At 47.4% G+C, this 57,671-nt stretch carries 57 protein-coding genes and 1 riboswitch (1 of these 58 running past the window's edge); of the genes, 31 read left to right on the top strand and 26 right to left on the bottom strand.

The genetic code is table 11. The features are described from left to right. Positions 1-162, bottom strand: partial view of a TldD/PmbA family protein gene (locus OU793_RS18280; protein ID WP_140103564.1) — the beginning only. Its footprint begins 1,182 nt before the window's first position; the window shows 162 of its 1,344 coding nt (coding positions 1-162); the start codon lies at positions 160-162; its stop codon lies off the left edge, out of view. Further along, the gene (locus OU793_RS18275) at positions 162-1,547 is read right to left on the bottom strand and encodes a TldD/PmbA family protein (protein ID WP_140103565.1); all 1,386 of its coding nucleotides are present in this window, start codon (positions 1,545-1,547) and stop codon (positions 162-164) included. Before OU793_RS18275 ends, OU793_RS18280 begins: the two co-directional genes overlap by 1 nt. 312 nt (positions 1,548-1,859) lie before the next feature. After that, positions 1,860-1,967: riboswitch (TPP riboswitch) on the top strand. A 96-nt stretch (positions 1,968-2,063) separates the two neighbouring features. Between OU793_RS18275 and thiD the strand changes: the two genes are divergently transcribed. From thiD to OU793_RS18235, 8 genes are all read left to right on the top strand, one after another. Then, positions 2,064-2,921 (top strand): bifunctional hydroxymethylpyrimidine kinase/phosphomethylpyrimidine kinase, encoded by an 858-nt coding sequence (thiD, locus tag OU793_RS18270; RefSeq protein ID WP_017447010.1) that lies wholly within the window; start codon positions 2,064-2,066, stop codon positions 2,919-2,921. After that, the gene (locus OU793_RS18265) at positions 2,911-3,669 is read left to right on the top strand and encodes an ABC transporter ATP-binding protein (RefSeq protein WP_140103566.1); all 759 of its coding nucleotides are present in this window, start codon (positions 2,911-2,913) and stop codon (positions 3,667-3,669) included. The genes thiD and OU793_RS18265 overlap by 11 nt, the downstream gene beginning before the upstream one ends. After that, entirely contained in the window at positions 3,662-4,462 is an 801-nt protein-coding gene (locus OU793_RS18260) for an ABC transporter permease (protein ID WP_025572391.1), read from the top strand. Before OU793_RS18265 ends, OU793_RS18260 begins: the two co-directional genes overlap by 8 nt. 22 nt (positions 4,463-4,484) lie before the next feature. Beyond that, positions 4,485-5,435: an ABC transporter substrate-binding protein gene (locus tag OU793_RS18255; RefSeq protein WP_140103567.1), complete on the top strand. Its 951-nt coding sequence runs from the start codon at positions 4,485-4,487 to the stop codon at positions 5,433-5,435. 18 nt (positions 5,436-5,453) lie between these two features. Then, on the top strand, positions 5,454-6,116 hold the full coding sequence (gene tenA / locus OU793_RS18250; protein WP_021821248.1) for a thiaminase II: 663 nt from the start codon (positions 5,454-5,456) through the stop codon (positions 6,114-6,116). Between the two features lie 18 nt (positions 6,117-6,134). Further along, entirely contained in the window at positions 6,135-6,926 is a 792-nt protein-coding gene (gene thiM, locus OU793_RS18245; RefSeq protein WP_140103568.1) for a hydroxyethylthiazole kinase, read from the top strand. A 63-nt stretch (positions 6,927-6,989) separates the two neighbouring features. After that, positions 6,990-7,604 (top strand): thiamine phosphate synthase, encoded by a 615-nt coding sequence (thiE, locus tag OU793_RS18240; RefSeq protein ID WP_140103569.1) that lies wholly within the window; start codon positions 6,990-6,992, stop codon positions 7,602-7,604. A gap of 182 nt (positions 7,605-7,786) precedes the next feature. Then, positions 7,787-8,512, top strand: coding sequence for a phosphatase PAP2 family protein (locus OU793_RS18235; protein ID WP_140103570.1), 726 nt, complete (start codon positions 7,787-7,789; stop codon positions 8,510-8,512). Positions 8,513-8,582: 70 nt separating this feature from the next. Here OU793_RS18235 and OU793_RS18230 read toward each other — a convergent pair whose 3' ends face one another. Both OU793_RS18230 and OU793_RS18225 read right to left on the bottom strand, forming a co-directional pair. Further along, positions 8,583-11,030, bottom strand: a complete 2,448-nt coding sequence (locus OU793_RS18230; RefSeq protein ID WP_025612253.1) for a trimethylamine-N-oxide reductase 2 — start codon at positions 11,028-11,030, stop codon at positions 8,583-8,585. Between the two features lie 22 nt (positions 11,031-11,052). Continuing rightward, entirely contained in the window at positions 11,053-12,147 is a 1,095-nt protein-coding gene (locus tag OU793_RS18225; RefSeq protein ID WP_015312793.1) for a NapC/NirT family cytochrome c, read from the bottom strand. A gap of 270 nt (positions 12,148-12,417) precedes the next feature. Here OU793_RS18225 and OU793_RS18220 point away from each other — a divergent pair, with 270 nt between their 5' ends. The 5 genes from OU793_RS18220 (at position 12,418) to OU793_RS18200 (ending at position 15,320) form a co-directional block, all read left to right on the top strand. Next, positions 12,418-12,933: a GNAT family N-acetyltransferase gene (locus OU793_RS18220; RefSeq protein WP_042772902.1), complete on the top strand. Its 516-nt coding sequence runs from the start codon at positions 12,418-12,420 to the stop codon at positions 12,931-12,933. Between the two features lie 9 nt (positions 12,934-12,942). After that, positions 12,943-13,674, top strand: coding sequence for a glucose 1-dehydrogenase (locus tag OU793_RS18215; protein ID WP_025638303.1), 732 nt, complete (start codon positions 12,943-12,945; stop codon positions 13,672-13,674). Between the two features lies 1 nt (position 13,675). Continuing rightward, positions 13,676-14,146, top strand: coding sequence for a GNAT family N-acetyltransferase (locus OU793_RS18210; protein WP_025507690.1), 471 nt, complete (start codon positions 13,676-13,678; stop codon positions 14,144-14,146). Positions 14,147-14,295: 149 nt separating this feature from the next. Continuing rightward, positions 14,296-14,763 (top strand): HAD family hydrolase, encoded by a 468-nt coding sequence (locus tag OU793_RS18205; protein WP_021450360.1) that lies wholly within the window; start codon positions 14,296-14,298, stop codon positions 14,761-14,763. Positions 14,764-14,792: 29 nt separating this feature from the next. Beyond that, positions 14,793-15,320, top strand: a complete 528-nt coding sequence (locus OU793_RS18200) for a GNAT family N-acetyltransferase (protein WP_140073545.1) — start codon at positions 14,793-14,795, stop codon at positions 15,318-15,320. A gap of 37 nt (positions 15,321-15,357) precedes the next feature. Here the strand turns inward: OU793_RS18200 and OU793_RS18195 are convergent, their stop codons facing one another. From OU793_RS18195 to OU793_RS18185, 3 genes are all read right to left on the bottom strand, one after another. Continuing rightward, a complete protein-coding gene (locus tag OU793_RS18195) occupies positions 15,358-15,948 on the bottom strand; it encodes a type II secretion system protein (RefSeq protein ID WP_223304377.1) in 591 nt (196 codons plus the stop codon). 153 nt (positions 15,949-16,101) lie between these two features. After that, positions 16,102-16,389 carry a hypothetical protein gene (locus tag OU793_RS18190; protein ID WP_005459922.1) on the bottom strand — a complete coding sequence of 96 codons (288 nt, stop codon included), beginning with the start codon at positions 16,387-16,389 and terminating at the stop codon, positions 16,102-16,104. 67 nt (positions 16,390-16,456) lie between these two features. Beyond that, positions 16,457-17,356 carry a DMT family transporter gene (locus OU793_RS18185; RefSeq protein ID WP_140073544.1) on the bottom strand — a complete coding sequence of 300 codons (900 nt, stop codon included), beginning with the start codon at positions 17,354-17,356 and terminating at the stop codon, positions 16,457-16,459. Between the two features lie 92 nt (positions 17,357-17,448). On the opposite strand from OU793_RS18185, the gene OU793_RS18180 reads away from it, so the two are divergent. Further along, positions 17,449-18,885, top strand: coding sequence for a PLP-dependent aminotransferase family protein (locus OU793_RS18180; RefSeq protein ID WP_180793898.1), 1,437 nt, complete (start codon positions 17,449-17,451; stop codon positions 18,883-18,885). Between the two features lie 96 nt (positions 18,886-18,981). On the opposite strand, the gene OU793_RS18175 is transcribed toward OU793_RS18180, so the two are convergent. From OU793_RS18175 to OU793_RS18165, 3 genes are all read right to left on the bottom strand, one after another. Beyond that, on the bottom strand, positions 18,982-20,118 hold the full coding sequence (locus OU793_RS18175) for a glycerate kinase (RefSeq protein ID WP_140073542.1): 1,137 nt from the start codon (positions 20,116-20,118) through the stop codon (positions 18,982-18,984). Between the two features lie 16 nt (positions 20,119-20,134). After that, a complete protein-coding gene (locus OU793_RS18170; RefSeq protein WP_021452774.1) occupies positions 20,135-21,487 on the bottom strand; it encodes a GntP family permease in 1,353 nt (450 codons plus the stop codon). Positions 21,488-21,645: 158 nt separating this feature from the next. Continuing rightward, positions 21,646-22,788, bottom strand: coding sequence for a sugar diacid recognition domain-containing protein (locus OU793_RS18165; protein ID WP_140103571.1), 1,143 nt, complete (start codon positions 22,786-22,788; stop codon positions 21,646-21,648). A gap of 240 nt (positions 22,789-23,028) precedes the next feature. Between OU793_RS18165 and OU793_RS18160 the strand changes: the two genes are divergently transcribed. After that, positions 23,029-23,202 (top strand): hypothetical protein, encoded by a 174-nt coding sequence (locus OU793_RS18160; RefSeq protein ID WP_005460772.1) that lies wholly within the window; start codon positions 23,029-23,031, stop codon positions 23,200-23,202. Positions 23,203-23,285: 83 nt separating this feature from the next. Here OU793_RS18160 and OU793_RS18155 read toward each other — a convergent pair whose 3' ends face one another. Continuing rightward, positions 23,286-23,648 (bottom strand): hypothetical protein, encoded by a 363-nt coding sequence (locus tag OU793_RS18155; RefSeq protein ID WP_024702305.1) that lies wholly within the window; start codon positions 23,646-23,648, stop codon positions 23,286-23,288. A 231-nt stretch (positions 23,649-23,879) separates the two neighbouring features. Between OU793_RS18155 and OU793_RS18150 the strand changes: the two genes are divergently transcribed. From OU793_RS18150 to OU793_RS18130, 5 genes are all read left to right on the top strand, one after another. Next, entirely contained in the window at positions 23,880-25,727 is a 1,848-nt protein-coding gene (locus tag OU793_RS18150; RefSeq protein ID WP_140103572.1) for a M3 family metallopeptidase, read from the top strand. Between the two features lie 65 nt (positions 25,728-25,792). Continuing rightward, positions 25,793-26,329: a DUF924 family protein gene (locus OU793_RS18145; RefSeq protein ID WP_025588946.1), complete on the top strand. Its 537-nt coding sequence runs from the start codon at positions 25,793-25,795 to the stop codon at positions 26,327-26,329. A gap of 25 nt (positions 26,330-26,354) precedes the next feature. Continuing rightward, positions 26,355-27,065: an HAD family hydrolase gene (locus OU793_RS18140; RefSeq protein WP_140103573.1), complete on the top strand. Its 711-nt coding sequence runs from the start codon at positions 26,355-26,357 to the stop codon at positions 27,063-27,065. A 96-nt stretch (positions 27,066-27,161) separates the two neighbouring features. Then, positions 27,162-27,479, top strand: coding sequence for a DUF4144 domain-containing protein (locus OU793_RS18135; protein WP_025545365.1), 318 nt, complete (start codon positions 27,162-27,164; stop codon positions 27,477-27,479). Positions 27,480-27,617: 138 nt separating this feature from the next. Next, on the top strand, positions 27,618-28,103 hold the full coding sequence (locus tag OU793_RS18130; RefSeq protein WP_140103574.1) for a VOC family protein: 486 nt from the start codon (positions 27,618-27,620) through the stop codon (positions 28,101-28,103). A gap of 72 nt (positions 28,104-28,175) precedes the next feature. On the opposite strand, the gene OU793_RS18125 is transcribed toward OU793_RS18130, so the two are convergent. Next, entirely contained in the window at positions 28,176-29,090 is a 915-nt protein-coding gene (locus OU793_RS18125) for a LysR family transcriptional regulator (RefSeq protein ID WP_025983271.1), read from the bottom strand. Between the two features lie 141 nt (positions 29,091-29,231). Here OU793_RS18125 and OU793_RS18120 point away from each other — a divergent pair, with 141 nt between their 5' ends. The 4 genes from OU793_RS18120 to OU793_RS18105 all read left to right on the top strand — a co-directional run bounded on the left by OU793_RS18120 (position 29,232) and on the right by OU793_RS18105 (position 32,685). Beyond that, the gene (locus OU793_RS18120; protein WP_015312778.1) at positions 29,232-30,539 is read left to right on the top strand and encodes a DUF1254 domain-containing protein; all 1,308 of its coding nucleotides are present in this window, start codon (positions 29,232-29,234) and stop codon (positions 30,537-30,539) included. Positions 30,540-30,690: 151 nt separating this feature from the next. Beyond that, positions 30,691-31,533 (top strand): LysR family transcriptional regulator, encoded by an 843-nt coding sequence (locus OU793_RS18115; RefSeq protein ID WP_063517886.1) that lies wholly within the window; start codon positions 30,691-30,693, stop codon positions 31,531-31,533. Positions 31,534-31,687: 154 nt separating this feature from the next. Next, positions 31,688-32,113, top strand: a complete 426-nt coding sequence (locus OU793_RS18110) for a VOC family protein (RefSeq protein WP_140333880.1) — start codon at positions 31,688-31,690, stop codon at positions 32,111-32,113. A 59-nt stretch (positions 32,114-32,172) separates the two neighbouring features. Beyond that, positions 32,173-32,685, top strand: a complete 513-nt coding sequence (locus OU793_RS18105) for an O-acetyl-ADP-ribose deacetylase (protein WP_005391939.1) — start codon at positions 32,173-32,175, stop codon at positions 32,683-32,685. A 133-nt stretch (positions 32,686-32,818) separates the two neighbouring features. On the opposite strand, the gene ygjK is transcribed toward OU793_RS18105, so the two are convergent. From ygjK to OU793_RS18090, 3 genes are all read right to left on the bottom strand, one after another. Beyond that, positions 32,819-35,509 carry an alpha-glucosidase gene (gene ygjK, locus OU793_RS18100; protein ID WP_021450375.1) on the bottom strand — a complete coding sequence of 897 codons (2,691 nt, stop codon included), beginning with the start codon at positions 35,507-35,509 and terminating at the stop codon, positions 32,819-32,821. 115 nt (positions 35,510-35,624) lie between these two features. Next, positions 35,625-36,392, bottom strand: a complete 768-nt coding sequence (locus tag OU793_RS18095) for a hypothetical protein (protein ID WP_025536215.1) — start codon at positions 36,390-36,392, stop codon at positions 35,625-35,627. Between the two features lie 456 nt (positions 36,393-36,848). Beyond that, positions 36,849-37,985 (bottom strand): MBL fold metallo-hydrolase, encoded by a 1,137-nt coding sequence (locus OU793_RS18090; protein WP_159404260.1) that lies wholly within the window; start codon positions 37,983-37,985, stop codon positions 36,849-36,851. A gap of 180 nt (positions 37,986-38,165) precedes the next feature. On the opposite strand from OU793_RS18090, the gene OU793_RS18085 reads away from it, so the two are divergent. Continuing rightward, a complete protein-coding gene (locus OU793_RS18085; protein WP_005460845.1) occupies positions 38,166-38,411 on the top strand; it encodes a Rho-binding antiterminator in 246 nt (81 codons plus the stop codon). Between the two features lie 96 nt (positions 38,412-38,507). Here OU793_RS18085 and OU793_RS18080 read toward each other — a convergent pair whose 3' ends face one another. From OU793_RS18080 to ompW, 3 genes are all read right to left on the bottom strand, one after another. Beyond that, positions 38,508-39,998, bottom strand: coding sequence for an MDR family MFS transporter (locus tag OU793_RS18080; RefSeq protein WP_140166825.1), 1,491 nt, complete (start codon positions 39,996-39,998; stop codon positions 38,508-38,510). Further along, on the bottom strand, positions 39,995-41,020 hold the full coding sequence (locus OU793_RS18075) for an HlyD family secretion protein (RefSeq protein ID WP_021821227.1): 1,026 nt from the start codon (positions 41,018-41,020) through the stop codon (positions 39,995-39,997). The genes OU793_RS18080 and OU793_RS18075 overlap by 4 nt, the downstream gene beginning before the upstream one ends. Positions 41,021-41,252: 232 nt before the next feature. Beyond that, a complete protein-coding gene (gene ompW / locus OU793_RS18070) occupies positions 41,253-41,897 on the bottom strand; it encodes an outer membrane protein OmpW (protein WP_025542304.1) in 645 nt (214 codons plus the stop codon). 496 nt (positions 41,898-42,393) lie between these two features. Between ompW and OU793_RS18065 the strand changes: the two genes are divergently transcribed. Genes OU793_RS18065 through OU793_RS18055 form a run of 3 tightly spaced genes read left to right on the top strand, consistent with a single transcriptional unit; the run spans position 42,394 to position 44,024 of the window. Continuing rightward, positions 42,394-43,044 (top strand): Qnr family pentapeptide repeat protein, encoded by a 651-nt coding sequence (locus OU793_RS18065; protein ID WP_005460782.1) that lies wholly within the window; start codon positions 42,394-42,396, stop codon positions 43,042-43,044. A gap of 9 nt (positions 43,045-43,053) precedes the next feature. Further along, entirely contained in the window at positions 43,054-43,365 is a 312-nt protein-coding gene (locus tag OU793_RS18060) for a cupin domain-containing protein (protein ID WP_029826317.1), read from the top strand. Positions 43,366-43,403: 38 nt separating this feature from the next. Next, the gene (locus OU793_RS18055; RefSeq protein ID WP_015312770.1) at positions 43,404-44,024 is read left to right on the top strand and encodes an HAD-IB family hydrolase; all 621 of its coding nucleotides are present in this window, start codon (positions 43,404-43,406) and stop codon (positions 44,022-44,024) included. A 116-nt stretch (positions 44,025-44,140) separates the two neighbouring features. Here the strand turns inward: OU793_RS18055 and OU793_RS18050 are convergent, their stop codons facing one another. Continuing rightward, positions 44,141-45,319, bottom strand: coding sequence for a lytic polysaccharide monooxygenase (locus OU793_RS18050; RefSeq protein WP_069537046.1), 1,179 nt, complete (start codon positions 45,317-45,319; stop codon positions 44,141-44,143). A gap of 214 nt (positions 45,320-45,533) precedes the next feature. Further along, complete coding sequence (locus OU793_RS18045; protein ID WP_005482841.1) at positions 45,534-45,974, bottom strand: Lrp/AsnC family transcriptional regulator; 441 nt, start codon at positions 45,972-45,974, stop codon at positions 45,534-45,536. A 114-nt stretch (positions 45,975-46,088) separates the two neighbouring features. Here OU793_RS18045 and OU793_RS18040 point away from each other — a divergent pair, with 114 nt between their 5' ends. Both OU793_RS18040 and OU793_RS18035 read left to right on the top strand, forming a co-directional pair. Beyond that, positions 46,089-46,673, top strand: a complete 585-nt coding sequence (locus OU793_RS18040) for a LysE family translocator (protein WP_017447050.1) — start codon at positions 46,089-46,091, stop codon at positions 46,671-46,673. 179 nt (positions 46,674-46,852) lie between these two features. Beyond that, positions 46,853-47,626: a siderophore-interacting protein gene (locus OU793_RS18035; RefSeq protein ID WP_140307176.1), complete on the top strand. Its 774-nt coding sequence runs from the start codon at positions 46,853-46,855 to the stop codon at positions 47,624-47,626. An 86-nt stretch (positions 47,627-47,712) separates the two neighbouring features. On the opposite strand, the gene OU793_RS18030 is transcribed toward OU793_RS18035, so the two are convergent. From OU793_RS18030 to OU793_RS18015, 4 genes are all read right to left on the bottom strand, one after another. Next, positions 47,713-48,879: an oligogalacturonate lyase family protein gene (locus OU793_RS18030; protein WP_005482890.1), complete on the bottom strand. Its 1,167-nt coding sequence runs from the start codon at positions 48,877-48,879 to the stop codon at positions 47,713-47,715. 56 nt (positions 48,880-48,935) lie between these two features. After that, positions 48,936-50,708, bottom strand: coding sequence for a sodium:solute symporter family protein (locus tag OU793_RS18025; RefSeq protein WP_005487072.1), 1,773 nt, complete (start codon positions 50,706-50,708; stop codon positions 48,936-48,938). 300 nt (positions 50,709-51,008) lie between these two features. Beyond that, a complete protein-coding gene (locus tag OU793_RS18020) occupies positions 51,009-53,237 on the bottom strand; it encodes a hypothetical protein (protein WP_031417528.1) in 2,229 nt (742 codons plus the stop codon). A 15-nt stretch (positions 53,238-53,252) separates the two neighbouring features. Continuing rightward, positions 53,253-53,930, bottom strand: a complete 678-nt coding sequence (locus tag OU793_RS18015; RefSeq protein WP_005482845.1) for an oligogalacturonate-specific porin KdgM family protein — start codon at positions 53,928-53,930, stop codon at positions 53,253-53,255. Between the two features lie 129 nt (positions 53,931-54,059). On the opposite strand from OU793_RS18015, the gene OU793_RS18010 reads away from it, so the two are divergent. Further along, positions 54,060-55,799, top strand: a complete 1,740-nt coding sequence (locus tag OU793_RS18010; protein ID WP_159404259.1) for a transporter — start codon at positions 54,060-54,062, stop codon at positions 55,797-55,799. A gap of 184 nt (positions 55,800-55,983) precedes the next feature. Here the strand turns inward: OU793_RS18010 and OU793_RS18005 are convergent, their stop codons facing one another. Beyond that, positions 55,984-56,607 (bottom strand): bifunctional 4-hydroxy-2-oxoglutarate aldolase/2-dehydro-3-deoxy-phosphogluconate aldolase, encoded by a 624-nt coding sequence (locus OU793_RS18005; protein WP_005460834.1) that lies wholly within the window; start codon positions 56,605-56,607, stop codon positions 55,984-55,986. A gap of 11 nt (positions 56,608-56,618) precedes the next feature. Beyond that, positions 56,619-57,548: a sugar kinase gene (locus tag OU793_RS18000; protein ID WP_005482884.1), complete on the bottom strand. Its 930-nt coding sequence runs from the start codon at positions 57,546-57,548 to the stop codon at positions 56,619-56,621. Positions 57,549-57,671: the final 123 nt, after the last annotated feature.

The raw sequence follows: 57,671 nt of genomic DNA, 5'->3' as shown, positions 1-57,671 counted from the left end.
CACTTGGCTTGAGCTGACTTTGTACTCATCCAACTTGCCTTGGTTTGCTTTCAGCGAAAAGCTGCTGTTACGGTTCACAATCACATCCGCTTCCGCACCTTGGCGTTTGGCTTCTGACAGGACGTAATCAACCGCGTTAAGAAGTTGTTTTTCTTGGCTCATTAGTTACCGCCTCCTACCAGAATATTGTCCACTTTAAGGGTTGGTTGGCCGACTGTTGTAGGTACTGAGCCACTCACTGAACCACACATACCTGGAGCAAGTGCCATGTCCTTACCGACCATACTGATTTCTTTCAATACTTTAGGACCAGTGCTGATCAGTGTCGCCGCTTTCAAAGGCTTGGTAATTTTGCCATTTTCAATCAAATACGCTTCACGAACAGCGAAGTTAAATTCGCCCGTCCCAGGTTGAACGGAGCCACCACCCATCTTCTTGGCGTAAATACCGCGTTCGATTCCCGCAAGCATATCATCGATTGAATGCTCGCCTTCTTCGATAAAGGTATTGCGCATGCGCGAGGTTGGTGCGAACTTGTAGTTCTGACGACGACCAGAGCCTGTTGGCTCGTAACCTGTCTTCATGCCGCCCATTTTATCGACCATAAAGCTAGTTAGCTTACCGTCTTTAATCAGTTGGGTACGCTGCGTTGGCAAACCTTCGTCATCAACGTGGATTGAGCCCCATTCGTTGGTCATCGTGCCATCATCTACTGCGTTTACTGCGGTATGAGCGATCATCTCACCCATTTTGTCGTGGAATACCGACGCCTTCTTCGCAACCGAAGTGGTTTCTAGCAGGTGGCCACACGCTTCGTGGAAGATAACGCCGCCAAAGCCGTTACCAATTACCACAGGCATTTCACCCGATGGACAAGCATCCGCGCCCAATTTCACTAGCGCTTGTTGAGCGATAGTTTGACCCAACTCTTTCGCCTCGATCTGCTCACTGAACTCCCAACCGGCAAGTGCCCCCGGGCCTTCCATACCAGAAGATTGCTCATTGCCTTTCTGAGCAACTGTGTTACCCGCAACACGAATGTAGTGACGCGTATCGTCTACATGCAAACCTTCTGAGTTGAAGATAGACACTTGCTGCTCGCGCTGAAGCACACTACCAATGAACTGGCTGATGTACTCACTTTCTGCACGCGCAGCTTGGTCAACTTTCAATAGAAACGCGATTTTTGAATCTAAGTTAGCATCCTTACTTAGCGGCATGCGGCAACCATGTTGGATTGGGTAGCAGTTCAAATTCAAAGAACCCGCTGACGCGATTTGCTCACGCTTGTCTTTTGCTGCAAGCAGTGATGTCACGCGTTTTAGTTCGGTTTCGTCCGTGCTGTTGGTGTAACCGTAAAGCACTTTGTGACCGAAGAAGAGGCGAATACCGATACCAAAATCAATACCTGAATTTACATTGTCCACCTCACCAGATGCGATCTGGACGGTGTTGGTTTGGTGATGTTCAACGAATAGCTCAGCGAAATCAGCTCCTAAAAAGAGAGCATGATCGATCACTGACTTCGCTGTTACAGAATTAAGCATGAAGTCTCCTTGCTCGATGATCGTCTTAGCCTTCCTAAATAACTTCCGATAAATTCCGTAAAGTTAAATTGGCAACGCGTTAAATTTTAACAGTTTTTTAACCTTGTTTTGTGCTAATCCTTGCCAAAAGAGACCACGACTCTTTATTTAATATTCCAGTTTCTGCTCTTTCATCAGAGCGTTGCACTGGAAAATTCCGCGCAACAAAGTATTAAGAAGCTTACTCTATCACTCACTTCGCATAATTGAATACTCAATAATAATTACTCTCAAAAAACGTATCTCTTGAGTAAGCGTCCTGTTATCATCCGAGCGAAATAGTCGGGGGGCCACGTGATAAGCGTTGGCTGAGATCGAAATTCGAGACCCGTTGAACCTGATTCAGTTAGCACTGACGTAGGGAACTATGCGCACTTTGCCTTTCGCCGCCTCTCTTTGGCGAGTGAAACGATCGAACAATCGATCTGCCCACAGCGGTCAAAGTCAGTTCCTATACGTCTTGTAATAGGAGCGACCATGACGCAGCAATCACAGCCTTATTCACATCAGACGCCAGCCTTACCTACCCCTATCGTATTGACCATCGCAGGCTCCGACAGTGGCGGCGGCGCAGGTATTCAAGCAGACATCAAAGCGATGTCGGCAACAGGCAGTTTTGCATGCTCGGTAATTACCGCCATCACTTCGCAAAACACACAAGGCGTTTCTGCGATTTTCCCTATCCCACTTGATCACGTTGAAAGCCAACTCGATGCGGTGTTTACCGATCTCAATATTGTGGCGGTAAAAGTCGGCATGCTGGCGGATTCGAACATCATCAAAGTGGTGGCCAGCAAGATCAGACAGTACCAGCCTAAACATCTTGTGATAGATCCCGTCATGGTCGCCACCAGCGGCGATTTGCTACTTGAGCAATCAGCAATCAGCACATTAAAAGAAGAACTAATTCCTCTGGCAGACATCATCACTCCTAACCTGCCAGAGGGTGCAGCACTGACAGGTAAGCCTGTACCTCAATCTGAGGCAGAAATGAGTGACATGATTGACGACCTTCGTGCGCTTGGTGCCAAAGCCATTCTGCTCAAAGGCGGTCACCTTGAAGAAGATGAAAACAGCAACGATCTGCTGATCATGCAAAACAGTGCCGAGTTAATCAGCGCCAAGCGTTTTCCGACCCAAAATACCCACGGTACGGGCTGTACACTGTCTTCCGCTATTGCGTCTTACCTTGGTCAAGGCAACAACCTGCACAAAGCCGTGCATTTAGGAAAACAGTACATCAGCCAAGCAATCGCTCATGCGGATGAGTTGGAAGTGGGGAAAGGTCACGGACCAGTACATCACTTCTTTGCGGGTCATACCTATGTTCGCTAACGCGATTGGCATTCAGCTTTCCGACGCCAGTTTGCAATACAAAGACAGCCAAACACCGACTTTAGCGAAAGTGAACATGGTCATTCCTATCGGTCAATGGACGGTATTACTCGGGCGAAGTGGCTGCGGAAAAACCACGATATTGCGTTACTTAGCTGGCCTACTGGATGACCAAGTTGACTGGCATGGCGAACTCATCACAACCGATGGCGCCGCACTGCATGACCGTATCGCTTACATGGCTCAGCAGGATTTATTGCTACCGTGGCTTCACGTGCTGGATAACGTCTGTCTTAGCTCGCGCTTTTCTCACGCCAACTCAAATTCAGCGGAAGAGAAACAACGTGCTCTCAACTTGTTAGAGCACGTTGGGTTGGCAGATTACGCTTACGCCAAACCCGCTCAACTCTCTGGTGGTATGCGGCAGCGCGTAGCCCTTGCTCGCACTCTGATGCAAGACAAACCTTTGGTTTTGATGGATGAACCTTTCTCGGCATTGGACGCCGTGACTCGGCACAAATTGCAAACTCTCTCTGCCGAGTTACTTAAGGACAAAACCGTTGTCTTGATTACGCACGATCCGCAAGAAGCGGTGCGATTGGCACACCAACTCTATGTGTTGCAAGGCACGCCTGCTCAAGCACAGCACCTTGATGTACCTGATTCGCCACCACCTCGCCTACTTGATGGAGAATGCGCAACATTGCAGCAAGCGATTTTGGATCAGTTGGAGAAAGACTATGAGTGATATGACTCAGTACAACTCCGTTTCGGCGCATATTAATAAAAAGGAACGCGTGACTCATCCGGCGTTGCGTCTGCTGATCAGCGCAGCCGTGATCTTAGGTTTGTGGCAACTCATTGTAGTGGTGTTTGACATGCCAAACTTCATCTTGCCTTCGCCAATTGAAGTATTGGATAGATTAATCACTCGATACGACGTGCTACTCAAACACACTTGGGTCACGGCACAAGAGATCCTACTTGGCCTCGCACTCGGCTTATCGATGGGTTTGCTATTCGCTTTGCAAATGCTGATGTTCGAGCCGCTCAAACGCTGGCTATTGCCGATTCTTATCGCCAGCCAAGCAATTCCAGTATTTGCTATCGCGCCCGTGTTGATGCTTTGGCTGGGTTACGGCATTGCATCGAAAGTAGTAATGGCGGCGATCATCATCTTTTTCCCCGTCACGACATGTTGCTACGACGGTCTACGCAATACACCAACTGGTTACCTCGATCTTGCCAAAACCATGGGCGCATCGAAATGGCAATTACTGCGCCATATTCAACTACCTGCCGCCCTGCCAACGTTAGCGTCTGGTATTCGTGTTGCCGTGGTTATTGCGCCGATTGGTGCCGTGGTAGGTGAATGGGTCGGTTCAAGTGAAGGCTTGGGCTATCTGATGCTCCAAGCTAACGCTCGCATGATCATCGATGAGATGTTCGCGGCACTGTTTATTCTCGCCGCGCTGTCTATCGCACTCTATTTCACCACTGACAAATTACTGAAAAAAGCCATTCCCTGGGAAAACAAATAGGGAAAGAAAAAGGAAGAACCCCGTGAATAAAAACAAACTCATGAGCGCTGCCGCTCTGCTCGCTTCAATGGTTTCAACTAACGTACTTGCTGCCGAAAAAGAGCTTACTTTAATGCTGGATTGGTTCGTTAACCCGAACCATGGCCCTATCGTGATCGCACAAGAGCGCGGCTACTTTAAACAGCAAGGTTTGAAGGTCAATATCCAAGAACCCGCCGACCCAAGCACACCACCCAAACTAGTTGCGGCTGGCAAAGTCGATATGGCGATTTCATACCAGCCGAGCTTAACCATCGACGTAGCGGCTGGCTTGCCATTAATTCGCTCTGCGACCTTGATTGCTACTCCCCTCAACACATTGATGGTGTTGGATAACGGCAAGAACGACAACCTTGGCGACCTTAAAGGCAAGAAGATCGGTATTGCTATCGCAGGTAACGAAGAGGCGACAATCGGCACCATGCTTGCGCAGGAGAACGTGAAGTTTTCTGACGTGCAAATCATCAACGTCGGTTGGGCACTCTCTTCCTCTCTCGCATCCGGTAAAGTAGACGCTATTTGGGGCGGCTTGCGCAACTTCGAAACCAACCAACTTGCGCTAGAAGGCTACAAAGCCAAAGCCTTCTTCCCAGAAGAACACGGCGTACCAGCGTATGACGAACTGGTGTTTGTGGTGAATGCAAAAACCTACGACAAAGCGGCTATTAAAGCGTTCAACAAAGCGCTGGAGCAAGCGACCACTTACATCGTCAACCACCCTAAAGAGTCTTGGAAAGAGTTTGTCGCTTACTCGCCAGACACGCTAAATAACGAACTCAACCAACGCGCTTGGAATGACACATTAACTCGTTTCGCGCTTCGCCCATCAGCAGTCGACCTAAAACGCTATGACGATTACGCCGAGTTCATGTACTCACAAAAAATCATCGAAACGCTACCAAAAGCAAAAGATTACGTACCGAGCTTTGACTAATTACGAGGCTGCCCCATTATGAAATACCAAGATTTGATCGACGCTTGCCGCCAAGATTGGCAAGAATACACTGAGCATGCCTTCGTGCAGCAATTGGCCAAAGGCACGCTGGCTCAACCTTGTTTTCTGCATTACTTGAAGCAAGATTTCTTATTCCTAAAACAGTACGCGCGAGCTTATGCGCTGGCAATCTACAAAGCACGTACGTTAGACGACATGCGCCGCGCACTACCAAGCGTACATGCGCTTTTAGATTCAGAGATTGCCCACCATGTTACCTACTGCGGTCAGTGGGGATTGACGGAATCTGATCTCGAAAACGAGCCGGAAGATTTTGGCACGGTGGCTTACACGCGCTACGTATTGGATGCGGGAATGACGGGCGACTTAGTTGACTTGTATGCCGCGCTCGCCCCTTGCTCCATCGGCTACGCCGTCATTGGTAAAATGCTGATTGAAGATGAAAACACGGTATTCGAAGGCAATCCTTATGAAAGTTGGATTAACTTGTACGGCGGTGAAGAGTTCCAATCAGGCGTGGCAAGTGGGGCCGAACACTTTAACCAGTTGCTGGCTGAAATCGACATCCACAGCCAGCGCGGTCAAAACCTGATTCAGGTCTTCAAAACCGCAACGCGTATGGAAGTGGCGTTTTGGCAACAAGGTCTAAACGCGCAATAAGGTTAATTGGAGAATCTCATGTTAATAGAACAAATCACTCAAGCATTAACCGCAGTGCGTCAGCAAAAGCCTTTAGTCGTGAACATTACCAACTACGTGGTGATGAACAACACGGCGAACGCTTTGTTGGCTATCGGTGCTTCGCCAATCATGGCGCATTCAAAGCAAGAAATGGCAGAAATGATGTCGTTTGCAGGCGCTTTGGTGATCAACATCGGCACCCTAGACAGCGTTTGGACGCCGCGCATGAGCTATGCCGTCGAGCAAGCCAACTCGAACGGTAAAATCGTTGTGCTCGACCCTGTCGGTTGCGGTGCAAGTTCACTACGCACCGAAACCTCGCGCGAAATCGCCCGCCTTGCAAACAAGTTAATCATTCGTGGTAATGCTTCCGAAATCATTGCTCTCGCTGGTGAGCAAGCACAAAGCAAAGGTGTAGATGCACTCGACAGTAGTGATGCAGCCCTTGGGGCGGCTCACTTCTTGGTTAAAGAGTACGGAGCGAGCGTGGTGATCTCCGGCGAAACTGACTACATAGTGACAAAAGAGCAAACCGTCCAGCTGAATAATGGTCACGAGATGATGCCATACGTAACGGGCATGGGTTGCACACTAACGGCACTGACAGGCGCGTTTGCAGCAATCGGTGACGAAACGGGCCTTGCTGCGGCAGCGGTGCTTGGCGTTGTGGGTGAAATTGCGGCTGAGCAAGCGCGAGGGCCAGGTAGCTTGCAAATGCATCTTTTGGATGATCTTTACCAACTGGATGAAGAAACACTGGCAACACGCCTTAAATTACAAGTGAGATAAATCGCTTCTCAATGCTTTAAACGCCTCTCACTCCAACGAAAGTGGGAGGCGAAAGGAAACACAATGAACACCTATCGTTTGTATTTGGTCACCGACGACCAACAAGATTTATCCACTCTCAAACACGTTGTAAGAAAGGCGGTAGAAGGTGGGGTCACCATGGTACAGGTGCGCGAAAAACATGGTGACGTTCGTGCATTTATTGAACGAGCTCAAGCCGTGAAGACGATCCTTGAAGGCACTGGCGTCCCGTTAATCATCAATGATCGTGTTGATGTTGCCCTTGCCGTCGATGCCGATGGTGTTCACCTCGGGCAGTCAGACATGCCAGCAGAGATCGCTCGTCAATTGATTGGCCCAAACAAGATCCTCGGCTTATCAATTGAGACTGAAGATCAGCTGGCAGAGGCGGATTCTCTGCCCATTGATTACATCGGCTTGAGTGCCATCTTCGCTACGCCAACCAAAACCAACACCAAAAAACACTGGGGTATAGAAGGTTTAAAAATGGCGCTGAACACCACGTCCTTACCAATCGTCGCTATTGGTGGCATCAACGAAACCAACATTCCTGTTCTGAGTGCGACAGGTGCACATGGTTTGGCTTTGGTTTCTGCCATTTGTCATGCAGAAAACCCAACCAAAGCAGCAGAGTACTTACTTTCTCTGATGGATTAAGACCCCAACGCTTAAGGATGAGCGCCTTTACCCTCCGGATAAATGTCATCAATTCATCACTCAACCTTCATTCTCTCGTCAAATTGACAAAGCGTTGATAAGTTTTTCACGCCAGATAACGTAAGATAAGCCCCTTATTTTCACGTGGTTGAATAACCCTCAATAAAAACAAAACGCTCTCAATGAAAACCAAAAAATATGGATTGATGATGCTCGCCTTGTTTGTTCTTGGCATCATCCCAATGTCGCTGTTTGGCTCTTATCACGATCTCACCTCACAGGTGCCTGAAAGTCTGGGTATTACTTTTACTTTGCTCACAGATTCTGCTGGCAGCAAAGGCTTTTTAATTACGTTAACACTGCTACTGCTTTCTTTACTTCGCTTTAAACCAAGTCGCATTGAGTGGATGCAAAAGCTCTCAATGTTAGGGCTGTTACTTGTGATTGGCTTTGCCAGCAAAACGGGGCTAAAACTGATGACAGAAAGCCCACGCCCGTACACGGAATTGCTCGCAGCAGAACAATTGATTGAAACACCAGAAACGTTTTATCAGTTGGATACAAAGCAACAAGCCAACGTAATTAACCAGATTTCTGAACAAGTCAGTGATTGGCGGACGCGCCATTGGCAAGGCGAGAAAGACTATTCTTTCCCGTCGGGCCATACGATTTTCGTTTCGATTTGTTTGGCTTTCTTTGGTGGGTTGTTCTTACAGAACAAGTGCTATATCTCTGCACTGTCATTATGGATGTGGGGAATGAGTGTCGCATATAGCCGCTTATGGCTGGGCATGCATCGCCCTGAAGATTTAATAGGCTCGGTCTTGTTTGTCGCGATTGTATTTACTTTACTCCCGACATTTCAAATTAAGAAACAGATGCCGTTTGTTTCTCTTGCTTCACGCTAATGTGAACGATTACTAGAAAAAAAAGAAGCCAGCGATTCGCTGGCTTCTTGCTTTCAAGCGCTACTTTTTTCTAGCCATTTTTTGGTGGTTCAAACGCTGTTAGTTCTAATTCTGGGCCAGTGTATTTTTCAATACGAACCAGTGCCGAGTTCGCCGCACAGCCGTTTGCAAGTCGAGAGGTCGGAATATCCAACGTTAACACGTTACAACCGCCGTTCTTACAAATGCCGGTTTTCGGATCCAAATCCGGCCAACCGCCTTCATGAATACATACTGAACCTTGCTTGATTCGGTCAGTCACTTCCGCGCCAACCAATACTTGGCCACGGTTGTTAAACGCACGAACTAGATCGCCCGTTTTAATACCACGCGCTTTCGCATCTTCAGGGTGAATCCAAATAGGTTCACGGTTTGCAATTGCGTACTCTTCGCGAATCTTCGCGTAGTTAAACTGGCTGTGTAGACGATGTGCTGCGTGCGCGGTCATTAACTGCAACTCGCCATCTTTTGCATTGCCGGTGTACTCGGTTGGTGCCATCCACGTTGGATGTGGAGGACAGTCTTCCAAGTGGTAACCTTCAATGGTTTTCGAGAAGATTTCAATCTTACCACTTGGCGTACCTAGCGGGTTCATGATCGGGTCTTCACGGAAATCCGCGTAACGAACAAACTGTGCGTTCTTCTCGTTCCACTTCATCTCGATCAGTTGGTTATCTTCCCAAAACTTGCTGAAGTTCGGCATTGCAATGCGAGAGCCACGGCCACCTTGTTGCGCCGCCTTGTAGAAGCCGTACAACCATTCCATTTCAGTTTTGCCTTCGGTGTACACATCACGGCCACCCGGTGCTAGCATCTCTGCCATGTCCGCGAATACATCGAAGTCATTACGCGCTTCACCTTGCGGCTCAACCACTTGCTTCATTGGCACCAAGTGTTGGTTACTGTAGTCACCCGTCATCGTTAAGTCGTTACGCTCGAACGATGTGGTGATTGGCAGAACGATGTCCGCATGCTTCGCAGCCGCTGTCCAGTAAGGTTCTGAAATCACGATCAGTTCAGGCTTTTGCCATGCTTTAATCAAGCGGTTGGTGTCTTGGTGGTGAGTAAAGTTCGCACCGCCAGCCCACCAAATCATCTTAATGTTCGGGAACGTAAGTTCATGACCGTTGTGATGGTAGGATTGACCTGGGTTTTCCAACGCCTCGACAATACGCGCCACAGGGAAGCTTTGCACCGCGCCAGACACTGCCCAGTCGTTACCCGCAGAAGAGCCACCACCCAGTGATGCCGAAATCGCAGGAAGAACGCCAGCATCACGAGCAGGGTTACCACCGTTTGAGTAGTGGTAAGAGAAACCAAAACCACCGCCCGGTAAACCGATTTGACCCAACATCGTTGCCAGTGTAACCAGCATCCAGTGACGCTGCTCACCGTATTGTTGGCGCTGCATGCCCCAACCCGCCATCAGCATGGTGCGGTTTTTACTGAAGATGTCAGCCAGTAGCTCAAGTTGCTTCGCAGGTACGCCACAGATTTGTGATGCCCATTCTGCTGATTTTTCTACGCCGTCTTCTTCGCCCATCAGGTACGCTTCAAACTTGTCGTAACCTGCGGTGTATTTATCGAGGAAGGCTTTATCGTGCTTACCTTGTTTCACTAAGGTGTGTGCGATACCCATCATCATTGCCACGTCGGTCATTGGGTGAGGAGCAATCCACTCCGCATTCTCGCCAAAGAATTCAATGGTTTCAGAACGAATAGGGTCAATCGCAATGACCGTCTTGCCTGATTTTTTCAATTGATGGAAGAACTCAAGACCAGCACAGTCTGTTGAGCTCCACGCGATTTTTAGGGTGTTGATTGGGTTTAAGCCCCAAAGCACAACCACATCACTGTGCTCTAGTACCACTGGGTACGTGGTTTGTTGCTCGTACACTTCGATAGAGCCCACAACGTGCGGCATGATGATCTGCGCAGCACCCGTTGAGTAGTCACCCAAGTGGCCTGAGTAGCCGCCCGCCATGCTCATGTAACGTTGCAGCAAGGTTTGTGCTTTGTGCAGCACGCCACTTGAACGCCAGCCGTAAGAACCAGCAAACACAGAAGCCGGGCCATATTCTTTACGAATGCGCATGTGCTGTTCGTGGATCAGCTTGTAAGCTTCATCCCAAGACACGCGTACAAATTCATCGCTGCCGCGAACGCCTTCGGGAGCTGATGGGTTTGCCAAGTAACCTTTACGAACCATTGGGTACTTAACACGCGCTTTAGTGTGCACTTGGTCAGGACCAGTGCTTTGTAGGCTATTTGGTACAGTTTGAGGCAGAGCATTAGTGGTCGAAACCAACTTACCATCTTGTACTTCACACAGCATTGGGCCCATGCGGCCCGCCGTTAGAATGCCTTTGCCGCGAGCATTAGAAGACGCAACAGACATAGGTGAAAATGAAGTGAATGCCATTGCACCAGCCGCCATACCAGTGCCTTTTAGAAATCCGCGACGGGTCATATTAGTCATAATCTTATCCTTCTATTTATCGTTAGTGACCAACCACATCTTTCGCGTGGTGCTGGAAGAACTTGGTTAGAATTTCTAGGTTCTCGGCTGAAATATCAGTTCGATCACCCATACTTTTCGCTACCGGTCCCCATGCATTCACTGTGAAGTGATTTGAAGGAATTTTCGCGTGACAAGTTGCACAGTAAACGTTGTCCAACTCTTCTGCGTATGACCATACTGGATCAAGCGTGTCTACAACTGGAGAATCAATAGCACCTGTTAGAGAAACCGAGCGCCATTCGTTGCCGTAAACATCCGCCTCAAATTCACCAGCTTCAAGCGCTTGTTGGCCTTGCTCTGTTAGCGTTGCTACGATGGCACGTTGACCTTCTCCCATGTAAAGCACTTGTTCTGCACCTTTCATTTGGAATGCGTTCAACTTAACAGTGCGGTTGTCGCCTTCCGCGCTCATCACTTCCAGTTTTGTTGTTGGATTGATGGTACCCATTTCACCCATATTAATCGTCGTTACTGGGTAAACTACCTTCGCGTTAGCAGCTGTCTTCGTCGTGAAGCTCATCAGCGTTTCGAATGCTTTGCTGTCTAGCTCTGCTTCTGGTGCAAAGTGAGCCACACCTTTGTGACAATCGATACACGTTTGATCGTTCGCTTTCGCGTATTCATGCATCTTCGCCGCATCGCGTGATTGCTCAAACTCTTCCATTGCATCGAAATCATGACACGAACGACACGTCGCTGAATCGTTTTCACGGAACTGAGCCCATACAGTTTCAGCCATGTCTTTACGATGTGCTTCGTATTTCTCTGGCGTGTCGATCTTGCCTGTCACAAATTCGTGGTAAATGTCTTTCGACGCACGAATTTTGGTGATCAGGTAATCCATTGGTTCTTGAGGAATATGACAGTCAGAACATTCCGCGCGAATGCCCTTTGCATTACTGAAGTGAACTGAGCCTTGATACTCTTTATAAGGGATTTCCATAGAGTGGCATGAGACACAAAACTCAGTGTCAGACGTGTAGTGCATCACCGCTGCACTGCCGCCCAAAGTTAACCAACCCACACCAACGCCAGCAGCAACTAGCAATGCAATATATCGTTTTTTTATTGACATAATTCGCAACACTTCCAAATAAAATGTAATTATAGGTCGCAAATTACTACTTTGTGGGTAGATAACTCTTGATCCACATCATTACCGTGTTGCTCTCTGCGTCTCAAGAATGAAATTTCGTTATTTAGCTCCCATGAATTCATATCTAACGCAAATTTTTTGCACAATTCGACATTCACAACATAAATCACTTTTCTAAATTGAACGGTTTGATCAATAAGCTAAGAGAATGAGAGACTGGCAATTCAACTCGATGCATTAAGGATGTGCATGTCGACTCTCATATCTACACCCAGAACCACAATGAGCCCGATCAGAGCAGAAGATTGGGCGCTATTTCAGCGTTTACATATCGAGCCTAGTGTCATCGCTCTCTGCTTCGATAAACCTGACGAGCGAGTGTTACGCGACAAGTTTGAATCTCGTTTAGCGAGCTGGACACCAGAGTGTGACCATTGGTTGTGCTTGACCATTCTCGATGCAAATAATCAACAACCTATTGGGATTACGGGGTTTGTACTAGAGGAAGACAAAGCCGAAGTGGGCTATTTGCTGCTGCCCGACTTTCATGGCCAGCAATTCGGCACAGAAACACTTGAGGCTTTGCTGCACTGGGCAGAAACCACGCACGATATCCGCCGCTTTTCCGCCACAGTGACCGAAGGAAATGTCGCATCAGAGCGCGTACTCACAAAATGCGGCTTCGAACTCTCTCAAGTCATTCCAGACGCATACCAAATCGGTGGCAAACACTACGCCGATAAAATCTACTCGCGACAACAATAAGGACGTATTTTGAATAAAGTAGTCATCGTTACCGGCGCAAGCCGAGGCATTGGAGCCGCAACTGCGAAAAAGCTGGCCGAGCAAGGCTATCGCGTTTGTGTTAATTATCGAACTCAGCAAGAGGCCGCCGACCGAGTTGTAGCAGAAATACAAGCAAACGGCGGGAAAGCCATTGCCATCGCCGCAGACGTAGCCGATGAGCAGCAAGTGCTCTCCTTGTTTGAGGAAACAGAACGCGAATTTGGTGCAGTGACGCACTTGGTCAACAACGTGGGCGTGCTGTTTACCCAATCGCCTTTGGCCGACATCAGCTTGGAGCGCTTCCAAACTGTGATGAACACTAATGTCGTCAGTTGTTTCCTCTGCTGTCGAGAAGCGGCGAAGCGATTCAGAGCGGGCAGTGCCATTGTGAATGTCTCCTCTGGAGCGTCACGCTCAGGCGCGCCATTTGAGTATGTTGATTACGCCACATCAAAAGGCGCGATGGATACCTTAACTAAAGGGCTCTCGCTCGAGTTGGCAGAGCGCAATATTCGCGTCAATGGCGTTCGACCGGGTTTCATTTATACCGATATGCATGCCGACGGCGGAGAACCAAACCGAGTGGATAGACTGAGCCCTCAAATTCCTCTTAAACGCGGCGGCACAGTAGAAGAAGTGGCGAATGCGATCGCTTGGCTACTGAGTGACGAAGCTTCTTATGTCACAGGATCATTTATCGATATTGCTGGGGGCAGATAGAATGCAAATCCATATCCGACAAGCTACTCCCAAGGATTTAGACGGAATTTTTCAGCTTAATTTGCAGATCAATTCACTGCATTTTGCGAATGCGCCAGAAGCCTTTGTTGCGCCTTCAGAAGCTGATCGCGAATTTCTTGCGCAAGCACTAGAGAACAAAGAGCGACTCTTTTTGGTTGCCGAACGTGAACAGCAAATTCTTGGCTTCTTAACCGCGATGATCACCCAAAACGACACCGTCAGCTTTCTGATCAAAGACCCAATTTGCCGCGTGGGGACGATCGTTGTCGATGAAGAGCAAAAACAGCAAGGAATCGGTCGTCAACTGCTCCAAGCTTGCGAGCATTGGGCGCGCGATGCCAATGCCACGCAAGTTCGATTGGAAGTGATGGAATTCAATCAGCCAGCACAACGTTTTTACGATAATCAAGGTTTTAAAACTAACTCACGCATTATGCTGAAACATTTGTAACGATAACGGCAATTAAACGCTTTTCACGACTAAAGCCGACTAAATCGCATTTATCACTTCGATTTGTCCCCCGATTTTAGAAAAGGCGATATGATGTACTGATATACCCAAGTGACTTCAAGATGCTTGGGTATAAAGGAGATTCGAACATGATTTATCTTTTCGATTGGGGGAACACCTTGATGGTAGATTTCCCTCACGCACAAGGAAAAATGTGCGATTGGGAACACGTAGAAACGGTTCCTCAGGCCACCGAAACGCTGGCAGTACTTTCCCAAAATAATCCCATTTACATTGCGACCAGTGCATCTGACTCCAACATGGAAGAGGTTCAACGTGCATTCGTCCGCGTCGACTTGGACCAATTCTTAAATGGCTATTTTTGTTTTGCCAACCTCGGTATCGCTAAAAACCAACCTGAGTTTTATCTCGCCGTCGCAAAACAGTTAGGGGTTAACGTGAGTGAAATAACCATGGTCGGCGATTTACCTCACAAAGACATTTATCCCGCCATGCAAGCGGGCGTAAACACCATTTGGTTTAACCCAACGGGCGCTGATGCACCAGCCGATCCCATTCCCAATCAAATTCGCTGTTTATCTGAGCTTATACCCTAACCATTACCTGCACTAATCAAGGAAGATGAATGCAAATCAGACCCATCAAGGTGAGCGATCTCGAGCGCTTCACCGCGCTGTGGAATCGGGTGTACTCCGAGGGGGAGTTTTTGATTTCTCCAGCCCCCGATGACGCAACACTTCGTAGCATCCTGCAACGTGTCGAGAACGAATCCATCCCTCAGTTTGTCGCGTTTGACCGCCAAGAACTGATCGGCAGCGTTGAAATCTTCCCTGCAGAAATGTGCGGCTACGAAGGCGGACAGCTTATTCGCGTCGGTATTCTTGGTATTCACATCGACAAAAGCTACCGAGGCAAAGGATTAGGACGGAAGTTATTATCAATGGCAATCGCGCGCGGTTGGGCGTTTGGCTACGACCAAATCGTACTCAACGTATACAAAACCAACACACCAGCGATTGCTTTATATGAATGCTTTGGGTTTGAACATCAGGGAGAACTTGGGGAAGTGATCTTGCCAAATGGCAAAGTCTTAATGAGTCAAAAAATGGTATTGAATAAAGCGCAACGCCGTTCGAACAACCCCGGTTTGTAGATTCTCGATAACCGTTGTTCGCACCACTTATTTGGGGCTAACACCCTTGCGTCACATGCCCTCGAACAATTGAATCGGTCGAAGCTTGATTCACGTAGTAGAAATAGCACGCTTCTTCTGCCAATGTGTAACCCTGCGGCCAAATGTACACCACGCGATCAACACCCGATTTATCTAAGAACTGATAATCGGGAATCGCGACAAAATGAGCGCTGTTCGGGTGCTGCTGACCGATGATACAAAAATCACTGCCTTTGCACGGCACGTCAATTTTCGAGTAGCCTCTGGCAGGCAGGTCTATTTCTAATAAAGCACGAATACTGTCGGCGCTGGCTTCTGGCATGCCTTTGCGTGTTTTGACTTGTCGGTCAATGTAGTGAACGTGCTCTTGGTCGTAAGCGTTATCAATCACAGATTGAGCATGGAAGAATTTGAGAGCCGTACCTAAAGAAGACTGAGAACTGTGCAGCATCGCAGCGTATGCTTGGCGATGAATATCGAGTAGTACTGGTAAAGCAGCTAATGCGATGAAAGCCAAAGTGGTGAGCACTATGGTGATTTCCATCAGCGTAAATCCCTTTGATTTCACGTTTCCTATCTCAACTAGCCCAAGACAATAGCCCCACATCCATGTGAGACCGAGACAATATATCGCCAATTTCTTACGATTAAAGGCCCAAGGGGTAAGAAGAGACAAACACCACTCAAACTTGAGAACAGCAGCCAAAGAGCAGTGCAACAAAACGACGCTATGTATCAGATATTAGACGATTTTCACTCTCTAGCTATTGAGTAAAGGCACATTATTTCGCACCAGACCACGACGAACATTCGTGCACATTTTGCCAAAACGACGAATCTCATCGAATTGCGGAACAATGCCGCGCTCCATAGCCGATTCCCAATAGCTCAGCTCTGAATCCACCATTTCCAGTAACTTCTTCGGACAACCGATGCACTGGCCTTCCGGCCCACACACAAAGGTTTCCGGTTCGTAAATCGGTAGTTCAGCTTTTACTTGGTCGATGATATTACGCATCGCGGTCATTCGGTCTGGCTTTGCCGTCATCACTCTGCTCCACGGATTAAGATGAGGCAGAATTGTACTCACTGGCACGTGAATGTCCCTACCTAATTTAGGTATATTCTGTTTTGATGGCTTTTTTTATCGTCAGATCTGGCTTTTTAACCACCAAATACACCGCCGTAGCCGCTAGGACAAAGCCAGAAATGCCCATCCAATCAAACGACTCTCCAAACGCGAGCCAAGCTTGAATCGCCGTCGTTGGTGGCACTAGGTAAAACACAGACGCTACACTCGAAGACGCCCCATTTCTCACCATGTACAGCAACAATAGAATCGCCACACAAGAGAGCACGACGACCAACCACAACACGGTCAAAATAAACTCCAGTTCCCATTGCACTTGCATGGTTTCAAACTGCATCGCAACAGGCAGAAACATGATGAGCGCGGCCAAATATTGCACTGTCGCACCACCAACCATATCCACTTGTTGGCAATGTTTTTTCTGATACAGCGTCCCTAGCGTGATACCAACCAAAGCCAATAAACACAAACCAATGGCCAACACTTTGTGCTGCTCGGATTGCCACTCCATTTTGCCCATCAACACCATAGCGATACCGACAAAACCAAGAGCCAAACCCAGCCATTGCGAGGGTTTAAATTCCTCACGGACAAACGCCACCAACAAAGCCGAGGTTAAAATCGGCTGAATGCCCACCAGCAACGAACTCAACCCCGCAGGCATACCCAAAGCGATAGCGAAATAAGTACCGCCCAGATAGAAACCGTGGATTAACGCCCCGACCACGCAGCTGTGCCAAAAATCTTTCCCTGTCGGCAACCTTCTACGCAATACCGCCACAAGAACCAAAAACAGTAAGACATTGAATGCCATACGGATAGAAAGTAGTGTCGCTGGCTCGGCATATTGCAAACCAAAACGCGCACCAACAAATCCAGAAGCCCAAAGGATGACAAATACAAAAGGGATGGCTCGGATTAACATGTTCGCCTCACTCACGCTTGTTTTATGTTTTGAGATGCTGCTAATGTAATTAGGTACAGTGTTTTCAAAAAGTGACAGATGGAAGTGTTTTTATGGGTACAGATTTATTGGGAAGCGGTGAAGGGAATAAGTACCTCGTGGTGGAAAAACACCTCAAACAAGCCATCAATGGTGGCGTTTATCAAGCGGATGATCGACTGCCCTCCATTCGCTCATTGAGCCAAGAGTTAAACGTCAGCAAAAATACCGTGATTCGTGCATATCAAGAGCTGGAAGCGCAAAACTTGGTGTACTCGGTTCCCAAATCGGGTTATCGAGTGAAAATCGCCTTGCCGACCTCTCGCTCAATTCCGGATCCGACTCGCGTGGATTTGCTCTCGATCTGTAAAGAAATCCTCACGTACCCTGAATACCAAGAGCGTTTGCCCGCTGGCTCTGCCCACCCAAACATTGATTCCCCCGCGATCAAAAGCTTGTACGCCGAGATTGGCCGTCACAGCCGCCAGCAAACGCATGTACCGAGCCATTACCAGTTGCCACCCGGTGATCACCTCTTAATTAAACAACTGGCGAAAATCACGCAAGATTTGGGCACGCCAGCCAAGTTGGATGAAATCATGGTGACGCACGGCGCGCAACAAGCAATAAGCCTAGCGCTGCGCGCAACGACACAAAAAGGCGATATCGTCGCGGTGGAGTCTCCTTGTTATTTTGGCAACTTATTGATGCTCGAATCACTCGGCCTCAAAGTGGTGGAGATCCCGAGTTGCCCACGAGACGGTATGTGCCCCGAAGCCTTAGCAAAAGCAATGGCGACATGGGACATAAGAGCGATCATCGTAACACCAAACTTCACCAACCCTACTGGTGCCATGATGCCGCTAGAAAAGCGTCAACAATTACTATTGGCGTCCGGCAATATTCCTATTATCGAAGACGATGTGTTTGGCGGGTTAAGTTATGATAAGCCGTTGCCAAGCTTGAGCTTGCTCGATGACAAGCAACGCGTGATTTACGTGAATTCGTTATCCAAAACACTCGATTCGCGTTTGAGAATTGGTTGGATGCTGGCGGGGAGATATAGAGATCAAATTGAGCAATATCTACTGTGTGAGAACATGGGCAGTTTGAACCTGATGCAGTCAGCCGTGGCAACGTTTCTAACGTCAGGCAAGTATCGAACGCATACTGCGCGAATGGGTCGGGTTTATCAAAACAACATGCGCCGATTTATCCAGATGCTTCATCAATACTTAGATGAATACGAATCTCTAAAAAATCGGTACCAGATCAACGCCGTGCAAGGCTCGTTCTTGCTTTGGTTGCGCCTGCCCGAAGACACGGACAGTTATGCGTTGTATCAAGCGTGCAATAAGCACAGAATCAGCCTACTTCCCGGCACCGTATTTGGCACTCAAGAGCAATATCGACATTGCGTGCGCCTCAGCGTGGCAAACTTTGGTCATGAAACCGATTGGAGTAATGCGATGCAAACACTGGCAAAGTTGATAGCAAAGCATGTCTGTTAACTCGCTCTTAATAAATGAACTTATGCCCACACACGCAAACAGGTAACAACAAAAAACTCCACGCAAAGGTGGAGTTTTCTCGTATCGTTATCGCCCTCAGTGCGACTTAATTTGCCACATTCTCGCGACGTTTTCGGCTAAATTGGCAACGTTGACGTCGGCCTCTTTCATGGCCTCAGATAAGCTCATCGCCCTTGGTACACAAGCAAACACCGCATCAATACCGCACTCATAAACCGCCTGATAGTTGTCGCCCACACAGCCTGCTAATGCAATGACTGGTAAATCAAACTGCTTGGCCACCTTAGCAACGCCCATCGGCGTTTTACCATGTGCGGTTTGATGATCGATGCGACCCTCACCTGTGAATACGATATCCGCATCCGCAACATGCTGAGCAAGTTTGACCGTTTCAAGCACAATCTGAATTCCCGGTTGCAAACGTGCTGGCATGTACCCGAGCAAGGCCGCGCCCATACCACCAGCAGCACCCGCCCCTTCACGAGTCAGTACGTGCTTACCCGTCACTTGTTCCGTCAACTCACCAAACTTGCGCAATGCGTTATCGAGCAGAGTGACGTCTGACGCCGTCGCTCCCTTTTGCGGGCCAAAGATAGCCGACGCGCCTTTGTCGCCACAGAGTGGGTTATCAACATCGCACGCTACCAACACTTCGCAAGCAGCTAAGCGCGGGTCAAGACCAGAAATATCGATGGAGGCAAGCGCTGCTAACCCGCCTCCATTTGAGGTAATTGCATGACCAGATTCATCAAGAAACGTTACCCCCAACGCGGTCAACATGCCCACGCCACCATCATTGGTAGCACTGCCGCCCAAACCAATGATTAAGCGTTCAATACCTCTGTCTAGCGCGTGTTTGATCAGCTGTCCGGTACCCATGCTGCTGGTCAGTTTTGGGTCGCGAGCGTCACTCGGCACAAGGTGTAGCCCACTGGCCTCCGCCATTTCAATAACCGCAGTTTCGCCGTCGCCGAGGATGCCATAAAACGCTTCAACATCATTCCCTAATGGCGCAGTCACTGTTGTGAAGACTTGTTCGCCTTGAGTTGCATCTATCAAAGATTGAACCGTGCCTTCGCCACCATCTGCGACCGGAACCGTAACAAACTCGGCATCATGCCATACGCGAGCAAGACCCGTTTTGATCGCCTCGCTCACTTGTTTGGCGGTTAAGCTTTCTTTAAATGAATCAGGTGCAATTACCACTTTCATACGTATTTCCAGAGACTTATAAGAGAACGAGACTCAAAATGTACACCAATGCCATTGCCGTGACACCTTGAACGAGCGTAGCCATGGTTTGCGCGCGGTACGCTAAGCCCACCGACATGCGGCTAAACTGCGAAACTACCCAGAAGAAGCTGTCGTTTGCATGAGAAACTGTCATCGCACCAGCACCGATCGCCATCACTGTTAATACGCGGCCCATTTCTGAATCTAGCCCTAATTGCGTAAGCATAGGCGCAACCAAAGCCGATGTGGTCACCAATGCAACCGTTGACGAACCTTGCGCCGATTTTAGCGCAGCCGCAACGATAAATGGCATGAAAATACCCACGCCCAGCGCCGATAGCGTCGTACCCAAGTATTCACCTAGCGGCGTTGCTTTTAATACCGCGCCAAATGCGCCACCCGCACCGGTAATCAAAAGAATAGGCGCAGCAGCCGTAATACCTTGGCTGATTCGCTCGCCAAATTCTTCAATCTTGTTGTCTGATTTGAGTAGGCGAACAGAAAGGAACAGGCCAATCACCAATGCCGTTAGTGGCTGTCCTAAGAAAGTCAGAACATCAAACACAAAACCTTCGCCCAGCGGTAGGCTTGGGAATTTCGCGATAGAGCCAAAACAGATCAATAAGATTGGAACAAAAATAGGAGCGAATGCTTGGCTCGCCGTTGGCAATTTGCCGTAAGACGCTTTGAGTGCTTGCCAGTCATGCTGAATTTCCTCTGCGGCTTCAATGCCATCTGGTTCAACATGTTGGAATCGGTTCGCCCACAACATACCCGCTAACGCCGCAACCGCTGCAACAAACACACCCACACCAATCACTAAACCAAGGTTAGATTCCAGGCCTAAGTTACCCGCAGCGGCAATCGGGCCAGGAGTTGGCGGCACAAACGTGTGCGTCGCGTATAGGCCAGTAGCCAACGCTACACTCATCGCAACGCTTGAGGTTTTTAAACGCTTCGCGAGTGATTCTTTTAGCGAGTTCAGAATGACAAAGCCTGAATCACAAAATACCGGAACAGAAACGATGTAACCGATGATGCTCATGGTCAATGTTGGGAAACGCTCACCCAACACTTTAATAACCGTATCGGCCATGGTGATCGCCGCACCACTTTTCTCCAAAATAACACCGATGATGGTACCTAAAACGATAACCAAGCCAATGTAACCAAGGATGCCGCCAAAGCCAGAAGCAATGGTTTTGGCAATGCTATCTGCCGGTAAGCCGTAAGCAAATGCCGCAAGGAACGCCGCGATGATCAGCGCTAAAAAGGGATGTAATTTGAATTTGGTGGTCGTGAGCACAATAAATGCGATCACCCCGAGCAGGATTAATATAAGGTTCATGATAACTCCATTTATTCTTATTTTGCTGAGCGAGTCCGTGTTAGCTCACTCAACATGTAGGGACGCATGAATTATTAATCGTTTGCTTTCGAATTCCTTTAGGCGGAGTGACAAATGATGTGGTCAAAAAATGACGCGTATTGTGCAAATGCACAATATCAAGCCATTTTTGAGAGCCGAGTCGCAATATAAAGCTCCGCTAACCCCACAAAATTGGTGGTTGGTAGCCCTGTTATCTCGGTGATTTTTTCTAACCGATAACGCAGAGTGTTCCGGTGAATAAACAGCATTTTAGAGCATTCCGTCACATTGCCATTGCATTCAAACAATGCATCTAGGGTTTTCAGTAATTGCCCAGATTTGTCTTTCTCTTTCAACCGTTTCACGCCATCAATAATTTGTTCACCTTGCCAAATATCCGCCAACGGCGCTAACAGCACAGGCAAACGAAGTTCATCGAACAGGTACTTACGTTTCTCTGGGTAGAATTGCTTGCCAATGGCTAATACCTGCTTCGCGCTTTGGTATGACAACGCGACATCTTTAGGCTCATTAAACAGCTGCCCTAGCGCAATGTGAAACGTATGCGAATCGTGATCGCTTAAACGCGACATCAACTTATCAATGCGTTCACTTTCGATTTGGCTATCCCACCGCTTGGCGGAATGACACGGTTTCAGCACCACAATTTCATTCACTGAGACAATCGCAACTAGGTTGTTACGCTCTGGGTATTCAAGCAACTCAACAATATTGCGCACACTCTTCATACTTTTTGAGGCGGACGGCGTCGAGACTTCAATCACCGTTGCCACCCGTGGTTGAGTCACATCGATAGAAAGACGCATCGCCCAATCTTTCAGCTCTTCATCGGTCAATTTGCCATTGACCCAAGCCAGAATAAACTCTTCGCGATGACGTCTGTCCCACTGAAATTTTTCCACCAGCGCAGCTTGCTCGATTGTCAATTCAGCGGTCATTTTGACCAGTTTGGCGAAATCTCGGATTTTCTCTGGCTCGCCTGTCACACCAACAATACCGACCACGTCGCCATGTAATTTCAACAGCATATTGATTCCGGGTTTGACACCCTGCAACGTCAAACATTGCTGCTCATTCAGCTCTAGCGAATCGCCGTGATTCAACGCCAATACCGCGCCATCATGCACTTGCCCAACGCGTTTGGGATCGCCACTGCCAATAATGATGCCTGCTGAGTTCATCACATTCACATTGTGACCAATGATGGACATGGTTCGATCAACAATTTGCTGTGCTAAGGAGTGGTCGAGAATCACCATTTCGATTTTCCAAACTTATAAATGAATCACTCAATAAATCACAAATAGCGTGCTATCGCGATGCTGTCGATGCAAATTGCAGGCGTAGCTCAAATCATTATGCCTTAACCACACATAAAAAAGGGTTTAATCCGTCATTTTGAACAGAGGGATATATACTTAAAGCAAAGAGACTTCGATGCCTTGTTACTAGGCGTTGTAGTCACGTTGCTGCAAGTGAGCGATAGCGGAGGAAACACGATGGAATTGCGTAATAAAGCGGGCGAAATTGCCAAAATTGCTGACAACCTCACTTTGAAGGAAATTACTGAAATGGGCTACACCGTGGACTTATGCGATGAAGCTTATGATGCCAATGAGCACTGGAAAGCAGAAGGCAAAACTGAGGGTATGGGCGAGTACCCAGAAGAGTAAACGTCCCGACGAGCCAGCGCACTAGAGTCTACAAAAAAGAGTGCTATAAAAACAAAAAACCGAGCGACTGAACGCTCGGTTTTTTACTTTTGAACCTCTTGAATGAACATATCCATCTCTTCAAGATAATTGCCGTTTGAGCATCCCCAGTCAGTGACTTCAATCAGCTCAGTAATCAGCTGACCTGAATCATCACTTTGCACTCGCTGAACAAACGCTTCAAAACGGTCAAGTTGAGCCTGAGTTTTAATGGCATGTAACGCATATTCTTGCATCAGCTCGTTATACACCTGCCAACGGTGATCATCAGAAACATCACTACTCAGAATGACCGCACATTTTTGCTGAATACTCTCAATGGCATCCTTTTTAGGAGCCGTCACTGACGAACATCCCGCTAAAACCACTCCTAGCGCCAGCAACGTTATTTTTGCTTTATTTATCATTTCGTTTCCGCTTTGTACGACTGCAACAAGAAATTTTATAAATTGTATACCATCAGCGCCCAAACGTAAGGTGCGCCACAACAAATAACCTACTAACCATTTAAAATGTAAACAAATAGTAAAATCACGTTTACGCGATGCAAAATCGACAAATGAGATTGTCGCTCCTTTCTCGCGGCCAAGCGTGCAATAATCAACTGTCTACATAACGAAACCATTTGAAGGATCAAAATGACCGCAACGGATTATCTCAACGACCTCAATCAACGTTACCTCGCGATTCACCGCACCAAAGAAGATTTCTTTTGGGAAACTTACATGGGGATCAGCGATGACCATGATGGCTCAACGCAAGCACAAACGGCGTGGACAAGCTTTTTGAGCAACGCCGAGCAAATTACTGCCATCAAACAACAGCTTGAAGCCGCGGACTCAATTACCGACCCACAAGAGAAACAGCAAACCATTACGGGTCTTTCTGGTTGGCTAGCGATGTTTGAATCTCACGCCATCGAGGGAGAAAAAGCACAAGCGTTGAAAAATCAGCTCATTGCCTTTGAAGCTGAGCTATTCGAGAAAAAACAGAACCACGTACAAACGTTTACCGATGAAAACGGCGAGCAAGTAGAAGGTTCACTGCCAGTATTGAGCTCAACCATTCGCACCAGCAATCATGAAGAAGTTCGCCAATCGGCTCATCAAGCATTGCTGAACCTTGAACAATGGCTACTGCAAAACGGCTTTATAGAACTGATCAAACTGCGCAACCAGTTCGCTCGCTCACTGGGTTATGCGACCTTCTTTGATTACTCCGTACAAAAAACGGAAAAGATGAGCTCTGAGCAGCTATTCGAGATTTTGGAAGATTTCGAACAACGCACGCGAAATGCGCACCTAAACAGCTTAGAAAACTTGGCGAAAGAGAAAGGCGCAAGTGCACTAACAGGCTTCAACTTTGTTTACTCGTTCGCGGGTGACGTCATGCGTGACCTTGACCCATACGTGCCGTTCTCTAAATCTCTGAGACGCTGGGTAGAATCGTTTGGTCGTCTGAATATTGATTACTCTGGCGCGACGCTAACGCTGGATTTATTAGACCGCAAAGGTAAGTACCCAAACGGGTTCTGCCACGGCCCGATCCCTTCTTTCTACAATCAAGGCGAATGGGTCGCAGCACAGGTGAACTTCACCAGCAATGCCAAACCAGATCAAGTGGGTAGCGGCTACGATGGCATTAACACGCTGTTCCACGAAGGTGGCCACGCAGCACACTTTGCGAACGTAAAAATGAACGCGCCTTGTTTTTCGCAGGAGTTTGCGCCGACGTCGATGGCTTATGCAGAAACTCAGTCGATGTTCTGTGACAGCCTGTTAACCGATGCCGATTGGCTAAAACAGTACGCACTGGATGATGAAGGGAATTCGGTTCCTGATGAGACAATTCAAGCGATGATCAACAGTCGTCAGCCATTCAAAGCTTATGAAGAACGTAGCATCTTGGTTGTGCCGTACTTTGAGCGCGCGTTATATCAACTTAGCGATGATGAGTTAACGCCAGAGCACATCACTAAGCTGGCTCGCGATTGTGAAAAACAGATCCTTGGTTTGGAATGCAGCCCTCGCCCACTGATGGCGATTCCACATTTGCTATCTGACGAAGCGGCTTGTGCATACCAAGGTTATCTACTCGCGCACATGGCGGTGTATCAGACCCGTGCATACTTCCTTGAGCAGTTTGGCTACCTGACGGATAACCCAGAAATTGGCCCACTGTTGGCAAAACACTACTGGCACGCAGGCAATCACTTATCGCACAACGAAACCATTGTCAGCCTGACTGGCGAAGGCTTTAACGCCAAGTACCTAGCGGACGTGTGTAACCTATCCCCAGAACAGGCGTGGGAAGTGCAGCAGAAGAAAATCGACTCACTTGCGACGCGAGAACGAGCACCAGTCGCTTCACTGAACGCGACGATTAAAGTCGTCGACGGCAGTACAGAACTGGCAAGCAACGCCATCTCTGACGAACAAATGTGTGACGATTTTGAACGTTACATCGTAGAGACTTACGGTCGATAACACGCCAAGAGCCAGAAGCCACGCTTCTGGCTTTTTGCTGTTAAGGCACAACAAAAGGAAGCGCCATGCATCACCAAATCATCAAGTTCTGGTTCGAGGAGCTAACGCCTCAAAACTGGTTTGAAAACAACCCAGAACTGGACAAACATATTGCGTCACGATTTGCCTCGGTACTAGAACAAGCCGCTCGTTGTGAACTGTTTAATTGGCGTGACAGCGCACAAGGACGATTGGCCGAAATCATCGTTCTCGACCAGTTTTCACGTAATGTGTATCGCAACACCCCAAAAGCGTTTGCGCAAGACCCGCTCGCATTAGCATTGGCTCAAGAAGCAATTCGGTTAGGACACGATCAAGAATTAGCGCCTGAGCAGCTAAGCTTTTTGTACATGCCGTTTATGCACAGCGAATCTCGACGTATTCATGTCGAAGCTGAGAAATTGTTTCGCGCATCAGGGCTTGAAAATAACTACGATTTTGAGCTAAAACACAAAGCCATCATCGACCAATTTGGACGTTACCCACATCGCAACGCCATCTTGGGTAGAGAAAGCACACCTGAAGAGTTAGCATTTTTGCAGCAACCCGGTTCCAGCTTTTAACCATCAATAACAACGAGAACGTTGAATGAAATTAGACGCCATATTGTGGGATTACGATGGGACACTCGTAAACTCTGTACCGAAAAACATCGACATCACCAAAGCGATCTTAGCCATCGTAGCCCCGCATTTAACTGGCGATAATTTACCGAAATATCTCCATTCAGAAGCCAACTATCACTACGCAAACCACGCGGCGAAAAACTGGCAAGAGCTCTACGTGGATTACTACGGCATGTCCCATGATGAAATGCTAAAAGCTGGTGGTTTATGGGCAGAGCATCAAGAGAAAAACCAAACACCAGTAACCCTGTTTGAAGGCATTGATGGCGTTGTTAAAGAGTTTGCGCAGCTGCCTCACGGCATTTGCTCTCAAAACTCACAAAGCAATATTCGTCGAGTGCTGTCCGACAACGGCATCAGCGCGCCGTTTAAATCCATCATCGGGTATGATGACGTCTCGAACGGACACCAAAAGCCCGATGCGTACAGTGGCATCAAATGCGTTGAGTCGATTTTTGGTCACGCAGAAAATAGACAGCTGATGTACATCGGTGACCATGAAGCCGACACGCAATTCGCACGCAACATCGAACAGCTGTTGGGTGGCCAAAGTAAGGTGATTGCCGTTGCAGCAGCGTACAGCGGCGCGATGCCTGAGCGTTGGAGCGTGCAACCAGATTACGTGGCAAGAACGGTTGACGAGCTGTTTTCGATTATTGCTCAACACACGTAATTTTTGACTGCGGTTTAAGGCCAACACCTTGAAAGCCAGCGCTCACCTTGCCCTTTCAGACATTGAAACAATTTTAGCCACTACACTGGAGGCCCCATGGTTACATGGCCATGTTTATTGAAACTCGATGGCGACGATGAACTTATCTATTTGCGTTCTCATGCCGATCTTGATTCCGAATGCGAAGCGCTCATTTGGGGGCCAGATGATTACGTAATTGACTCAAATGGCAACACGTTCGGATTGCAATACAACGATTCGAACACCACCGTTTTACAACCGGAAGAACGCACACTGTCCGTCGAGGAAGTTACGTCACTCATCCAGTCGCATGAGTTTAGTCTCGCACAAAGATGCATCATCAAAATTCACTTCACCTCGGTACAGCAAGCTATTGAGGCATTAGCCAATTAGCTCGAACCCCGCCCACACTGATTACATAAAATTATTATTTTTATAATTTATGATAATTTCATGTAATTAAAACCGCACCATATACTCTCCCACATCGAAACAAAACAACGTTTAAGTACACATGTTGGGAGCAAACAAATGAAAATGAATCATGTCGGTATTATGGTCGGAGATATGGATAAAGCGGTTGAGTTTTACACGCAAGCGCTTGGTCTAAAAGTCGTTATGGGCAACACGAAAGTGATTGAAGAACGCGAAACCGCAATTGGCAGAATGTGTATTGCGGTCTTTGGTGAGGGCTTTAAAGGCTTCAACATTGCGCATCTAGTGACAAGCGATGGCATCGGACTTGAGTTATTTGAAATGAAAGAGCGTCAAGCGCACCATGAAGTGGATTTTTCTCGCATCGGTATCTTCCATTTCTGTTTGCAGACGGACGACTTTGAAGCTGCAATCAAGCGCACTGAAGCGTTTGGAGGCAAAGTTCGTATGGACATCATGCGTTACCACCCAGAAGACGATAACAAGCCTGCGAAAATGGTCTATCTAGAAGACCCATTCGGCAACCTGTTCGAGCTTTACTCGCACACTTATGAAGAAACTTACGCTTCTGAATACGAGTAATTGCATCAAGCAACACAACCGGGATCAGTGCGTTATTGAACCCGGTTGTTCAAACCGTTTCACCAACCATTGTTACGACTCAATGCCTAACGACTTCATCAACGATTCAACGGTATTGTTAACCCACAATATCAACGGATCATTGCGGCGCTTTACGCTGTAAACGTAACCGAAGTTACCCTCTAATTTCGGCAGCGCGTCATCAAATTCGATAAAAGAAAAACGCTTATCTAACTGATTGATCAAGTGACGCGAACAAGGAAACAGCACATCGCTATCCGCAACCAAATTCAAAATGGTGTTGATGTGCGTGGTACGCAGTTGAATTCTTGGGACAACTAAAAAAGGCTGTAATAAGCGCGAGATGTGATCTTCTTTTTCATTCCAATGTTGGATGATGTGAACCGCGTACGCGTACTCTGAAATGTCATCCAAATACATGCGTTTGCCACCATGCGGATGCGTCGCACGGCAGGCCAGAGCAAAGTCGTCCCGCCCGCCTTTTTTCTGAACCAGATGCTTCGGCAACTCCATAGGGAAATAGTTGATACCAAAAGCGATTTCACCCGCATCGATTTTGTCTGGCGTGGTTTCCGTCCAGTCTTCGATCACCAAGTTCATAAACGGCGCTTCCTTGGCTAGCAGCTGAGTAAACGCGGCAGAAAACCATTGCGCAATGGACGAGTTGATCGCAACACGCAGAACACTGCTTTCGGTCGCAGGATCAAAACTATGAGAAACATTCACCAGCTTGTCGATGTCGTTGATGATCCCAGAAAGCTGCGCTTTGATCTCTTCGGCTTTCGGCGTGAGCTCCATATTGGTGCCCTTACGCACTAAAATGTCGTCGTTAAACAAATCCCGAATTTTACGCAAGCTTCGGCTCACAGCAGGCTGGCTGGTGCACAAACGCTCCGCAGCCGTTGTGGTGTTGCGTGTTTCAAGAATCACCGCAAGCACCTTGAGCAAATTGTAATCAAAGTTCATCAACATTATCTCTTTAGCTTTTCTCAAAGTATATCACTTTTGATATAGACTAAATACTCACAATTCATTTCTGTAATAAACGGGTTAACGACTAAGCTTAGCTGGAAACATATCCTCACAACCAAATGGATGAAACCAGCCATGAAACAAAAATTACTCGTTACTCTATTGGGATTATCAGCGCTAGGAGCCAGCCCTGTATTTGCGGCTAACACCAATGTTGATCTTGCAGAAGATGCTTATATCTACGGCTACTCTATTGATGAAGCGTACAAGTTTTTCTATCACACGGCGGTAGAAAACAACTATCCACTGAACCGCTTTCAGAATATTCGTGCTCTAGCTGATGACTCTTACACCGCTCACCCAACCATTAATAACGATACGCTTCACCTTATGGGCTGGTTAGATGTTGCTGCAGAACCTGTCATTGTGAGCGTGCCTGATATGGATGAAGGCCGTTACTGGATCTTGCACACAATGGACATGGGCCACTACACCAACGCAGCGTTCAGTTCTCGTACTCGCGGCACAAAAGGCGGCCAGTTCATGTTTGCAGCACAAGATTGGCAAGGTGAAGTGCCAGCTTCTGTCGACGAAGTGGTTCGCGTAGACAGCAACCTTGTGAAGCTGATGGGTCGCATCATGGCAGTGAATGACGAAGATGCGAAAGTCGCGCTTAACTACATGGACCAATGGAACATTCGTACCCTATCGGAATATTTAGGTAAGAACGGGCCAAAACCAGTACAAAGAACGTACCCAGATCCCAAAAATTCAACATGGCTTGAACGCGTGAACTTCGTGCTATGTGATGGCTCGATGGGCAATGCAGACAAACAGTGGTTGGACAAATACCAATCTATCGGCGTTGAACCATGCAAAACTGACTTCACACCTGAGCAGCTAAAACTGGCAAAAGTTGGTGAGAAGAAAGGCATGGAACACCTCGTCGAACTTGCACCTAAAATGACAGATGCTCGTACGTTGCTTGGTACACGCGATACCTTGGGTGATGCGCCACGCGATATTTTTGCAGAAGGTACTTACCTTGGTCAGTGGGGCTTACCACCTATCGAAGCGTCTTACCGTAAATCAGATTTCGACAGCACTGGTCAAAAACTGGATGGTTCGAAGCATGATTACGTGATGCGCTTTAAAGCGCCGAACGTCAGCGAATTCTGGTCTGTTACTATTTACGGCAACGACAACCGTTTGATGGCGAAAAACGACCTAAACCGTCACAGCCGTGGCGACCGAACCATGAAAGCAGACAAAGACGGTTACTACACCATTTACATGAGTGCGAACGAGAAAGGCCGAGCAGACGATCCAAACTTCTTGCCAGTACCTGAAAAACCGTTCTACGCCATCATGCGTTTCTACGGCGCAGACGATGCAATCCAAAGTGGTGAGTATCAAATGCCTGAAATCAAAGTAGTTAAATAATTCGTTTTAACGAACCACTGCTCTGTCGCCTCCTTAGTTCGTAAGTACGTTAAGGAGGCTTATTTCAAGGTGGGTGTCTAGGGCGAACATCTAGCCCAAAAATCAAAGAGCCACCCACTCAATCTAGTGATTATTTTTATTTAGGTATCGTATGGATTTTAATCTAATCCAAACCTTTTTAATTGTTGCTGAATATCAATCTTACTCTCGCGCCGCAGAGCACCTAGGGCTAACTCAGCCTGCGATTAGCGCATCCATGAAGCGTTTGGAAAAAGAAACCAACAAATCGTTATTTGTGAAGGATGGGCGACAAATCAAACTCACTTCTGTAGCGCATCAGTTGCTACCTAAATTTCATCAGGCGTTTGCGATGATTAATGATGCCATTTCCGATCAAAGCACTTTCCGCCTGAGCTGTAACGAGGCGCTGATCCACCGCATCACACCAACCAACACGATCAGCATTTGCGCCGATACGGATTTACCTTCGTTATTGAACGATCTACGACTTAAACAGATCGATTTGATTATTAGCCCAACGAACATTCATGACCCATCGTTTATCAGTGAGTCAATTTTTGAAGAGCCAATGGTGGTGATTTGTCGTCAAGATCACCCACGTATCGCAGGAAAAATCGAACAAGAACAGTTTTATTCTGAAAAGCACTGTCGATTTGTCGGAGACGAGGACTTCCCAGTTAGCGACACCGAAATTCACCAGTCAGGACTGCAAGAGCGTGATGTGGAAATGATGACAACATCGCTCTCTGGCATGATGCTTTATGTCGCGAAACACGATTGCTTAGGCGTGCTTCCCCTGTCTTTGGCGCAGAAATGGCAATCGGCTTTGAATCTGCAAGTCATTCAAACTCCAATGTTTTCCGAGCCGGTCAGCTATAAGCTGATTTTCCATAAACGAGATGAATCCAGTACTTCCCATCAACGTTTGCGAGCTTGGGCGCGTGACCAATTTGCTACAGGCCTAAACGCCTGACGCGGTCGCACATCAAGGCGTTTCGCCAAACACTCTTTCTCTCTTCTTAAACGCACTCTTTATGACCAAAAGTGCATATGTTAAAAATGACTTAACGATCAATATGGACGTTCAGGTCGTATACTTTTCCATAACCGCACAAAAGGAGTGAAGCATGCCCACCAACAACCCAATCGCAATCCAAGCCCTTGATCATATCGTGTTAAGAACGTGCAACCTCGACGCCATGTTGCATTTCTATCGAGATGTTTTGGGTTGCCCAGTCGAGCGCGAAGTAATGGAGCTTGGTTTAACCCAGCTTAGGGCTGGTAACGCATTGATTGATGTGGTGACGGTGGACAGCGAGTTAGGGCAACTTGGCGGAAAGCCCCCAGTTCAAAATGGTCGTAATATTGACCATTTTTGCCTGCAACTAGCGCCTTTTTACGAAAATGAAATACTGGAATATCTGCGTTCGAACGGCATTGAAACCGAAGAGTTTGCGAAGCGCTACGGCGCACAGGGGTTCGGTCGCTCACTCTATATTCATGATCCGGAAGGAAATGTCGTCGAGTTAAAACCTCAAGTGATTGATGAGTAAGCTACACTTAACTGTGTTACTGACCATTTGTTTCTCATCATTGTAGAAGGCTCAAAAAAATGAACGCGATCTCGTTAGTCCAAGGCGACATCACCACCGCACATGTCGATGCCATCGTGAATGCAGCAAACCCGAGAATGCTCGGCGGAGGTGGCGTCGATGGTGCCATTCATCGCGCAGCAGGGCCTGCACTTATCAATGCGTGTTATGCCGTTGATGATGTCGACGGTATTCGATGCCCGTTTGGTGACGCACGCATTACTGAGGCTGGCAATTTAAACGCGCGTTACGTCATTCACGCCGTTGGCCCGATTTACGATAAATTCGCCGATCCAAAAGCGGTGTTGGAATCTGCATATCAACGTTCGCTGGATCTCGCGCTCGCCAACCACTGCCAAAGTGTGGCGCTGCCTGCGATTTCTTGCGGAGTGTATGGTTACCCACCTCAAGAAGCAGCAGAAGTCGCGATGGCCGTTTGTCAAAGACCGGAATACGCGGCACTCGACATGCGCTTTTACTTGTTTAGTGAAGAGATGCTTTCGATATGGCAACACGCCCTGACCCAGCACTAAAATCTTTGTGACAAGAGACATAAAAAAACCGGACTGCCAATACAGTCCGGTTTGTCTTATTTGTCACTGAATTATCGTTCGTTAAGCGCTACGAATGCTAGGGGGGTCATCCAAAGCGCCTAATGTGTGCGATCTAGTTTTTGAAGAATCCGTTGTACATCATGTACAAATGCGCCGCAGACCAAGAGAAGTTCGACGCACCTTGTACCGCGCCCGTCTCAGGGTTGTAGTTTTCACGGATTGGCATGTCACCCGTCATACCTTCTGCGTTGTTAAACAACTCATTCGCCATTGCGATCGCTTCTTCTTTGTAGCCGTAGTTTTCCATCGCACGGAAGCCAAAGTACACTTGGTCTAGCCACACGCGACCACGCCAGTACACATCTTTACCGTAAGCAGGGTTGGTTTGCGATGCGGTCGGCAAAGGCACTCCCGTTCCTTGGAATTTATCTGGCGTGTTGAACTCGTCTTGATCACGCATCACCGCGATCACTTTATCGGCATGCTCTTGCGTTGCTGCACCATTAAACAGCGGCGACCAACCTTCAGGGCCACGTCCACGCTCTACAATCGGCAAACCCGCACAGCCATTTGCAAGAGGCGCAGGAGTAGTGCCATCTTCAGCCACATTTAAGTGAATGTCGTAGAAAAACCCTGTGCTTTCATCAAACATACATTGGTTAATGTACGTTTTGATTTTCTCGGCGCCGTTCAGGAATTCTTGCGCGCGGTCTTTACCTTCTACGCCATCGGACACCAACTTCGCCATTTCCGCTAAGTATTTGTTGTCTGAGTACATGTAAGAGGCTTGATCCACCGATTCTTGCAGCATAGAGAAGCCAAGCAGCTCGCCGTCCGCTGCGTTATTGTTGGTGCGGTTTTCTGCAAAACGAACTTCCCAATCTTTCTTCGCAAGATCGAGTTTCGCTAAGTTTTCCGCTGACGTATTACTGTACACCCACTCTTCGCCTTCCAGCTTGATGCTGTTATCAAAGCCGTACGCACTTGCCGCGTAGCGACCAAGTTGATCCACATTTCTGTCTGGATTGCTGATGTCTTCAGCTTGCGAATTCATATTGTGGATGTTGTAGATAAAGCCAAAACGAGCCGCGTTATCCATGCCCGATTCCCAGCCCGCCGCTTCTTGTGCGCCGACGTGAATCGTCATGTAATCCACTTCATCGAGAATCTTATTGTAAGACGCCATGCCTTTTACTTTATAAGAATTACCGTTTTGCTCGATGATGTCTTCTGCAGGAATAATGGTCGTGAAGTTAGGATCGCGCGTTTCTACCCAAACGTACATCACGCCTTCTTCCGTGTTGTGTGCTGGGTCTACTGCCGCGCCGTATTCAGGCACACCATTTTGGTTGTGGTCGCGGTTGGATAGCCACCAATCGTGGTATGCCACCAACTTCGGATACATTTCATCAATGAATTTTTGCGCGTCTTCTGGGCGATCAAACTGGTTCACGAGAGCGTAATACACCTCCATCACAGACCATGCCGCCAACGATGGTTTCGTATTGCGTTCGTTCCAGTTTTCAGAGCCAGCACCACCACGACTAACAGGTTTGGTGTACGTCAACACATCCAGCAAGTAGCCTTTGTCTTGCGGACGAATCTTGTCATCAGCTTGAACTTGCTCTTGGAATACCGTGCGAATGTTGTCCATCGCAACATCTGGGTTGAAATGCGCCATCGCGTACGCTTGTTTCCACGAATCCCACGGCCACGTTAAGTTACCAGAGAACCAACGCGCAGTGACCGATGGCGTGACTGTCGCTTGTTCAATATCGCCCGCCGCAGAGCGCCAGTTACCGTTTAGGGTCTCCATCGCTTTTACCGCTACGCGAGCTTGGTCTGCTGTCGCTTCTTTGTTGATAAGACCATTCGCTAAATAGCCGTCCCAACGCGCTTTCGACGCTTCCATGTATTGAGTTGGATTCGCTAATACATCTTGCAATTTCAACGATTCTGACTGCACTTCTTTCGCATTGTGCAGGTTAGAATACGCCGTATAAACCGCCGATGTTTGCTCAGCTGGTAGGCTCATCTCCGCGGTAGAACTGAATGAGGTTTCGTTGGTGAACGTCTTCGTTGGTAGAGAACGAGTAATGCGGAACTCGGCATCGCGGTCATTACGGATCGCCCAGTTGTCTTTCATCTCGCTAAAGTTAATTTTAATGCCGTTCTCGATGGTCGAAATCTGGCGCTTGTAATCTGGGTAGTACTGCGCCACGGTTTGGTCTTTGCGCGTCGACAGCGCGTATTTCACCAACTCGCCGTCCCACTCCAACGCCAAGTTCATATCACGATCAGTTTTGTTAGTGATGAGCGTTTCCACCAGCGAAGAACGGTCAGTCACGAAGCGCAGCACCATTTGCACGTGAATATCGTCCAAGTCCAACACCTGCACTAACGCACCTGGAATGGAATAGACTTTCGCTTCTGCGTTCGATAAATCGTAAGTTTGGCCACTCACTTTGTCGGTCAACGTGAGCTTGTCGAACGTTTGGCCAGACATAAAATGCGCGTACTCTTGCGTCACTTGCATAATACCGCCGAAAGCGCCATAACCCGCCGCATCTTCAGGTAGCAAATGGCCATGCCACGCGCCGTTGTCCGTGAGTGCGTTGTACTTCAGGTTCGAATAACTGTCGTAATCACGCAGGTAAGTTGGATTACCAGTACGATCAATCACGTTAGTAAATTCTGAAGTTGGCGCCTGTGGTAAACGGATTTCAGTTTTATCATTGGAACCACATCCAACAAGCGAAATAGTAGCCCCGATCAGAATGGCAAGTGTGCTCTTTTTAAACATACTTTTTCCCTATTATTTACGTTATTTTTATATTCTCATTTATATAAATGAGTGTTTTTAGTGTGTAGAAGCCCGGCTCGCACTAAATAAGCACGAGCTTCCAATAATTATTCTTTTATTTTTCTTTAGCGACAGTGATGGCTTTTAATAAATCGCCATTAATATTCGGAATTGTGTCAGCCAAAAATATCTGATTACCAGGCGTAAAAGTGAGTAAAACATTTTTTAGTCGTTGACTGTTTTCACTGGTTTTATTTTGAACATCAAACTCAATTAATTTGTTGTACACTTCATTTGCCAGTTTTTCTTCTTGTTCTTCGGTAATCGCAATGCGTCCAACACAAATTGGAGGTCGAATATCGTGGCTAAACACTTCTTCACGAAAGCGCTGTGCAAATAGCGTGTCTAAATTTGAACCTTCTTCAAAAATAAAGCGGCCTGTATCTTTAAATTGATAGTGTTTATCCCCTTTCAGTTCAATGTAATCCATCATTTCTAGTGCACGTAAATAGAGCGCAACGGAAGTATCATTCAGCTGGTATCTCCGTGCGATCTCTTCTAAAGACCACTCAGGTCGACGCAAAAGATAAAGAAAATCAAATAAGTGAGGATATTGATGGAAAATCTCACTGTTGGTGTCGGTGATAAACTGTTCACTCTCTTGCTGCAGCTGCTTACCTCGCATGGATAACTCAACCAAATCCGTATCAAGGTGCGTGGCGTACAACAAGATTTTATCTAAACCAAGAGACGTATTGTGAAGCTGCCTTTTTATAGTAGAAAGCGGGATTCCAAGTCCAATAGAAAGCTCAGAATATCCAATGCCTTTTTCTTTTATTTTTTCTCGTAAAGCAGCAAGTAAATACGTTGCAGAATTATTCATCTAACAATGCCTGTATTTTATTTATTCAGCATCCATGATGATAAATTCAAGAGAGTCCTACTCTTGTGATTTTGGTCTCAATATTCTATCTTGTTGGCGTAAAACATGTCTTATCCATTAGATTCTTTTACTTTTCTTTAACTGGATACATTTTACCCATCAAGAACAAGTTATAGCCATTGCTCTATGGGCTTATCAAGATAATAGTCAGTATAATTGTTTTGAAGAGTAAAATTAAGCTGGCAAAGATTTTTACTAAAACTTTTCTGATAAGAGCGCAAATTTTCAGATGAAAAGTATCAAAAAATGACACCAATCGATTTATAAAAGCGTGAGATCACAATTGGAAAGTGAATCTATGGAAATTTTTAATTTCAATGACCAGTAAAAACCTTGTTATATTCTGAAAATAACAAAGTTAATTTCTAAAATAATTATTGAAGTAAGATCATATTATTAAGTCAAAATTCTAGCTGGCTCACATATTTCTTTTTCTCGCCACCACTGTTTATTTATATGTTCTTGATGAACGTAAAAACTCTCCCCCGGCATTGGCGTCAGCAGCGTTATATGTTCTTTTTGACAATGGGCAAGCAAATCTAAAATCGGTTCGTCCCAGCGGTGAGTAAATAGCTCGTATGTAGCCCAATGTACTGGCAACAGTTTTTTCGCACTTAAATCGTGAAACGCTTGCACGGTATGGTGAGCCTGCATGTGCCCCCAGTTTTCGACCGGATAACCTTGGCCTTTCACATCGGCAGCCACTTCCAAACAAGCAATGTCGATTGGTCCACATCGCTGTGCTATCTCGGAAAAGTGCGAATCGTAAGCTGAATCGCCACTAAAATAGAGCGTCTCTTCTTTGCCTTTGATGACCCAAGAAGCCCACAGGGTCGCGTTTTTATCGAAATAAGTACGACCCGAATTATGGTTAGCAGGCGTACAAATCAATTCGATTCCAGCATAGTGCACGCTATCCCACCAATCGAATTCCACGATGTTGTCTGCGCAAACGCCCCACTTTATCAGATGCTTGCCAACCCCTAAGGGCACATAAAACGTCACGGGTTTATCGGCGTAGAAACGTATGGTCGATGCTTCTAAATGGTCGTAATGATCGTGCGAAATCACGATAATTTCAGGAATCGGCAAACGATCTCTGGCATGGGTATTGGGAATATTGCGTTCAAACCACGCTTTTGCGATGAACGGAGAAGCGTAATCAAATACCGGATCGGTCAGAATTCGAATGCCATCGACCTCCACCAGCATAGTGGAATGGCCCAGCCAAGTAAGGCGCATCGATTCACTTCGCTGCGCAAACTGCGTGGGTTGAATTGGGGAATGTGGCAGATGTTCGTTAGGACTCAACGGCGTTCTACCACCAAGATAACTCCAACACACCTGCCAGAATGATTGCGGACTAGGGACATTTGGCATCTCGTTTTTAACGCGGCCGTTTTCAAATTGAGGCGAGTGGTGAACACGGTGCGCCAACTGCGCATGGTAGGTTTGAGGCGGAATCAGTGAACTTGGCTTTTGTGTCTTTTGTTCACTCGTTAGGTATGTGCGCTTAAGTATCGTCTCAGACATATCGTAGTTTTGTCTCGCTTGCGAACGCTCAACAGTAGGTTTATTAAAACGTGCGTGTATGTCTATTTCGTGACCAAAATGAGGTGTAAGATGAAGATTCAGTTTCAATCAAACGTCTTCTATTTAAGGATACGGTTCTCAAACCTTCTGAATACTGCGTCGGTTTGAAAGGAGAAAACTATGGTGACTTGCAGCCAATACGATTTTATTGAAATCGCCTGTATGTTTAAGCTCCCTATCGAGATCACACTAAAAAATGGTGAAACTCATCAGGGCAACGCGTTCGACACAGGCTACGACATGCAGCGACAAGAGTGTTTGTTTTTAGATATGGATGGAGAGCACACCGCCTTCCCGACTGAACAATTAGTCGCAATGCGCGCGCTCAAAGCCAATCCGCATTTTGACGAAGTGACGTTTGAGTAAACGTCCTTCTTTCACTGACACCGTCCAATAAAAAACGCCTCTCAAGCTGACACAACTTGAGAGGCTTTCTCTTACACGGTTCACCTGAACTTGTTGTTATTCACGCGACCGGATGAAAACCAGCATCGGCATCATGATCACGAACATCACTCCCACAAGCTGGAAGGTGTGCACAAACGCGACCATTTGCGATTGCTGCTGCAACATCTGTTGGTATTGGTCTAACGCAACCGGGTCGGTAATGAAAAGCCCCTGATTGGCCGCCCAGTCATGCAAGTTAGGATTATAAGGATTAATACCCTCTCCCAGCGCATGCCATTGCTGCTGACTATCACGATATTGGAACGTGGTAGCGATAGAGATACCAAACGAACTACCAATTGTACGGAACAGATTGTAAATACTCGCCGCTGCGACAGATTGCTCTTTCGGAATCGTTAAATACGCCAAGGTGGACAGCGTCGAGAAGGTTAAACCAAGCCCCATGCCCTGAATCATACTCGGCATCACAATCCAAAATGTATCGATCTGCAGTGAGTATTGCGTCATCAAGTAACTACCAATCCCGATGCAGCTCAAGCCAAAGACTATTTTGATTCTGGGATCGAATTGCGGATTGAGTTTAATCACCAAAATTAACATCGCCGCTGACGCCAATCCACGCGGTGCCATTAATAAGCCAGTGGTTGAGACCGGATAATCCAGCAAGCTTTCCAACAGCATCGGTTGTTGAGTCGTCAGGCCAAACATCGCCATCGACACCACGGCAATCATCAACGACGAGACCATTAGATTTCGGTCTTTAAGCAGCCATAATGGCGCTATTGGGCTTTTGGTTTTCCAGCTGCGATAAATCCACATCACCGACCCCATGACAGCGAGTAATATCGCGGTCTGGATCATGCGTGAGTTGAGCCAGTCTTCTTCGTTCCCTTTATCCAACACAAACTGCAACGCGCCCACACCTAACGCCATGTAACCGATGATCCACCAGTCAAAGTTAGGTTTGGATTTGTTGTCGATGTGGATATAACGATAAATCAAAGAGGTACAGATCAAACCGAATGGCAAGTTGATGTAAAAAATCCAACGCCAGTTGATGTTGTCGGTGATCACGCCACCCACAACTGGGCCCAAAATAGGACCAAGCAAAATGCCGATGGAGAAAATTGCCATCGCTTTGCCTTTTTGTTCATACGGATAAATCTGCACTAACGTCGACTGCGCCAATGGAATCACCGACGCGCCGAAAGCGCCTTGGATAATGCGAAATAGCACCATCTCTTCAAGAGACTGTGCTTGCCCACAAAGCGCACTGGCAATCACAAAACCGATCACAGCAACCAGCATGACTTTGCGTTCACCAAAGCGCGACACCCAGAAACTGGTCATCGGAATGAAGATCGCTTCCGCCATGCTGTAACCCGTCAGCACCCAAGTAATTTGGTCTGCCGTTGCGCCCAACGCGCCCATCATGTGCGATAGCGACACGTTCGCAACGGTCATATCGATTAACACCATGATGGCAGAAAGCATCACGGCGACGGTGGCAATCCCCCGTTTGTCTGCCGTAATTTGATGGTTCATTGCACGCTACTTTGCAAATCAATGGTGACTTCTGAGCTCGCACCCACGCGAAGTTGCGGCGCATCGGCCGGTACTTCTAATGCCAAACGTACAGGGAAACGCTGTTTGATTTTAACCCAGTTACCCGTTGCGTTTTCTGGTGGCATCAAGGAGAACGATGTACCACTCGCAGGCGACAGTTGCTCTACCGTTGCTTTCCACACCACGTCTGGGTACATATCAATCACCACATCCGCATGCATGCCAGGTTTAATGTGAGTAAGATCGGTTTCTTTAAAGTTCGCGCGTACCCAATAGCTGTCTTTTAAAATCACAGGAAACAGCGTTTGACCCACGCTAACGACCGAGCCTACGTGCGTATTGATTTCACCGGCAATGCCATCCACTGGTGACGTAATGTCGGTGTAGCTCAAGTTCAGCTCCGCTTGCGCTAACTGTGCTGCCGCTTGTTGAACGACCGCAGCCTCTACGCCTTCTTCACCACGGTTCGCAATGGCTTTTTCTACCGTCGCGCGCGCTTGTTCTAGGCTCGCTTGAGCATTGGCTAGTTTGTTTTTCGCCGTATCTAAATCTTGGTCCGACGCCAGTTTGCGTTTCACCAGGGAATCCGTACGTTTGTACTCTACTTGCGCTTCTGTCAGGTTAGAGCGCGCCGCATCTAAGCCCGCAACAGCTTCAGTTACCTGCTTATCGGCAACGTCATGTTGCTGGACCGCCAATTGGTATGCCGCTTTTGCTTGCTTCACTGCCAACAAATATGGGCGTGAATCTATCTTCAGCAGTAGGTCACCTTTGTTAACAGATTGGAAGTCTTTGACATCCACAGAAACCACTTGGCCTTTTACCTGAGGTGCTACCGACAAAATTTTTGCCCTAACATAGGCATCTTCTGTGCTTGGGTGACTGTCTGAATACTGCCAAGACCAATACATCGCACCAAATGCGATAACACAGAGAGTGAAGAAAAGAGTTTTTACCAGCTTAGATCTGGCGGAAGAATGCTTCGCGATGTCGCCGCTCATTTATATTGTCCACTTGTTCAATTATGTGACCAGTGTAGGACTTTTCGATCTTGGAACAATAAAATGATCTGCAAGGTTAAGATCCAGTTTTAAACCTTGAACTATTGCTTGAATCGTGTGCAATCTAATACACACGGAAATGCAGATAAAAAAAGGGGCAGTCCCCGTAACCGCCCCCAAAGTCATGCCAATAATTGTAATGCGCGTGTAATGTGTGTAACTACCGCTTTCCTTAGAACTTGTAACCGCCGCTGATCATAAATACCCAAGGGTTAATTTTGACGTCGGTTTTTTGCTTCGCTCCACCTGCTTTGTAAGTTGCTTCTGTTTCAATGTTTGCATACCACGCTGATGCGTTAAGGAACCATTGATCGTTGATCATGTAGTCCACGCCTACGTTTGCTGCTAAACCAAATGAATCGTCTAGCTTAAGATCAGTTAAGCCCACGTTTTTCGCTTTGTTGTTAAAGCCTTCATCAAAAAAGATGGTGTAGTTGAGACCTGCACCAACGTATGGACGGAACTTACTTTGTGGCTCGCCAAAGTAGTACTGAACCATAAGCGTTGGTGGAAGGTGTTTGGTGTCCGCGATATCACCAAGACCTAACAAGTCTGTTGAAATATCATGGCTGAATGGTGTTGCTGCTAGAAGCTCTAGGCTGATGTTGTCTGTGAACATGTAGCCAAACGTCAAACCAAGCTGCGTATTTGAATCCACTTTCAATTCTTCTTGAGAACCAAGAATCTTATCGCTGCTGTCATTTGGAACGACAGACGCCGCACCAACACGAAGAACGAAGTCACCTTGTTTATGAGCGAAAACACTTGGTGACACGAGTGCAGCAACCACTGCTAGACTGCAGATTGTTTTTTTCATTTTTTATTTCCTTTTGTAGGGCTTCGTTATGTTGTACCCAAAGGTGTGCCTGCTGAATGGCCTTAGATTTCAAGTAAACTCAGCGCCTTGAAGCACACGGGCATCTATATTTTTTTGAGCTGCGCGCAATCTAGCACATAGAAACCCTACTATTTTGATGGAAATCAATTTGTGAAAAATATAGGTTTTTTGTATAGAGAAACGCCATACCGATCAACAAATTATGCAAATCGGATACAATTCTGTAATGCAAACTGTGCGTGTGAGAAGCCATGCTTACTCAAAAACACGAATCCTCTCGCTAAGGCTCGTAGCCAGCAAAAACTTTTTTCTTCCTCTACGTCTTCTATTTTTAAAAAACAACTCACTTAAAACGCTCGTTTGACCCCTTAAAATCGCGATTTGAGGGGTTTGTAAAACACTGAAATACAAGAAGTTATTTTTCTGGAAAATCAGTCACTTGGAGTGCTAGTCTGCTCGCAGCTAAGGAGAAGACATGTTAAAAACCGATCTCATTTTTGAACGAGAAAACTTTTCTCATCACGATTTTCAGAATGCCACCTTTAAAAACTGCCACTTTTATATGTGCAGTTTCGACCATGCCGATCTGCGCGATGCTAAGTTCATCGACTGTCGCTTTATCGAATCCAAAGCGCTAGAAGGGTGTAGTTTTCGCTTCGCGAACTTAAAAGATGCCAGCTTCACGAACTGTATGTTGGCGATGAGCCTGTTTAACGGCGCAAATTGTATGGGCTTGGAGCTGCGTAAGTGCGATCTCAAAGGGGCAAACTTCCAAGGTGCGAACTTTGCTAATCGCGTCAGTAACACCATGTTTTTCTGTTCTGCTTTTATTACTGGCTGCAACCTCACCTACTGTAACTTCGAGCGAGTGTTACTAGAAAAATGTGACCTCTTTGAAAACCGTTGGAACGGTGCGAACCTCGCAGGGGCAACTCTCAAAGGCTCGGATTTATCTCGCTGCGAATTCTCGCCAGAACAATGGGGAACCTTTAACGTTGAGCAGTGTGATCTGACTCATGTCGAACTGGACGGGTTGGATGTTCGCCGCGTTTCTCTGTTTGGTGTTAAAATTTGTGATTGGCAACAAGAGCAATTGCTTGCGCCTTTTGGACTGATCATTCTCTAAGGAAAGGCCATGAACCTGTTTGAAGACTTACCGAATAACCTCGACGAGGAAGTGTTCGAAAACCTGCTGACCCACAAAAACCTGCGTATAGAACGCATTGTCTCAACGGGGCAAACCTCGCCCGAAAGTGGCTGGTACGATCAAGAAGAACATGAATGGGTATTGGTTCTTAAAGGAGCAGGAGAGCTGACTTTTGAATCAGGTGTAGTGCAACGACTTGAGACAGGCGATCACGTTACGATTCCAGCTCATACCAAACACAAAGTGAGCTGGACTGACCCAACGCAAGAAACCATCTGGTTGGCGGTGTTTTATCAATAAACACAAAACGATCTTAAACCAAAAAATAGGCGCTGAATTTGCTCGATACTACTAAGCCGTCACTGGCACTGTTTGATTTTGATGGCACCATCACCCGAGAGGATATGTTTAGCCTTTTCCTCCACTATTCTGCTTATGGCCTGCGCAAACGAGTAGGAAAGGTCGCTATCATGCCATTTTATGCGCTGTACAAACTCGGAGTGTTACCCGCTCGTGTTATGCGCCCACTCAGCAGTTTTATTGCATTTTCAGGGAAAGAAACGCAGCAAATTGAAGCGATTGGCGCTCAGTTTGCCCACGAAGTGATCCCGCTGTACTTACGGCCAGAAGCGATGGAAAGGTTGGCGTGGCATCAACACAGAGGCGATACCATTGTGGTGGTGTCGGCATCACTCAATGCGTATCTCAAGCCTTGGTGTGAAGCGAACGGTTACCACTTGCTGTGCAGTGAACTGATCTCAGAACAGCCAAAACTGAGTGGCTTTTACCAGCAAGGTGATTGCAGTTTAGAAAGAAAAGTCTCACGTGTGAAAGCGGCGTTTTCACTCGACGAGTTTGCATCTGTTTATGCCTACGGTGATACACACGAAGACATTCCGATGCTCAAACTGGCAGACTACGCGATGCTCAACTGGAGCGAGTGGAGAGCAAGCGAATAACGATATGTGCTCTGATTTTCAAGACAACCACTCAACCAAAGTGATCGTTTTAGACTGAAAAAACAAACCCTTCTCACATGAGAAGGGTTTTACTGTTCAGGGCCCAAATAACTGGCTTAACGCCATACACCCCATTGACCCGTTGTGCCTGGTTCCTCACCAGACGTCCACCACTGGGCAGTCCATTCTTTGCCGTTGTGCGTCACCACATCACCTTGGTTGTAAACGGCCGTCTTGTCCCACAAGTTGGTTGGTTCAACTGGTGGCGGTACATCCGCTTTGATCAGTGACAACGCATAACTGAAGTCTGCACTTGGCGCTAATACTTGGTTTGCATTCACGTTCTTACTATCGAACATGTAGTGATTCATCTCTTGATGCCAAATGCCCACATACCAATCGCCCGTTTGCTGCGCGTTAAATTGATCTGCTATTTCTGCCGCCCAAGTAGCCGTATTGTTTGTGCTGATTGGTAGTGAAATATCGACAATTTCATTCCCCGTCGCATTAAACGTACGGAAACGCACCGTATCGCCAGACTCTACTGGCCCAAAACCTTGCTGAACAAAGTAGCCTAGAGATGTCAGATTGTTGCCCGGTTCGGTTGGATCAACAGGGTCAGTCGGTGGCGTCGTGCCTGTTCCGTTTAACGTAATGTCACTACAGTTGTAGAAACCTTCACCAGCAACATCAATACGCTGCCAACGAGTGTAAAGTACCGCATCGCCGGAACGATCAGCAGGGAAAGTCACCTGAATACGGTAGCGTTTTTCCGCATCGACATACACATCACCTGCGGTGTCGATCAGATCTAAATCACTCCAAGTAAGAGGTTTTGAATCATCATAAGTTGGCTTGGTGAGATAGAATTCCCAGTACGATGGGTTGTGCGGCGCTTTGCCGTAAAACACCAATTCAATCTGGTTGTTTGCATCTGGCGTAACATTGGTGCGCTGCCAGTTTGGAGAAGGAATGTTCAAGCCTTTCTTAGCCGCATCGCCGGCAGAACACAGTTCACCGTCACGAACCACCGCCTGAACGTGTGCCATGTCGCGGTAGTTTGGTACGTTCGCCGCAATTTCGCTGCGTTGCACAAACGGGTACGCGCCAGATTCTTCAAAAGCCGCTTTACACGCTTGGTTAGGGATCTCGTTGGTCCAAAAGCCACCGTCTAAATAACACGTATTTTGACGAGCACTTGGAAACTCTACCCAGCCATGGGCGTTGACGTTAAATGAGCTCAATGCGGCAACAGCGCTTAAGCTCAAAAGAGGAAGTGTTACATGTGATTTCATCGTTCATCCTTAATTTTGCTGACTCGCCGCTCTGAAACACAAGCGGTTTAAGCAAAACTAGCAGGATGGGATTATTTAGAAGGTGAGAATAAATATGGAAATTGTAAGAGTGCCATCTGCTTTCCAGCATTTGTTGTGAACCATTCTCATACTCGACTGACTCTTTCGAGTCACTTCAAATTCGTGTGCCACAAAAACTGTCACTCTCGTTTGGCTAGCGCTCGTCTTTTGGTGTGTCCATCACCACCATGGTTGTGATCGACTTGACGTGTTCGCACTCACCCAACACATCAGCGTGAAACGCTTTATAAGCGGCGAGATCTTGTGTTTCCACACGCAGCAAATACTCGTTCGCACCAGTGATGTTGTGACATTCCACCACCTCGTTTACAAAACGCACATGCTCTTCGAAACCCAACTGTGCCTGCTTAGAGTGCGAGGCCAAACCAATCGACACATAAGCGACAAAACCCACACCAAGTTGCTGATTATCCAGTACCGCTCGGTAGCCTTTGATCACGCCTTTACGCTCTAAATCTTGCACTCGGCGTAAGGTTGCAGACGGAGATAAACCAACGCGTTCCGACAGCTCCACATTGGAGATTCTTCCGTCTCGTTTGAGCACTTGCAATATTCTTTCGTCAAATCTATCCATGATGATGTTTCATTGCTTATTTAGTTTCTAATCATCAAATAAAAGCACAATATTGACCTCAGTTCTACTTATAGTTGTTCTCAACTTATCGAGAACTGATTCAAGGAACAATCTATGGAATATCATCAACTGGGCGCTTTGGCGTTGTTCGCTTTTGTCTCCACTTTTACGCCGGGTCCCAATAACATTATGTTGATGACCTCAGGGGCCAATGTCGGCTTTAAACGCACTATCCCACACATGTTGGGCATTACCTTCGGCTTTGGTGCCATGCTAATTTTGGTGGGCATTGGCTTGATGAGCCTGTTCCATGCCTACCCGCTCACCCACTCCATTTTGAAAGTATTGAGCTTGAGTTATTTGCTGTACTTGACGTACAAAATCGCCACCAGCGACAAAACCGAAACAAAACACGATTTTCGCCCGATGTCTTTTTTAGGGGCTGTCGCATTCCAGTGGGTGAACCCAAAAGGTTGGTCGATGGCGTTGACGGCGATTACGGTATACACCAGCGGCGGTTCTTGGCTTGAACTGACTTTTATCGCCGGTATCTTCTGTTTAGCCAACTTGCCATCGGTGACATTTTGGACGGCGGCAGGCATGCAATTGCAGCGTTGGTTGACCACCGATAAACGCGTTAAGGGGTTCAACTACAGCATGGCCGCTCTGTTGCTTTTGTCTACGATTCCAATGATATAAGTCCATTTATGGTTAAAAAACGACTCACTTTACGTGGTTAGAGAAAGGATAGAGGTAATATTTTTCTTGAGGCTTTGGCGTTAATTCACAGTGTAAATTTGTTTAAAGACGCTACCCTCTTGTTAGGGAACTTGATAATCTTTAAATGAGAAAGAGAATAATTATCGAGTAAAGTAACAATGAAAAAGAAGCCTCAACCTAAAACGCTTGTTGTCACAGACACAGAAACCATCACTCCAAACATGCAGCGCATTACCTTGCAAGGTGAGGCGCTGAGCCACTTTCCTCGTGACTGCGAAGGCAGTTACATCAAATTACTGTTTAACGATATGGGCGGCGCGGATCTGAGCATCCTGTCAGAAGACGACCGACCAATCATGCGCACTTACACAATTCGACGCTTTCATCTAGAAACCAGCTCAATCGAAGTGGATTTCGTCCGACACGTAACGCAAGATCTGCAATGCGGATTTGCAGCACGTTGGGCAATGGCCGCGCAAAAAGGCGACACGATCAGCATCGTGGGGCCGGGTAGCATCTCCAACTTAAATACTGAGGCGGATTGGTTCTTCATGGCTGCCGATATGACGGCACTTCCAGCGCTTTCTGCGAAAATTCGTACGTTGCCAGAAGAGGCCAAAGGCTATGCAGTGATCAGCGTGATGTCTCCAGCCGACATCCAACCCCTACACGCGCCAGCAGGCATGGAGTTGATTTGGTTAACCGAAGGGCAAGCCTTGGCTGATAGCGTTCGCGAACTCGAGTGGTTAGATGGTAACGCTTCGATATGGTGTGCGTGTGAGTTCGATTCAATGCGTGCGCTGCGCCGATATTTCCGCAATGAGAAAGAAGTCGATCGCGAGAATATCTACATCAGCAGCTATTGGAAGCAAGGCGTGTCTGAAGATGGGCACAAAGTGATTAAACGTGAAGACGCGGAATCCAACCAATAGTGGTTCATGTCTTTTCGATTCCAGCTCTCATCCTAATAAAAACGCCCGGCATCACCGGGCGTTTTTCATCATCATGTTTGACGTAATCAGTGTTTGTAAGACTCCGGCACGTCCGCAATGTAAATCGCAGGAACGCCTTCAAAGTCACTGGTAAACAACACGCCATCATCGTTCGGTGTGAATGACGGATGCGGGTGAGTAATTTGGCGATCGCCATCCAACACATCCCAAGATGTGCTGTGCTTACACAGTTTTTGCGCCGATTTCGCTTTTGTGTTCAATACATACAAGAACGGGTCATTTTCGATGTTGTAGCTGTCCGCGTCTGCAACATCAACTGGCGCATCGCAACCATCACCAACCATCAAAGAACCATCGAAGTTACTCATGAGGTGAGAACAAGGTGGCATCACCATCACTTCTTCATTCTCTAATGTCTCTGGGTTGGCTTTGTAAATCACGCGATCAGTTTGACCTTTGAAGTAAGAAACGTACGCCATTGCGCTGCCATCTGGAATCCAGAACTCGTGCGTGCACGATTCACCTTCTGCGTGCTCTTTGATCTTACGAACGTTGCTGCCATCTTCATTGACCAGCCACATGCGCGCATCCACCAAATCATGCGGACCTTCATGACAGAAACCAACCGTTGAGTCATCAAACGGACGGTAAATCGGGTGACCTAGCCACGCAGTGTCTTGATGGATCACCTCCAGCTCACCGGTTTCGATATCCACTTTAATTAGGCGACAAGTTGGATTGGTGTGGTAGAACTCGGCAAACTTTTCCCACGATGTCAGCGGTTGCCAATCACGTTTTAAAATCTCGATGCCGACTAACTTGGTACAGTCAGAATTTGCCACCCAAGTACCGTAGCCTTTCCACTCTTCATCGACCGTATAAATGACTTGTTCTTCCAGCGTTTCTAAATCGACTTTCATCAAATTCAGTTCGTTTTTCACGTAGAAAAATGCACGCTCATCCGTCGAAATGAAACCGCCAAAGGTGTTGTCACCTTTACCTTCCGTCAGTTGGACTGCTTGTTGCGTTTCAAGGTTAAGCAGGTAATAGTTGCGATTTCCGTCGAAATCACCTGCAAACAGCAGCTTTTTTCCATCCTGAGTAAAGCACTTCTGGTAAAAGTAGTTACGGTGACAAATCACGTCCGTTGGCGTTAATCGCGTCACTTTCACTTGGGTATCACTATCAACAAACGTTTCGAAGTTGAGAGTAATCACATCACCTTTAGCCATAATATATCTCCACAAAAGGGCTGCCCAAGCGAGGGCAGCCAAAACAAAAATTCAGATTATTGGGTCGTTGTCGCGGCTACTTTAGAGGGCTGCGTGTCTAGCTTGGCACTCTTCTTCAAGCCGTAGCCCACAGCAAAGACTGACGCGGCACAGGCAAGGAACAATAGGCGGCCCCATAGTGGGTTAGGAATCAACACCATCAGTGTTAAACCTGCGGCCATGTAGATAACCAGCGTACCCAATTTCGCGCGTTGCATGCGGTCAACAATGTCTTGACCTTCTTCTGCAACACACTCGGTGTCCACATCTTTAAAGAATTCCGCCGTTGTCTCTTTGTGCGTGTCTGTTTCTTCTTTGTAGAACAGAGTCGATAGGCAGAAGAAACCAGCAGTAAAGACAAGGTGAGCAGCAATGGTGATCATTGTGCGCATTTCACCTGCTTCGCGGCGTGTTAGCTCATCCATACCGAACCAGCTACCAACAAATTCTGGAGTGAAGATTTTCACCACTGACCAAGAGACAAACATACCAACCACAACTGTTGCCCATGGTGCCCATTTCGGCGTTCTACGAATGATGATGCCAAGGAACAATGGAACTAGGATTGGTGATTGAAGTAGCGTCGCCACTTGCATCATTAGATCAAACAAGCTTAGGTGCTTCAGTGAGTTGAAGAACTGAGCCATCATGATAACCAGGATGCCGTTCACCAAACATGCGATTTGACCAGCACGCAGTAGCTCTTTATCCGAAGCTTGGCCTTTACGCACGATGTTTGAGTAGAAGCTGCGAACGAAAATACCTGAGTTACGGTTTAGTGCAGAGTCCATCGAAGACATGGTCGCCGCAAACAGACCTGCCATGAGCAGACCAACGGTGCCTAGAGGCATTGTTTCACGAGCGAAGACAAGGTAAACCGCATCGCTTGCTTTCGCACCCAATGATGAGTATTGCGTTGCTGCATCTGGATACAGGATTGCTGAAGCCCAAGGTGGGATGAACCAAATTACCGCGCCAAATAGCATCATCACAAGCGCCATCAGCGCAGCTTTGCTTGCGTTTTTCGAATCTTTCGCGTTAAGGAAACGGTAAGACTCCTGCATGTTGTTGATACTTTGCAGCTGTTTCACTACGAAGAAGATGAACGTACAAACTAACAGTAGTGGGTAGTTCATATCTGGGCCCATGATGAAGCCACCAGGGAAGTTCTCAACGATCTCGCCAGGGCCACCAACGACGTACAATGCAACTGCCGCACAAGCAATGGAGATAACCGCAACTACCAGCGTTTGAATAAAGTCCGACGCCACTACGCCCCACGCACCACTCAGCAATGAGATAGCCAATACCGCAAGGCCAGTCACCCAAATGGTAGTCACGATGTCGGCATTAAATACCGCAGAAGCAAACACACCCAAACCGTTTAGCCAAACACCCGCGTTAATCACACTTAATGGAATGATTACCCAAGTGAAAAACTGCTCGTTAGTGTTACCAAAGCGGCGTTTTACCCCTTCAGTTGGTGTATCAACTCGCATTTGGCGGAAGCGGCGAGCAAAGTAGAAGTAAGCGAAAACGTACGCCACCATGTTGCCAACAAACACGGCCAATACCGCGAAGCCATCGTTAAACGCTTTACCCGCTGCACCGGTAAACGTCCATGCAGAGAACTGAGTCATAAATGCTGTGGCACCAACCATCCACCAAAGCATCTTACCGCCCCCGCGGAAATAGTCGCTGGTACTATTGCTTGCCATTTTTTTGAACAGCAAGCTGATTGCCACCATCAGGGCAAAGTAGCCTGCTATTACTAAGTAATCGTATTCCATAATAGAAACCTCGAAACGCTGTTTTAATTTAGATAAATTATATTTTCAAAAAACAAAACTAACTGAGACAAAAATCAAAACAACGGTTCATTTTTTATTTTTTGCGCTCAAACGTGATGAAGATCAATAGTGAGCGTCTTGTAAATAACTGCGGATCCATACTCGTCACTGCTGCATTCCCTTAGTTAATCTTAGAACCAAAAAGAGATTGTCACTGACAAGTCGAAAAGCGTAAAAATGCGACCGTTGTAAGGTGAGTTTTGACGAAAAAAAGGGCTCCTGAGAGCCCGTGGTTACTCGTTAGTGAATAAGTTGCTTAAGCTGCATCGCCTCTTGCTTACCCGGAATGGCTTGTTGGGTATCAATCACCGACGCTTGCTTTAATGGCGCGAGCGTTTTGCTGTCGACCGCTTTGCCATCACTGGTGTAAGTCGTGCCATTTTCGACCAACGCATTGCCAGTCGATTTCGCACTGTTGATCACGTCGTCATATTTGCTGCTGACGTGGAATCGGTAAGAACGGTTATTGGTGAACGTGCCTTGCTCAATCTCGCCGGAATATGGGCTCTTACGGAACAAGTAGTTGAAGCGCTTGTTATCAATCGACACGTTGTCGCTCAATACCAGTGCACCAGGGTTAAAGTTGTCCGTAAATCCGTCCATGTTGTTATTGAAAGACAGGCTGTTTTTCACCACATGTGGAACCGGAATCCCCTCGCCGCCTAGCTTGAAGCCGTTACCAATCGTGCCACCCTTGTTGGCAACATCGAGTGTGCGACCGTTGCTGAACGAGATGGAATCCAAAATGGTCACCGCACCGTTTGCGCCATCTTCCACTTTGTTGAACAAGTCCCAACCGTCATCAATGTTGTGGTGAGACAAACAACGGATGAAGGTGTTGCCATCGCCGATGCGCATCTTGGCCGCAAAACCGTCTGCGTTGATCTGCGAAGGATCCATGTTGTTGTAGCTTTCGCTTTCAATCACTTGGTTGTAACTTGCCCACAGTGCGCGGCCAATGTTTTCAGGAGAGGTGATCACGAAACCAGTATCTGGCGCGCCGTGTGTCACCATTTTTTCGAAGGTGTTGTGGCTACCATGAACAATGAACTGCGCACCCGCAACTTCAATACCTTGGTAATGCCAGTAATTTGCCTCGTGACGAAGTTCCGAAACAAAGCGAACATTGTCTCCTTCCGCACGTAGGTGCTTGAGCTTGTCGACACTGCCACTCGCCGTCAGCGGGATTTCCATCCCTTGGTAGTCGCCATCTTTCAAAATGATGGTGCCACCAGCAGGAAGCAGTTCTACTGCGGTAGCTAAATCAAGCGGTTGCGCTTGAGATCCGTTGCCTTTGTCACTGCCGTTTGGTGCAACATACAGCGTCATTGGGTCTGGCAGAGAAACAACGTCAACGCTGTAACGGTGCGCTTGTGTCTCTTTGTTTGGGCCGTCAATGGCGGTGAATCTCACTTCCATTTGATTCGCGCCGCTATCAAGTGTCAGCCACTGGCTGAACAGCTCGCCCGCCGTCACGGTTTGCTTCGCAACCACTTTGCCATTGTGCAGAACTTCAAATTCGCCCGAGTAGTTGGCACGAGCTTGAACCGGATACTCTTTGGTTGCAGAGCGAGGTGAAGAAGCGATTTGGAATACCAGTTCTCCCTGCTTGGCCGCGTATTTGGGAGCGTCCACGGTATCCGCCGCAGCAAGCTGCAAATCGACATTGCTCACCGTCATTTTTGCATTGCGTGACGCAAAGAAGCCGACGTATTGCGAGTCTGAGTTTTGCATTTCAACGATATTGGCATTCGCGCCTTTTACCGCTTGCTCAACGAATTTTTCGCCATTACGGTAGCTGACTTTGAAACCATCATTGGTGCGTGTCAGCGTCATGCGGTAGGTTTCAGCCGTGCCGTAAGGCACCCCTTCCACATAATCGACACGGCTTAAACGGTTACCCGGTGTTCCCCAAGGTTGATAAACGCCTTCACGAAACGATGCGTTGATGTTGGTCATGCCATCGTTCGTGCGGGTGTGAGAACGCATTAGGTTCATCACCATGTTCGATGCAGACGGAAACTCTTCATGGCCCTCAGGTTGCGGCACTAAACGCTCGGCACCTAGAATGTCGCGCACCATCAAACCTGCGCCTTCTTGGCGGTTGGGTGTCGCGCCTGTTTCCGGGCCAAGCTGTTCAAGCACCACATCGGCACTGAGGGTAAAGTTCACATCAGTTGGTAGCTCGGTGTAGTAAAAGGTGAGTCCTTCATGCGAGTTAGCTAACTTGCCGCCGCGGCTTTCAATGGTAAATGTGGACGCTAACTTGCCAGCCGCGACAGCCTCACCATTGACCGTCACTTGGTTCACGCCGACTTTTTCCGGCAAAATGGTTGAGCCAAAATTCATGTCGGTCGATTGACCAAAAGTGATCGCTTTCCAAGTCAGGTCTTCGACCTTAATCTCAGCAGCGTGTGCGGCTGGGGCCAATATGGCCGCCAGACACAAGGCTAAAGTGTGTTTTTTCATGGTCACTTTTCCTTGTTAGAAGTTGTATTTCAAACCGACACGGAAACGAGGAACATATTCATCTTTAAACTCTGAGCCATCACCCTTGTGCGTGATAGCCGCGATAGCGAAGAATGGAATCACGCCACTTTCCAGCTTGGTGTATTCGCCTTTAAAGTCGATCAGCTGATCATGACCTTTGTCTTTCCAGCCACCTTCACCGCCATGAATATCTTTGTACTCCGCTTCTACGCCAAGCTTGCCCCATTCAAACTTACGGTTTGCGTAAAGGTTGAGCTGGTTGTAACGCGAGTCGTCCGTATTTTTGTACCCATGACGAATACGCGCAGCGACATCCCACTCGTCATTGATTTTGTACGCGCCCGTCAAGTTGTACTTGAACACTGACGCACCCGATGGGCTGGCATCAATGTTAATGCCCGGCGTTAGAGAGAAATTGTCGGTCGCTTTCCAACGGTAGCTCACGCCAGTTTCATGGCCTGCATTGCCCATGTGACCATCTTTGTAGTTCCATTTTGCTTCCACGCTAAAACCGATTTGGTTATCGAAACGGTGAGAAACGTAAATACGATCTCGATGTTCGTCACCATCACGATCAGGCACATATTCATGACGAATATCCACCGATGCGGCAGCCGCTAAACCAGAAGTCATTGCAAGTAAGAGTGCAGAAGTAAGGTATCTAACTTTCATTTTGAAACACCATTTTATTTTATAATAAATCTTGTTTTAATATATTCATTATTACGTACTGATAAAGTCCTTATCGGTATTTTTGTGATCTTTAAAACGGTGTTTTAATTTTTTCGTGAGCTATGACACATGACTTTATTGGATTCGATGATCGTAATGATCTATCTGCTCTTTATTGGGATCGCTGCGTGGCTATTTCGCCGCTTTTCCACCTCGTCGAACGACTTCCTTCAAGGTGGAGGAACCATGATGTGGTGGATGGCTGGCGCGACTGCATTCATGACGCAATTTTCAGCGTGGACGTTTACGGGTGCCGCAGCCAAAGCGTATGAAGATGGCATCAGCGTGATGTTCATCTTTTGGGGAAATGCGTTGGGATTTTTCGTCGCGGCAGCTTTTTTTGCGCGTCGCTATCGAAGGTTACGCGTAGAAACCGCCATGGAAGTGATTCGAGTGCGGTTTGGCCACACATCAGAACAGCTATTCACATGGTTAAGCTTTCCGCTGACTTTGATCGCCTGTGCTATTTGGATGAACGGATTGGCGTCTTTTTTCTCTGCCGTTTTTGCCATTGAGATGTCGACCACCATTCTCGCTATGGGGGTGATCGTCACTTTGATCGCCGTGAGCGGAGGCGCGTGGACGGTGTCTGTGACGAATGTGATTCAATTAATTTTGCTGATCGCCATTACTCTAGTGATCGGCTATACCGCACTGCAACGCTTTGACTCACCAAGCGAAGTATTTGCGCACGCCACGCCAATTTATGGTGAACAGATCAGGATGCCGTCTCTGTTTGTGATGTGGGCAATCGCCATGCTGCTGCAACAAACCATGAGTAATAACCACACCTTGAGCTGCTATCGCTTTCTGACCACCGCCAACGATAAAGACGCCACCAAGGCCGCATTCGTTGCTGGTGTGCTGTTTGTTTTTGCACCTGTACTGTGGTTTATGCCAGCGTGGTTCGTGGCAGCGCAAAACATCGATTTACTGGCGATCTATCCTGCACTAGAGCAGAGTGCGAACAACGCCGCTTATCTTTACTACATCCAACATTACATGCCTCAAGGTTTACTCGGATTGGTGATGGTGGCATTGGTGGCCGCGACCATTGCGCCGCTTTCATCAGCACACAACCGCAACGCTGGCATTGTGGTCAAAAGCCTCTACCAAGTGTGGTTCAACCCAAATGCTACCAGTCGTCAGCAGTTGATGGTTGGAAAAATTGCGACGGTAGTATCTGGCGTATTAGCCACGGCCACAGCTTTGCTGCTGGCGTCTGTTGAGTCTTACAGCTTGTTCGACATGATGATTGTGTTCGCGGCGTTCATTCAGATGCCAATCAACATCCCATCTCTGCTTGCACTCGTCAGTTTGAAAACACCAAACTGGTCGGGGTGGGCCACCGTTATGGTCGGATGCGCAGTATCACTCTTTATGATGTTTATCTTTGATGTACAGTGGCTCTCTTCCTTGCCATTAACGCCAAGAGAAAGCAAAGACCTGTCCGTGGTCGCAACGCTTGCCGTTCATTTACTGGTGACTGGAGGCTTCTTCCTGTTTACGCGGGTCTTTTATGCCAAAGAGTCACCATCAATCCAGCAAAGTCGCACTGCACTTGCGATTCAACTAGCCACACCGATCAGCGACGAGGAGCTGTCCCCTATCAATCATAAGCAAGGACTTTATGTCGGCTCCATCACAGCGTTGGCGGGCATGTTACTGATTCTTGCCGGCGTCGTGTTAACGGGCTCTTCTCAATCCATCTTTGTCGCAATTGGCTGCATTGTGTTGCTGTTTAGCTTGTTCCTACTACAACCTACCCAGCACTCTAAACGTACTTGGCAGAAACAAAAAACTAAGTAAGTAAATGGGTAAGTAAACCGTATTGGGCGCGTTGTTTTGTGTCGCGCCTAGTGGAAAGCTGGTTTTTAACTCGCCAAAACTGCACATAAAAAAACGCCTACGGTGGAGCCGCAGGCGTTGGCAAATTGCTCAAAAGATCGTTCGACTATCTACGATAGTTCTCGGCGCTAACCGGGGTGAGGAATTATTCGATAATTCCCGCAACTTCACGAACCAGCTTCGCCAGTTCATCCCATTGCTCGTTGTCAATCAAATCGCCGGGTACCATCCAAGTACCACCACACGCTAAGACTGAAGAAATAGACAAGTAATCTTTAACATTGCTTGGGCTCACGCCACCGGTTGGCATGAATTTTACAGGATAAACCGCAGATAATGCTTTTAGCATCGCGACGCCGCCTGACGGTTCTGCTGGGAAAAACTTCAGCGTACGCAGACCCATTTCCATTGCTTGTTCAACCAAGCTTGGGTTGTTGACACCAGGGACGATGGTCACGTTACGCTGTTGGCAGTATTTCACTGTAGTTGGGTTGAAACCTGGGCTCACAATAAAGTCCACGCCCGCATCAATCGCTTCATCCACTTGCGCGCTTGTCAGCACAGTTCCCGCGCCAATCAACATCTCTGGGTACGCTTCGCGCATGTTTTTGATCGCTAAAGCGGCATCCTCAGTACGGAACGTCACTTCAGCACATGGCAGGCCATTTTCAATCAGCACCTGTGCCAATTTCACTGCCTTGCCTGCGTCTTTGATCGCGATAACAGGGACTACTTTAATTTCTGAAAGTTGTTGGTTCAGATCTTTCATTTCATCGTTCCTTAAATAGTTGGCATCGCTTGGCTTGGAATGATCGCGCCGCGATGTTGAATAACTGTGCCAGCCACTTTGTGCCCAGCAAGCGCAGACTCAGCAACGTCTCCGCCTAAAATTCGTTTTGCAAGATAACCCGCACTAAAAGAATCACCCGCCGCCGTGGTATCCACCACAGCATCAACCTTCAAGGCCGCAACGGTGTGTTGTTGATCTTGCGTCACAACAAAGCAGTCGTCCGCGCCACGTTTCACAATGATCTCTTTAACGCCAAAGTTTTTCGTGCGGCTGATCGCTTCATCTTCGTGCTTATCTCCCCACAGCATGACCTCGTCATCGAAGGTCAAAAATGCCATGTCGGTGACGCTGAGGATCTTTGAGTAAAAATCACGAGCTTGCTCGATGTTAGGCCAAAGCTTAGGACGGAAGTTGTTATCGAATGCGATTTTCACACCTTCTTTACGGCACATTGTTAGCAGCTCAATCAACATCTGACGACAATCGTCCGAGATGATCGCCAAGCTAATGCCACTCAGGTAGATCATTTGATGCTGGCAAAGATCTTTCACCAACGACAACAATGCTCGTTCACGCAACCAGTATTTTGCTGCCGCATCATTACGCCAGTAAAAGAAGCTACGCTCGCCATCTTCGGCGGTTTCAATCGCGTAAATGCCTGGCAATTTATCTTCAGAAAGGTAGACCATGTCCGTATTGATCCCCTCTTCACGCCATGCCGTTAGCATTTCACGACTAAACGGATCATGCCCTAATCCCGTCACATACGAAGTTTCGACCCCGTGTTGTTTGGTTAAACGAGAAAGGTACACCGCGGTATTGAGCGTATCACCGCCAAAACCTTGCTGTAGCACGCCGTCATGTTTTTTAAGCTCCACCATACATTCGCCGATGATGGCGACACGACTGATTGGGTTCATGGGAAGTCTCCTCAGTATTTGATGCCGCCATTATTGCAATTACAAAACCAGTTAACAATAAAAATAAAACGACGGTTCATTTATTTCGTGAACTTGATCTATCTGCGTGCTTTCTCGGCCAGA

Source organism: Vibrio sp. VP6, from assembly GCF_028823755.1.
Classification (GTDB): domain Bacteria; phylum Pseudomonadota; class Gammaproteobacteria; order Enterobacterales; family Vibrionaceae; genus Vibrio; species Vibrio parahaemolyticus.
The sequence above is the reverse complement of the archived record's forward strand: the minus strand, read 5'-3'. Positions and strand labels throughout refer to the sequence as shown.

Bases quoted from the DNA above. Each gene is read 5' to 3' on its own strand.
- OU793_RS18140 (WP_140103573.1), top strand. From the start codon at position 26,355: ATGAAATTAGACGCCATATTGTGGGATTACGATGGGACACTCGTAAAC.
- OU793_RS18080 (WP_140166825.1), bottom strand. From the start codon at position 39,998: ATGAACCATCAAATTACGGCAGACAAACGGGGGATTGCCACCGTCGCC.
- OU793_RS18195 (WP_223304377.1), bottom strand. From the start codon at position 15,948: ATGTGGGGCTATTGTCTTGGGCTAGTTGAGATAGGAAACGTGAAATCA.
- OU793_RS18205 (WP_021450360.1), top strand. From the start codon at position 14,296: ATGATTTATCTTTTCGATTGGGGGAACACCTTGATGGTAGATTTCCCT.
- OU793_RS18165 (WP_140103571.1), bottom strand. From the start codon at position 22,788: ATGGTGATTCTCGACCACTCCTTAGCACAGCAAATTGTTGATCGAACC.
- OU793_RS18125 (WP_025983271.1), bottom strand. From the start codon at position 29,090: ATGAACTTTGATTACAATTTGCTCAAGGTGCTTGCGGTGATTCTTGAA.
- OU793_RS18200 (WP_140073545.1), top strand. From the start codon at position 14,793: ATGCAAATCAGACCCATCAAGGTGAGCGATCTCGAGCGCTTCACCGCG.
- OU793_RS18025 (WP_005487072.1), bottom strand. From the start codon at position 50,708: ATGGAATACGATTACTTAGTAATAGCAGGCTACTTTGCCCTGATGGTG.
- OU793_RS18030 (WP_005482890.1), bottom strand. From the start codon at position 48,879: ATGGCTAAAGGTGATGTGATTACTCTCAACTTCGAAACGTTTGTTGAT.
- OU793_RS18040 (WP_017447050.1), top strand. From the start codon at position 46,089: ATGGAATATCATCAACTGGGCGCTTTGGCGTTGTTCGCTTTTGTCTCC.
- thiD (WP_017447010.1), top strand. From the start codon at position 2,064: ATGACGCAGCAATCACAGCCTTATTCACATCAGACGCCAGCCTTACCT.
- OU793_RS18090 (WP_159404260.1), bottom strand. From the start codon at position 37,985: ATGTCTGAGACGATACTTAAGCGCACATACCTAACGAGTGAACAAAAG.
- OU793_RS18020 (WP_031417528.1), bottom strand. From the start codon at position 53,237: ATGAAAAAACACACTTTAGCCTTGTGTCTGGCGGCCATATTGGCCCCA.
- OU793_RS18210 (WP_025507690.1), top strand. From the start codon at position 13,676: ATGCAAATCCATATCCGACAAGCTACTCCCAAGGATTTAGACGGAATT.
- OU793_RS18230 (WP_025612253.1), bottom strand. From the start codon at position 11,030: ATGACTAATATGACCCGTCGCGGATTTCTAAAAGGCACTGGTATGGCG.
- OU793_RS18045 (WP_005482841.1), bottom strand. From the start codon at position 45,974: ATGGATAGATTTGACGAAAGAATATTGCAAGTGCTCAAACGAGACGGA.
- OU793_RS18065 (WP_005460782.1), top strand. From the start codon at position 42,394: ATGTTAAAAACCGATCTCATTTTTGAACGAGAAAACTTTTCTCATCAC.
- OU793_RS18010 (WP_159404259.1), top strand. From the start codon at position 54,060: ATGACTTTATTGGATTCGATGATCGTAATGATCTATCTGCTCTTTATT.
- OU793_RS18190 (WP_005459922.1), bottom strand. From the start codon at position 16,389: ATGACGGCAAAGCCAGACCGAATGACCGCGATGCGTAATATCATCGAC.
- OU793_RS18115 (WP_063517886.1), top strand. From the start codon at position 30,691: ATGGATTTTAATCTAATCCAAACCTTTTTAATTGTTGCTGAATATCAA.
- OU793_RS18120 (WP_015312778.1), top strand. From the start codon at position 29,232: ATGAAACAAAAATTACTCGTTACTCTATTGGGATTATCAGCGCTAGGA.
- thiE (WP_140103569.1), top strand. From the start codon at position 6,990: ATGAACACCTATCGTTTGTATTTGGTCACCGACGACCAACAAGATTTA.
- OU793_RS18145 (WP_025588946.1), top strand. From the start codon at position 25,793: ATGCATCACCAAATCATCAAGTTCTGGTTCGAGGAGCTAACGCCTCAA.
- OU793_RS18235 (WP_140103570.1), top strand. From the start codon at position 7,787: ATGAAAACCAAAAAATATGGATTGATGATGCTCGCCTTGTTTGTTCTT.
- OU793_RS18170 (WP_021452774.1), bottom strand. From the start codon at position 21,487: ATGAACCTTATATTAATCCTGCTCGGGGTGATCGCATTTATTGTGCTC.
- OU793_RS18095 (WP_025536215.1), bottom strand. From the start codon at position 36,392: ATGAATAATTCTGCAACGTATTTACTTGCTGCTTTACGAGAAAAAATA.
- OU793_RS18075 (WP_021821227.1), bottom strand. From the start codon at position 41,020: ATGAGCGGCGACATCGCGAAGCATTCTTCCGCCAGATCTAAGCTGGTA.
- tenA (WP_021821248.1), top strand. From the start codon at position 5,454: ATGAAATACCAAGATTTGATCGACGCTTGCCGCCAAGATTGGCAAGAA.
- OU793_RS18220 (WP_042772902.1), top strand. From the start codon at position 12,418: ATGTCGACTCTCATATCTACACCCAGAACCACAATGAGCCCGATCAGA.
- OU793_RS18175 (WP_140073542.1), bottom strand. From the start codon at position 20,118: ATGAAAGTGGTAATTGCACCTGATTCATTTAAAGAAAGCTTAACCGCC.
- OU793_RS18000 (WP_005482884.1), bottom strand. From the start codon at position 57,548: ATGAACCCAATCAGTCGTGTCGCCATCATCGGCGAATGTATGGTGGAG.
- ygjK (WP_021450375.1), bottom strand. From the start codon at position 35,509: ATGTTTAAAAAGAGCACACTTGCCATTCTGATCGGGGCTACTATTTCG.
- OU793_RS18085 (WP_005460845.1), top strand. From the start codon at position 38,166: ATGGTGACTTGCAGCCAATACGATTTTATTGAAATCGCCTGTATGTTT.
- OU793_RS18110 (WP_140333880.1), top strand. From the start codon at position 31,688: ATGCCCACCAACAACCCAATCGCAATCCAAGCCCTTGATCATATCGTG.
- OU793_RS18160 (WP_005460772.1), top strand. From the start codon at position 23,029: ATGGAATTGCGTAATAAAGCGGGCGAAATTGCCAAAATTGCTGACAAC.
- OU793_RS18015 (WP_005482845.1), bottom strand. From the start codon at position 53,930: ATGAAAGTTAGATACCTTACTTCTGCACTCTTACTTGCAATGACTTCT.
- thiM (WP_140103568.1), top strand. From the start codon at position 6,135: ATGTTAATAGAACAAATCACTCAAGCATTAACCGCAGTGCGTCAGCAA.
- OU793_RS18050 (WP_069537046.1), bottom strand. From the start codon at position 45,319: ATGAAATCACATGTAACACTTCCTCTTTTGAGCTTAAGCGCTGTTGCC.
- OU793_RS18130 (WP_140103574.1), top strand. From the start codon at position 27,618: ATGAAAATGAATCATGTCGGTATTATGGTCGGAGATATGGATAAAGCG.
- ompW (WP_025542304.1), bottom strand. From the start codon at position 41,897: ATGAAAAAAACAATCTGCAGTCTAGCAGTGGTTGCTGCACTCGTGTCA.
- OU793_RS18105 (WP_005391939.1), top strand. From the start codon at position 32,173: ATGAACGCGATCTCGTTAGTCCAAGGCGACATCACCACCGCACATGTC.
- OU793_RS18225 (WP_015312793.1), bottom strand. From the start codon at position 12,147: ATGTCAATAAAAAAACGATATATTGCATTGCTAGTTGCTGCTGGCGTT.
- OU793_RS18265 (WP_140103566.1), top strand. From the start codon at position 2,911: ATGTTCGCTAACGCGATTGGCATTCAGCTTTCCGACGCCAGTTTGCAA.
- OU793_RS18275 (WP_140103565.1), bottom strand. From the start codon at position 1,547: ATGCTTAATTCTGTAACAGCGAAGTCAGTGATCGATCATGCTCTCTTT.
- OU793_RS18150 (WP_140103572.1), top strand. From the start codon at position 23,880: ATGACCGCAACGGATTATCTCAACGACCTCAATCAACGTTACCTCGCG.
- OU793_RS18135 (WP_025545365.1), top strand. From the start codon at position 27,162: ATGGTTACATGGCCATGTTTATTGAAACTCGATGGCGACGATGAACTT.
- OU793_RS18005 (WP_005460834.1), bottom strand. From the start codon at position 56,607: ATGAAAGATCTGAACCAACAACTTTCAGAAATTAAAGTAGTCCCTGTT.
- OU793_RS18260 (WP_025572391.1), top strand. From the start codon at position 3,662: ATGAGTGATATGACTCAGTACAACTCCGTTTCGGCGCATATTAATAAA.
- OU793_RS18060 (WP_029826317.1), top strand. From the start codon at position 43,054: ATGAACCTGTTTGAAGACTTACCGAATAACCTCGACGAGGAAGTGTTC.
- OU793_RS18155 (WP_024702305.1), bottom strand. From the start codon at position 23,648: ATGATAAATAAAGCAAAAATAACGTTGCTGGCGCTAGGAGTGGTTTTA.
- OU793_RS18185 (WP_140073544.1), bottom strand. From the start codon at position 17,356: ATGTTAATCCGAGCCATCCCTTTTGTATTTGTCATCCTTTGGGCTTCT.
- OU793_RS18180 (WP_180793898.1), top strand. From the start codon at position 17,449: ATGGGTACAGATTTATTGGGAAGCGGTGAAGGGAATAAGTACCTCGTG.
- OU793_RS18035 (WP_140307176.1), top strand. From the start codon at position 46,853: ATGAAAAAGAAGCCTCAACCTAAAACGCTTGTTGTCACAGACACAGAA.